The sequence below is a fragment of the Mycolicibacterium parafortuitum genome (assembly GCF_002086815.1).
Classification (GTDB): domain Bacteria; phylum Actinomycetota; class Actinomycetes; order Mycobacteriales; family Mycobacteriaceae; genus Mycobacterium; species Mycobacterium parafortuitum.
The window spans coordinates 173015-230685 of sequence record NZ_MVID01000006.1; the positions used below are offsets into that span (position 1 = coordinate 173015).

Below are 57671 nucleotides of genomic sequence, written 5' to 3' on the forward strand. Positions count from 1 at the left end.
GCCGCGGTACACCCCACATACCGATTCGAAGCCTCTCGCGCCGCGGATACTGGTTTCGACCAGCGGTCAGGGACAGCTCGACCGGCGCACAATGCTGCAGACTCCGGTTGTCAAAAGGAGTTGATTGCCGTCCTACCGCCTCGCGGCATTGATCGTCTGGCTGTACGCAGTCAAGCAAATGAGTGTGACCATAGGGCCAAGTGCCGCAGCCGACGCGTTCGAACAGAGCACTGCGACTTCCGGAAAGGCCACGACCCCGAGAGCAACACCAAGTGCTGCCACTCCCGCCGGGGCCGGTTCGCTGCCGAATCGTTGCACCTTTAGCTGCATAAAAACGAGAAAAGCGATACCTACCAAAACGAGAACCATGAGGGCAATACCGCCTGACAAAAGCACCTCGAGCAAGGCGTTGTGGGGCGGATAATAGCCGCTACGGTACACCACGCCCAGCACGCCGGAATATTGCGCCGCGGTCCCCGATGCAATATACCCGTCGGGACCCCATCCCGAGAGCTGCTCCATGAAAGAACTGTTGCCAAAATCGTCCAGTGATATATCCCAAATGGTTGTACGGCCCTGCAGGGTCGCGGTTCTAGCGGCCGTCCCGCGCATTGGGAGATAATCCACCACAAGCTTTTCAGCGACATCAGCGAACCTGCTCCACCAAAGGGGCGCAAGCCATAGAAACGCTGCAGCTACAAGCAGTAAGCTGCGGATAATTCTCGGCATCAGGCCACTAGCAATGATGACGCCGAGCGAGGCTGCGACAATCTGAGTTCGTCCATCCGCGGCCAACACAGCCAGGAGGTGCACGAAAATTCCGACGGCACATACGGCCTTTATGCCGACGGCGCCGATCCCGATGCTGCTGCGCTTGAGGCGCACCACCCATACGCAAAGAACAGATCCAAGCGCAGCGACCGTCGGTACCGTCACCCAAGAGACAGCAAGGGGAAATCGCCAGCGTAGCGTAAATGGACCGTAATTTGCGATTGCGTCAGTCAAATACGCAGAGTTGTAGTCAGCACGGAATCCGAGAAGAAACAGCACCACCGCTGCAGTGACGTACACCAGTGTTGATAAACAAAAGGCGACGACCAAGGTTTCCACATTTTGCGACCGGATCCAAGTTAGGACGGCGACAGCGCAAACGACGGACCCTAGGAGAATCGATCCCGTGCCGCGGCCATCCGCAATACACTCCGTGGTCCAGGGACTTATCGCGGCTAGTCCCACGACAAAATTGCGCGACGAGGGCAGCGGAAATCGGAGAAAAGTGAGTACTGCTACCACCGCGATCACGACGCCCGCAGTCGAGTGCAATCCGACGCCGACTAGAGCTGCGCCGCCGGCGAGCCCGCTTTGCACGGGATGCAGGTAGTCACGGGAGTTCGCCGCCCTTGAGATGTCCCCCTTAGAAACTCCGCAAATTATTCCGATCAAGATAGGGAAGGCCAACGCGACACTTAGTCGGAAGTTGTACAAACCGCAGATGAGCAGCAGCACCTCAGCTCCCGCGGCCAGGATGGCGATTAATGTCGCATACCGACGGATAACGTCGAACTGAGCCTGAGGCTGCGAGGTAGCGGATGCCCCTTCGAATTTGGCCCCCGACACGCCACTGTTCTGCGCTACCGCATCACCTGTCGCCATCGCTATCCCGTCCCACCGGCGTAATAAAGACATAACCGTCGCCATCCCCTGCGGAATCCGGCGCGGCCGCGGTCGTGACGATCATCCACCTCTCGTCACCACTCAAAGCAACGGACGAGGGAAACCGCGCTGGAACAGGAATGGTTGTTCGCAGGCCATCTGAGGCAATGTGCTCGATTGCCGCACGTCCCCAGTTAGCCACCAAGACCGCTCCGTCAGCCGCGACGGCGATGCCGTCCGGTTCATCGATCTCGTCCAGGGTTACCCAGGGATCCCGGACTACCGTTCCGATCGCGGTCGTCAGGACGTCGACCCTCGGATATACCGAGTCAACGTAATACGCACGTTCGGGTGAAAACCAACGAATGCCATTTGAAATTCCAATACCATCAAGCACACCTATCAATTCACCATCGTAAAATTGGAATAGGTTAGCGGCGTCTTTACGGCCAGACATTGACATGGTCCCAATATGGACAACGCCGTGTGGTGACAACGCACCATCATTGAACCGGATATCGGGCGGGAAGGTCCATTTGCCCAGTTCTGTCAGCCCCCCAGTGGACCAATCATACGTAAACAGCGAATTGCGCGAAGCGACAATCGAACGAACAGCATCTAGCGGTATCGCGACCGTCACGAACTCTAGATCCAGCGTCCGAGTTTCGGCCATTTGTTCGCCCTTAAAGGGACTCCACCGGTGGATGCTGCTCGCGAGGATGTCGACCCACTGAAAAAGCTCGAGTTCCGGTATCCAGCGAGCACTTTCATAAAGTTGGCCGCGGTGGACAGGCACCCTGCGCCAGTTAACCTTCACGTTCACTCCGTACCCAAAAGGGCCGTCGCCCCGCCATCCACGACGAGTGTGGATCCTGTTATGAACGCGGCGTCGGAACTCGCCAAAAAATGAACGGCCGCTGCGACGTCGGTCGCTTCACCCACACGACCCAACGGCGTTCGAGCCTCGAGCATCCCCCACCGCGCATCGGCGTCGTCACCCCAGCGTGCAAAACCCTCGTGAAGCTTCGCAGTATTGATCGCTCCTGGCCTGACGGCGTTGACGCGTACCGCTGGAGCCAGGTCGATCGCTGCAGAGCGGACCCATCCCTCCAGCGCCGCCTTAGATGTCGCGTAGGCATTGATGTTTCTGGCTGTCGCATGAGCGTGTACAGAACTCACGACCACTACGGCCCCGTGCAGTTCCGCCAAGCTTTTGCGACTGCCCGCCACCAGCGAGTCGGCAGCGATCACGTTCACCCGCATCGTTTCCAAAAACGCGTCGACAGGTGTCTCCCCCGCCGCAGCGAGCGGCTGAGTAGCGGCATTGTGCACCACGACGGATACTGCATGCTGTTTACAAACGCCTGCGGCGACGTCGCGTACCGACTCGGAATCCGCCATGTCGACGGCGATCCATTCGTCCACCTCGGGGTTTTCCACGCGGTCAAACCCGACGACGAAATAGCCGGCGCCTCGAAAGCGGCGGCATATTGCCTGGCCTATGCCCCCTGCGGACCCACTAACGATGACTGCCGGACTCAACTCGCTCAAGTTCCTCTAAGAGGATGTCGACGGCCCTCTGGCTAGCGCGCATCACGCCTGCCGTCGCGTTTGAACCGTTATGGGCGCCTAGCACCACATTCAGGCTCCGGAGTGGACTGTCCACCGGTAACGGCTCGACATCAAAAACGTCAAGTCCTGCACCGGCCAGTGCCCCTTTCCGCAGGGCGTCCGCAAGATCAGACTCCACCACTAGATCGCCGCGGGCTACATTCACCAGGAAAGCGTCAGCCCTGAACTTTCTTAGCGAAGCTGCGTTGATCATGCCGCGTGTGGAATCAGTGGACGGTGCCGTCAACACGACGAAACGCGAGCGTGTTAGCAACTCGTCCAAACCGACGAGCACAGCCCCCTCCGGCAAGCCGCTCTGTACGAACGGGTCGTGTACCACCACGGACATTCCGAACCCCAAACCGCGTCGTACGACCGCAGTGCCGATCGATCCAGCGCCGACCACCCCGAGTGTCTCGCCCGAAAGGGACACGCCCTCGATCTTTTTCCACTCGCCCCTTCGGACTGCCGCGTCGATCAGGTGGTGCCCACGGGCAAGATTGAGGATGTACCCGAATGCGCTGTCGGCAACTTCGTCACCGAAGACTCCGGGCGTATTTCGTACGACGACCCCCAGTGCGCGTGCAGCATCGAAGTCGACCGTGTCGGTGCCGATTCCCCAGCGCACGAGAACTTTTAGATTCGGTAGCCCGGTGAGCGTGGCGCGCCCCAAGTCGTCATCGCCAGCGATGATACCGACGCACTCGTGCGCGATGTCGATTAGTTCTGCAGTGTTGAACTGTTGTCCGGAAAGAGTCGGGACCACCAGATCGAAGCCCGCCGCCTCTAGACGCTCCCGGTGTCGGGGCAGGTGGTTCTGCATCTGCTTGCACGTAATTGCAATACTGCGCCTCACGTCGACCTCGCTATCAGCGCGGCTGCAAGATCCCATTCCTCCTCAGTATCGATGTCGACCGCCTCTAAGGCCGCCATCGGAAATATTGCCCGGTTGGCAGTTATTCGATTCTTTTCGGCGAGGAATGGCTCTCGCCGAAAGATGTAGAGGCATGAGTTTTCGAGGTGGAGAGGGGCCAGGTCTTGTGTCCGCAGGAGTACGGCTGGATCATGGTTCACCGGACGTTCCGCATCCCACCAGAAGCGAGCCTGCATAGGTGTCGTCGTGAAGAGTGAATCGACCCCTGCCTCGAAGAAAGTTTGCACGGCTCTCTCAATCGTCTCGGAACGCAGAAACGGGTTGGTTGAGTGAGTCTGCAGGAACACATCCCCAGTAAGCTGCGTGAGCGTGTTGGCCAGCACGTCGTTCATGGGAATCGCGCCGTCGCGCAAGTGCTCCGGGCGTTCCAACACCAGAACGTCGGGCAGATGGACGTCGACATGGTTGCGAATAACCGAACTATCCGTATCGATGACGACTTGGTCTATAGACGAGCAAGATCGCAACGCGTCGACGATATGACGGAAGAGAGGTTTCCCGCCTAAATCGCGGTAGTTCTTCCCCTTCACTCTCTCACTCGAATGCCGCATCGGTACGATGGCCGTAACTCTAGTTTTCACGAATAGTGCCCCGCTGACTCAATCATCGAATAATCGATTTCGCCGCTCGGCGCGTGGAGTTGCGGACGCGTCACCCACTGCGCCGGATAATAGAACCGACGAAGTAGCTCCGCATCCGGGGCGCCGTCGTCTGCAAATCCTAGATACGCGCCACGAAATTGCGCGAATCGGAAGCGGGCGATGTCCCATACATTCTCACGCAATTTGCGATCGCGAAGGGCGTGCCAGCAATCGCTGACAATATTAGATAAAGCTAGGGTCACTGCTTGCAGGGCGCTGAAAGTGGTATCCGGATAGATATCTTTATACGCGATGGCTTCGCGGCGATATCGGTTCTGCAGGACCTTCCATGACTCTTCATGGACGTGCACGACTGGCGCTTCGGCGACATAGGCGATTCGCGCACCCACCTCTATCGCACGCTTGGCGAAGTCGAGATCCTCCAATCCGGTAAGTTCTTCTCTATATCGCAGTTTTTCCCATATACTGCGGCGGACGAGGGCGTTTGCGTTGTTACTAAAAGGATGGCCTTGGTCCCAAATGCTTTCCTTTGGGAACCATTTGATCATTACGCGCGACTCAGAATATTTCGTGCGGTGATCGCCGACCTGACGCCCATACGCTATCGCGATATCGGAATTCTCGAAAGGCTTCATCAGCCGCTCTAAGTAGTCATTGTAGACGGGGTATACGTGCGCAGAGACAATAAGTAGAAGGTCGCCCGTGGCGGCTTCGCAGCCGCGGTTCAGTGCGCGGCCGAAAGTGAATTCGTGCTTGGCGATGTTAACAACTTTGCATCCCCGCGACTTCGCGATCTCCACTGTCTGATCGGTAGATCCAGAGTCAACGAGAATGAGTTCGTCGGGGGGGCGAGTCTGAGCGCCGAGCCCATGCAACAAACGACCGATGTGCGCTTCCTCGTTGAGAGCGCGAATTACGACTGAGACTTTAGCCATCCTCGCCAATCCTCCCCCACGGTCCGGCCGACCGAGCCGATACCGGCAACCATGTCTCCTCGCTTCCCCAATTCGGGCACTCCCCCAGCACTGGCCCATCCTTCCCCCGTGCGACGCCGTTCGCAAATTCCACCGTATTTGGGGATGGCCCCCGAAGCAAAGCCATGCATGTCGCCACGACGACGGCATCTGCACCTCCGGCCGGCCACGGCGAGGCATAGGCCCACGGGTTCCGTTACACATCGCCTGCTCTGCTACGGTAGCTGGGGGAACAACAACGCTCGCGTTCCTGCGAAGCCGCCTCCCGCTAGCTCGTTCAACTCAAACGATTCCGCAGCGGGCGATATCGGCGCGCAGGTGGATCAGACCTAAGGGTGACCGGCCGGGTGGCGAGCGACAGCGTCCTCGCCAACTTGCAGAGTTTGCAAGCCACGGCCCATCGGGTGCCCCGGGGCATGATTTCATCGACGTCTTGATATCGTTCTGACTTACCCCATCTTCCCGTGGCCGAGGGATATACGGTTGCGACTCTTGCCACATCATTCTTTTGAAGGTTCGATATCGAATTTCGTACTGGCGCGCGCTATTCGTCACCGTTAGTTGAAGTCGACTCGGCCCCCGGTAACGCTAGCTCCATCGGAGCGTAGGCCGCCCCCCTTGCACGCCCACCCGAAACCCCGGGGACTACGTCTCGTCTAGACGACCAGCTACTCGAGTGCCTTACCGAACGCTTGGAATACCGTGCTCGAAACCGCCGCGCCACCGCGGACCCGAAGATGCGGACCCCCCGCGGCGCCTAGGTTACGGCAAGCTTGACCGACTGGCTGCACCCACTGAATCGGAATCACACCACCTCGGCTGCTAAACCCCGCGGACGGAGGAACTTAGGTGCTCGCCACACCCGACAGGCGACACCAGCCGTATCTGCAGTGCGGTTTGTTTAAAGCCCCTTGCGGAAGCTACTTCCAACCGTCCTCAGGTTTCTTAACCGGACGCGGGGATTTGATTCTATGTGAGAGGCTATCAGTCCCCCACTCTAAGTTGGCAAGGTAAATAACGGACGGGTCTTTTACATTAGTCTGGTACAGGCCCCAATGGGGATAGGCGAGGGCAGCTTTTCCGTTGTCGTCCTCATAATAACCAATCGGGGCGTCGGCGCTTACGATCTGATTGCCGTCAAGCCAAGCATTAAGATGGCCATCCCGACCCAATCGGCCCGATATGACTAAATTATGCACGAGGCCATCAGTTGGGCGCATCGCGCGATATCGGACTACACTCTGCGGGCCGCCTTTAATCTTCTGATCCGACTCCGTCCGTATTTCCAGATTTCCATCAATAAGCTCGACCCTTACGACTGGGGCTCGGTTTTTTTTAGTGGTATCGACGGAATGCCACTGATGGATAATGTTCTGTTTACTGCCGCCGTTAAACGGTTCACGGGCAGGACCAACCACAAATGAGAAGGAGGTCCACAACGTGGATCCTGCTCCATAACGTTCACCCTTTGAAACAAATTCAGATCGCCGCTTGGCATTCTTTGAGTCACCGGAGAAGCCGAAGTCGTCTTGGTGAACTTCGAAACGATAGAGATTCGGGGCGGGAATCGACAATGCATAGGGTACAGACGCGGCGTAAAGTTCCATCGGCTTCGAATCGACCTCAAATCGGGCTCGATCTGCAACGGCAGTCGGTGGTGCGATAACCACGAACGAAGCGATGGTGATAGCTGTTAGGGCTAATCTAGAGAAGATGGCGCGCCGCATATATTGCGCACTCTACAGGACGATGCCTGGGCCACCCCTAGGTCTGGTCGGCTGGCCTGGTACTGGGCACGACGTCGCGAATCGCGTGCCGGTACGTTTATCACCGCTGGCCGGCTCATACCCCGACGACCGGCACCGCCCCTTTACGGGTTAGATCGGCGATTCCAAGCAAGATCCCGGCGGCACGGCAATGACAACCTACTTGTTGGGATACGCCGGCACCGACCGCGCCAACCGGCATACATCCGCGCGGAGATCGCGGCCCAAGAGCGTCCGAGAACCAACACCGCTGTTATCGTCTGGCTGGGCGGGCGTCCTCGTTCCCTGCCCGCGGGCGCCGTTGAAGCCGTCCTGTCCGGCAACAGCAACAGCTGGCAGGCACGCCTCCTTCCAGCACCTGAGGATCGAGCACCGACGACCCGCCCATACGAGCAGCAGACCAACGGAAAGACAGACCGCCTTCACCGCAGCATATGGCTGCCGATGGGCCGTCACCCCCTTCTGCCCAACGAGCCAACCAACCAATCCCCACTACCGGCATGGATCGATATCTTCAACCACCACCGGCAACACTCAGCGACCGGGAAGCCCCGCCAATCGCAAGGTTGACCAACCTCCCTGGGCCATGCAGCTAGACGGGCGCCGCTAGGGTGGCGACAACGCGGCAGAGTCGAGTCGCCGCTGGCGCGTTCAAGGCTCGGACCAATTCCGCATCGTCGGGGGCACACCGACATTCCCACTGACCGCGGACGCGAAGACGTAACAAACGGGCATATCGACAGGGTGCCAGCACGAAACGGGCCGACGGAAAGCCTTACCGCCCGCCATTTTGCGCACCAAGAAGGCTTCTAATACCGACCCTCCCGTACCTCTGAACGCCCGCAAGCAGTTCACCGCCGAAATCTCCTAGACAAATGGCGGTTTTGGGAGTCCTCTCGGGAGGGGTCTCCCGCCCCTACGGCCATCCTTGCACTCTTGCACCACGTACGCGGAATATGAAGTAATCGACATTCCTGTACATCGGGAAGGCAGTACGATCCAGCTTACCGAACAGATCTAAAGGTAACGCGCAACTCGCTTCCTAAGAAATTTTAGCGAGGTTTTCTCTATCGCCTTGTATGAGAGTCCGCCAAAGGCGACCGATAGCGCAAAGGAAACAGATAGGAAAAGGAGGAAGCTCCCTAAGCCCGACAAAGGAAATGGGCCATGCTTCCAAATCGACCGGAGCGCGGCAATCGGAAATCCGTGGACTAAATATATCGAATATGAGGCATCGCCTGCAAACTGGAGGATAGGGACGGAAAGCGACTTTTCCCTGTTCTCAATAGCCAGCGCGCCGACGACGATTACCGCTGCCGGCACACCATAGACCGCCGCTCGCGTACCTGCTGAGTACAGGGGATCTAGCAGGAAGAGAGAGATAAAGCCAATAAAGACCAAGCCGAAGCCGACCGCGGGCGTGATTCGGCGTAGAACCCCGGCCAGGTAGATCTGTGCGATCAGCATTCCGAACGCAAACTCTAGGATTATGCTCTTGAGGTAGAAGTCCGCTGTCCCCAGGGAAATTTCGGCGGCCTGCAAGGAAAATCCAGCAGCAACAAGAAGGCTTAGTACAGCGGCGGCCAGGAGCACCCTACGTCTTACCGAAATCGCCATTGCGATGGCAAAAAGTACATAGAAAAAGACTTCGTAGTTCAGTGTCCAGCCTTGCTTCACTATGGGTGAAGTGCCCGCGGCCTCTGTGTAGTGTGGGATGAAAAGTAAAGATAAAATGACGTGGCGCACGCTGAGTTCGTTAGATCGAAATAGCTGCGGGAGCGCTAACATCAAGAATGTTGCGCACAGCGTGTAGAACCAGTAGATAGGAATAATTCTTATTGCACGCATGGCCAAAAATTGTGTTGGCGTACGCTCTCTGTCGCGAGTTACGTAAACCATAACGAAACCGCTAATTACGAAGAAAAGATCTACTCCGGATTGGCCAGCCTCCGTAGGCCAAATCGCTTTGAACTGGGGCGATTGCTCCTGGACGTGGTGAAATACAACAAGCAAGGCTGCAATGCCTCGAAGAACTTGGATTGTTACGAGTCGTCTTGCCGTGTATTCAGTAGGGGTGGACAAATCAGGCTGTCTAGCGGGCATACCTGCGGACGCTGACTCGCGTTGCTTCTTCTCAGATGCGGATTCCGACGTCAATTTAGTGCCCCGACTGCCGTCGTTCAGCTGTCGGAGGACGGGTTTGCAGGCGGTGAAGATGCAGCGCCCTGCATACGAGATGATGAGTCGGATACTTAGAAGTTCGAGTCGCAGTTACAAGATGTGGCGCGACCGCGTGCTGGTTTAAAACTGCGTGCGAACTGTGGCACAAAGCCACGACGACCCCCGTACTCGAACCAATCCTCCCGATGGTCTTCTGACTGTATCCGATCCTCCGTGAATCTTCACGTCAGTGGCAGCGCGCACCAGATCAACGAGCCAGCCGCCACTGACGGCGCTCATTGAAACTGCCCAGTTCTGCTCACCGAAAGTGCTCCCCTGTGTGGCTCCGCCGATGAGGGCGGGTCTCCTCCGATGCTGGTGGCCTCTGACCACCCACCAGCTCTGTGAAGGAGACCCGCTTTCTCATCCTCACATGGAAGGACGACTTGGAGATACACGCCCTGCGTAACGAAGCTGGCCGATCTCGGCCATTGCCCGCCATACCGGAAAGAACCGTAGAATGGTCCGCAATTACCTCAACGGCGTCACCACCCCGGCGTGCGGAAACCCGCCGCAATTGACCCCTTTGAACCGTTCATCGCCTACGTCACTGTCCGGCTGACCGAAGGATCCGCACCTGTAGGCCCGCACACTGTGCCACGAGCTCGAAGACCTCGGCAATCCGATGCCGTATCCAACGCTGACCCGACAGATCCGGGCACGCAATCTGCGGCCGGCGTGTCAGGACTGCGCCCACGCCGCGGGCAGCGCCAACGCGGTCATCGACCACCCGCCTAGACCCGAAACCCAATGGGATTGGCTGGATCTGCCGATCCCCCCGCATCCTGGGGATGGGGCACGATGGCGCACCTTTTCGTCGGATCGCTGGCTCATTCCGGTCGGTGGCGGGCCGTGCTGGCCCCCGGCGATGACCCAACCGCACTTCGTCGACGGCCTGGACCGAATCTCCCGCAAGCTCGGTGGGTTGACCCGCACCTGGCGCTTCGATCGAACGGCCACCGTCTGCGACCCTGGCTCGGGCCGGGTCACCGCGTCGTTCGCCGGCGTAGCCCAGCACTATGGGGTCGCCGTCGCCATCTGTCCAGCGCGGCGTGGCAACCACAAAGGTGTGGTGGAGAAGGCCAATCACACTGCAGCGCAACGGTGGTGGCGTACATTGCCTGATGCCATCACGGTTGAGCAGGCCCAGGACCGCCTCGATCAATTCTGTCGGCAGCGCGGGCGACGCCGGGTGGCGGGCCACTGCCGAGGGGAAGGTCACGGTGGCCACCCTGGCCGCGGCCGAACCCTTGGCGCCGCTTCCGGTCGCCCCGTATCCGCTGGTCCTACGCGAGGACCGCGCGTTGTCTCGTCAGGCGATGCTGTCTTACCGCCGCAACCGCTACTCGGTGCCTCCGGAATTGGCGTCAGCGGCGGTCAGCGTCATCCACGTGCTGGGTTCTGAGGTCATCGACATCGTCACCTTCCCGCAGATCACCATCACCCCGGCGCCATCAGCTGGCCGCCGACGGCGCCGGGGTGATGGTCCGCGATCACGGCCACGTCGTGGCACTGGATCAACTGGCGATGGCCACCGCAGCCACCGGCGGCCGAGCTCGCTGCCGCAAGGAACCATCCCACCCGGCACAGCATCGCGTGCAGCAGCAGAAACATTGCGCATCAACTCATCTGACATCAACCCAACGCTGACAGCCGCGATCGTGGAATCGCCGACCATGATCGATCTGTCCACCTACGAACGCGCCACACGCGCCGAAGGAACACCTTGCCATGACCACCACCCAGGATGCGGTGCCCGCACCCAACACCGCCGCCCGAGCCAGCATCTATCAACGCCCTGCGCGGCCACCTGGCCGTGCTCAAACTCCACGACGCCGCCGAAGCGCTGCCCTCGGTCCTCGACCCCGCCCAGTCCGACGGCACCTCCATGACCGCCGCCCTGGAGGAGTTGCTCTCCATCGAGGTTGAAGCGACCGAGGGCCGTCGGCTGGCCGTCCGGTTACGGTTCGCCTGTCTGCCGACACCCACCTCACTGGAGGACTTCGATTACGACGCCGCGACCGATCAGCCACCCGTAGGGCACGTCAAATCTCACGATACTGACTGGGACAGAAGCGGTTCAGCCGTCACGATGGCAAGAATAAGAGTTACCGGAACGGACCGCCGTCGCATCTACGGGGACTTGGTATCGCGTGAGCGCCGGCGGCGTACACAGGACCGGATGCTCCGCAAGCTCGCCGACGGCGACAAGCGTGTCGAGGAACTGGCTGCGGTATGCCGAGCACATGGATCACCGAGTCAAATGGCTCAAAACGGTGGATGAACGAGAGTTGCTAAGCACCCAGGAACGCGGAGTTGAGAACACCCGGTTCAAACCCTGCATCGATGAACCGAGCGCAAGCTGCGTATCAACCTCGGCTTCAATCCCGGAACCGCCCTGGTCTCTTGGAGCCTCCAACATTCCCCGGGCGGTGCACGTAGCCCGGCACGTCCAGCAACCGCGTCATTCTGCTTTTCTCCGCCGCCGACCCCCAGGTCCCGATGCTGGCAGCCCAGCTGCAGTCGCCGACGCTCCGTCGCCTTTCGCGACAGACGCCTCTGTATCTCCGCTTGGCTGAGGGCCCGAGTTAGCTGTGTAGCCACCGTAATAGCCGTAGTTGTAGCTATAACTGCCGCCGCCACGCATCGGCGTCATCGTGAACACTGCTCCGAGTAGGGGCGCGCCAACGCTGTGGAGACTCCCTACAGCGTGTGATAGGTGCTCGCGCTTTGTGTGGCCGTAACGGGCCATAATGAGCACCCCATCCGCACCCGCAGCGAGAATCGCGGCATCGGTGATTGCAAGCAATGGTGTGGAATCCACGATCACATAGTCGAATTTGGCTCGCAGCTCACTAAGCAACTTCCTTGCCGATTGCGACCCTAATAATTCGCTAGGATTCGGCGGGATAGCACCGGATGTCAAAACGGTGAGTCCGGGAAAACGCGTCTTCTGTAGTGCATCCTCAAGGGACACGGCACCGCTGAGAACAGTACTGAACCCAACCGTGCCTACCAGGTCCATATATCGATGCAACGACGGGCGCCGTAAATCTCCGTCTATCAGCACTACTGATTTGTCTGTCTCCGCCAGCGCAAGGGCAATATTAATCGCGGTCGTCGATTTGCCTTCACTTGGCATCGAACTCGTCACCAGGATTACTCGCGGAGGGTTATCGACTGCGAGGAACTGCAGATTCGTCCTCAGCTTTCGGAACGCCTCTGCAATTCCTGATGTTTCGCTATCGAACGAAATCGACGCCTGCTTGCGACGCTCTTTATCTAGCGGGATGCTACCAACTAGCCCGGTGCTAGTTATGGTCTCCAACTGGTCGCGCGTCTTTACCGTATTATCTAGAAGGTCGCGAGTCACAGCTAATCCGACGCCTAGCAAAATGCCCAAGACCAGACCTATGCCAATGTTTCGCAACGGCTTAGGAATAACGGGATTCTCGGGTATCGACGCTCGTTGCTCGACCACCACGCGCGAATCGGGGCTGGATCCATCTTCGGGCGTCTCTAGCTCCCGAACAAGAGCAACGAATTCGTCTGACAAAGAGTTCGCTATGTCGCGTGCTTGTATCGGAGACTCGTCCAACACTGCGACATCGATTAGAACGGTATCCGGCTTAGTCGTGGCCGTCACGCGCTCCTGCAATTCAATCGCGTTTATGCCAAGTCCAAGCTTGTCGATAGTGCGTTGAGCCAAAGTTTGGCCCATTATCAATTCGGCATAGGAAGCAACGCGCTCTTGGGAAAAACGGTTGCCTTGATAGGTTTCAGCCAGAGAAGAACCGCTGGTTGTGGACACAAAAAGGCGCGTTGTGGCTTGGTAGAGGGGCGTAGTCAAAAGTGTTACGGAAACAGCACCCAGCACTGCAACCAGCATTGTTACGAATACGGTTATCCACCGCGTCCGTAATAGCCGAATGAAGTCTTCGAAATTCAATGCACTGCCCCTTAACTACCAATTTCAGCGATCTTCCGTCGGCATAGAACGTGGCGCCTCTGAGAGATTCTGCTTTCCTGCTCTAAACAGCCTGCTTCCGCTAATGGAATAGCGGTGGCCAACACCCGCCACGCTGCAAGCTGGTCCGGACAGCTCGCAGACCAAGAAGTTAAAACGAAACGAATCGGCCAGTTTGACCCGTTGCGAGAAACTCGTCGTTCATTCGCCTCACTCAGCGAGTGCACTGGGGCACCATCACCTTCGGCACGACCGTTTCTACCAAAGGTTGGCTTGGTGCGCGTGGAACGCCGGGTACTGATGGCTCGGAGAGTTGGTACATGATGTCCGCCGTTTGACCGGGCGTAATGATCACCTGGGTTTCAAACACCGGGTGCCCACGCTCCGTGTAGATGATGGCCGGTACACGCTCCCCGTTGAGGATCGCACTTGACAACTCGGAGCCTTTAGTCGCGAAGAGACGGACCGACACCACGTTCGTGCCTTTAGGTAGGTCCAAACCCAGTTCCGGGGAAAGTCCGACGGCGCCGGCGACGTAGTCCGGCAACGGCTCACTCGGTACAGCGTTCGTTAACTTCACTGTGACTGTCGAGGCACGGGTCTCGCCCTGGCATTTATCGGCGGCGTATTCGATCTCTGTCTTTAAATAATAGTCCAGCTTGTTGCCGCCGAGATTGTTCAGCACAACACCCGCATATGGAGCCGGATCATCGGGGAGCACATGCGCAAGCGGAGTTTCCTCGAGAAGAGCCTGATCTTCCGGTACCGCACTCCAAACGGCGATGCGACGTTCGCTGACCGCCTTACCAAGCGCGTCCAGCAGTCGTCGCGGAGACTTCACCGTGCCGGTCATCTTGGTGACGACTGCATTGGCGATGTCCTGGAGGTATTGCTTGCGGGCGATCTGATCAATCGGAAAGCGTTTGTACGCCGTCGATTCCGTCAGTTCGACAACGTTGTCGCGCGACACAATCTCTCCGTCAGGCATTGTCACCGGTCCAACAGCACCGAGGATGTAACTCAATGCAACGGGGTCGATGGCGATGACGCCGTCTACCGTCATGCCGGTTTGCTCCAGCCACATTCCCTGCCATATCTGGGCCGCGTAGGGGAAATGCGGGCTCAGATTGCTGTTCCGGAAGTCGAAGAAAGGCTGGTTGTATCCGTACTGCTGGTCGTATTCATCTCCGAAGTCGACGGGCGCAACGGCGTCGTCGAGTTCGGTGTTCGGAGCCAAGGTATCTACGCTCGGCTTTCCCTCGTCGAACCTGAGAATCCCATAACCCCCGAGCAGGCCACCGGTAGCGCGCGCTTCGGCATTGGTCTGGAATCCCATGAAATATGTGCGCGGACCGTCGGCGCCCATCATTGATGGCGCCAGGCGCGCTGCCAGAGCAGTGTTTTCGATAACCGAAGTGACGCCGGAAATCTGGCTTTGGAGTTGCGACCGAGCGTCACTTAGCAAGGACACGTACCGGGGGTCTGTGATCGCGGCGGCCTCACCGTTCAGCCTCTTGGCGTCGATGGCAAGTTCCTTCAACTGCGGTTCTTGGCTGCGCAGGAGTTCGACGTCTACCCGCCCGTCCCGGTAGAGACGGTCAGGCGAGATCGTCAAACCGACGTCGGCGGCCGGCCGCAGCACATCCGAGGCGAGACCGAGAACTACTTGGGTGACCTGTTGACCTGTCTCGAATGGACTGCCCAACCAGGGGATTCCCGAGACGATGTTCCACGCGATCGAGTGGGTGGCGTCTCGGGCCGCCTGCGCGTGCACCAACGCATCATCCGCTGACTTGGATGCCGCTTGCGTGTCTCCGTCGAGCAGCGCTTCTTTGGCCTGTTGAGCACTGTCGCGAGCCTGCTCAAGGTTCGATTTGGCCTTGAGAGCGCCGAATGCCACCCAACATCCAAGTCCGATGACGAGGAGAACCAACACGGATACGCCCAAGAAGACGCCGCGGCGGGTGACCCACTCTGGCATCCATCGCCGGCCGTCGTGATCCTCTCCCGTGTCGTCGCCATTCTCGGCGTTGGCATTGTGATCAGACCGGCGTCGCGAATTAAATGGCACTCAGAAAGTTCCTAGTAAAAGGTTGAAGCCTGCACGTCAGCGGACTGACATGCAGGCTTCAACACCTAGCATTTATTTGATCGCGCCCGATTAGCCCGAGCAGGTTCCCTGGGTCACGCCACCGTAAGCGCCGGCGACGATCGAGTACGACCGCCCGCCCGCGCAGGCAGACATCTCAACCTCGCCGTACCGCGCCAGCTGAGCGTTGAGACGCTCGACACGGCGCTCCCACAGCGGGGCGAAGATGGAGTTCGGATTCGCCTCAAGCAGCGACTGATAGTTCGTGATCGTGATCCGCGTCCAGTAGGTCGAGGTCCGGGTCACCGCACCGGTGAACTGGACGACGAACACACCGAACAGACCCTGCGGCTGCTGCGCAAGATCGCTCATCACCGGAGCAGCCGGAAGCTGCACAGCGGGAGCGGCATTCGCGGCGACCGGAGCCACGGCGGTGGTCGCAGCGACCGCGACGGCAGCAGCCCCTACCTTGAATTTCGTTGCGATGGCGTTCATTCGTGTCCCCCCATAAAGGTTCGAGAGCCCTTGTTTGTTGCTCGAAGCATCCCAGAAGGCGCTGAGCGTGTCAACCGGAACACGGACTTCCCCGGATGGGTGCGCAATCCCCTGCGGGACTCCCACCTGCGAGATGCCGTCTTTGGCAAACTATCACCTTCAAGATCAAATTGCGAGGACGCCGCGCCAGCAGCTGGTCGCACTTCGGTTTGCGTCGAATTACCTGTCGTTTGCAACATCAATTAACCGCGCCGTAATCGGTTTCGCGCCCGCTTCGGTCACCCGCCGGCCGCGTCAGCAACGTCGACGCCTTGTTGGACCGCGCGACTGGAAATCTGATTGATCACGACCGCCCACGTTTCCGATCACGGGCGCAACACCACGAATCTAAGGGGTTAGTAAGACCCACCCGCGACTCTGCTCGGCGCCGCCGTTAGCATCAGGTCCATGACCAGCGTGACTGAGCCTTCTGCCGAGCACGACATCGACATCCACACCACCGCCGGAAAGCTGGCCGATCTGCGCAAACGCGCGAAAGAGGCCGAGCACCCGGTCGGTGAGGCCGCCGTGGAAAAGGTGCACGCCAAAGGCAAGCTGACCGCGCGCGAGCGCATCCTGGCGCTGCTGGACGAGGGCTCGTTCGTCGAACTCGACGCACTGGCCAAGCACCGCTCCAAGAACTTCGGCCTGGAGAACAACCGCCCCACCGGCGACGGTGTGGTCACCGGCTACGGCACCATCGACGGCCGCGACGTGTGCGTGTTCAGCCAGGACGCCACCGTGTTCGGCGGCAGCCTCGGCGAGGTCTACGGCGAGAAGATCGTCAAGGTCCAGGAACTGGCCATCAAGACCGGCCGCCCGCTCATCGGCATCAACGACGGCGCCGGCGCCCGCATCCAGGAAGGTGTGGTCTCCCTCGGCCTCTACAGCCGCATCTTCCACAACAACATCAAGGCCTCCGGCGTCATCCCGCAGATCTCGCTGATCATGGGCGCCGCCGCCGGCGGGCACGTCTACTCCCCCGCCCTGACCGACTTCGTCATCATGGTCGACCAGACCAGCCAGATGTTCATCACCGGACCCGACGTCATCAAGACCGTCACCGGTGAGGACGTCACCATGGAGCAGCTCGGCGGCGCGCAGACCCACATGTCCAAGTCCGGCACCGTGCACTACGTCGCCTCCGGTGAGCAGGACGCCCTGGACTACGTGCGCGACCTGCTGTCCTACCTGCCGCCGAACAACTACGCCGAGCCGCCGCGCTACCCGGCCCCGCACGCCGACACGGCAATCGAAGACAGCCTCACCGACGAAGACCTCGAACTCGACACGCTGATCCCGGATTCGCCGAACCAGCCCTACGACATGCACGAGGTCATCACCCGCATCCTCGACGACGACGAATTCCTCGAAGTCCAAGCGGGTTACGCCGGCAACATCATCGTCGGCTTCGGCCGCGTCGACGGCCGCCCGGTCGGCATCGTCGCCAACCAGCCCACCAACTTCGCCGGCTGCCTCGACATCAACGCCTCGGAGAAGGCCGCCCGGTTCATCCGGACCTGCGACTGCTTCAACATCCCCATCGTGCTGCTCGTCGACGTGCCCGGCTTCCTGCCCGGCACCGACCAGGAATACAACGGCATCATCCGCCGCGGCGCCAAGCTGCTCTACGCCTACGGCGAGGCCACCGTCGCCAAGGTCACCGTCATCACCCGCAAGTCCTACGGCGGCGCCTACTGCGTGATGGGCTCCAAGGACATGGGCGCCGACGTCGTCGTCGCCTGGCCCACCGCCCAAATCGCCGTCATGGGCGCCTCCGGCGCCGTCGGCTTCGTCTACCGCCAGCAGATCAAGGAAGCCGCCGCCAACGGAGAAGACGTCGATGCGCTGCGCCTGCAGCTGCAGCAGGAGTACGAGGACACCCTCGTCAACCCCTACATCGCCGCCGAACGCGGATACGTCGACGCCGTCATCCCCCCGTCGCACACCCGCGGCTACGTCGCCACCGCACTGAAGCTGCTGGAGCGCAAGGTCGTTCAGACCCCGCCGAAGAAGCACGGCAACATTCCCCTGTGATCTGACCTAACGAGAAAGGCTCTCCGTCATGAACCATGACGCCGACATCGTCGAGGTCTCCGATCCGCGGGACATGACCATCGACGACCCGCCCGCCCCCACCCCGCACTTCCAGGTCCTCAAGGGCGAACCCACCCTCGAAGAACTCGCCGCGCTCGTCACCGTGCTGGCCGGCGCAGGCGGCGGGGCACCCGGTGACCCCGGACCCCAGGAACTCAACCTCTGGGGCCACCCCGTCGACAAACTGCGCTACGACGTCACCAGCTGGCAGCGCACCACCCTGTGGGAACGCACCCACATGCGGCACTGACCTCGTCGATGACGCGTTTCGTCCTCGGCTCGGCGTCACAGGGCCGGCTCAAGGTGCTCACCCAGGCCGGCATCAATCCTGTCGTGGTCGTGTCCGACGTCGACGAGGACGCGCTGATCGGTTCACTCGACCCGGACCTTCCACCGGAAGCCGTGGTCGCGAAACTGGCCAACGCCAAGGCCCTCAGTGTCGCCGCGGCACTCCCCCCGGATCTGTTGGCCGATTGCGTTGTGCTGGGCTGTGATTCGATGCTGCATCTGGACGGCCGGCTCACCGGTAAGCCCGGCTCCGCGGACGCGGCGCGGCGACAATGGGAGTCGATGGCGGGCTCCGTCGGGCATCTGCTCACCGGGCACGCATTGCTGCGGCTCAGCGGTGGCGTGATCACCCACACCGAGGGCGATACCGGCAGCACCGCCATCCATTTCGGATCGCCGAGCGCAGCCGACCTCGACCGCTACGTGAATACCGGAGAACCGATCCACGTCGCGGGGGCGTTCACCCTGGACGGCCTCGGGGGCTGGTTCATCGACAGGATCGACGGCGACCCGTCGAACGTGATCGGGGTCAGTCTTCCGGTGATCCGACAGCTACTCGACCGCGCGGGGCTGTCGGTCACCGACTTCTGGACCGCTGACTAGCAGCCGGGGTAGCGCCGCTTCAGGGCGAACGTGACGCGCTGCGGCTTCGAGCCGACCTTGACCGTTGCGTCCGCGCGCGGCGACTGACCGCACACCACCCAATTGGTGTAGTTGTAGACCACCTGGTTGTGCACCGAGTCGTAGATGTTGAACCGCACGTTGTCCTCCCCGGCGGCTCCGACCACACTGTTCACGGCGCGCTCCAGGACTTCACCACGCAGCGCAGGCATCGTCCACGTGGACGTCTGAGCACCGGCGACCGGCGCAACCACGATTCCCCCGGCCAGCATTCCGAAAGACGCCACCGCTGCCGCGATGTTCCGCCCTTGCCTCTTGAAACCCTTGCGCTCCATGGCAAGAACCCTAGCGTTGGCTGTGGGTTGACTGCCAACGCTTCGATAACGATTTGCTAAAGGCGGCCCGCGCCTACGCCCCGCAGTGCTCCGCGCCGGGTCGCTCGACCAGCAGCGTCACCGACTTCGTCTTCTGCGACAGCTTGCTGCCCTTGGCGGGCGACTCGCCGCAGACGACCCAGTTCTCCAGGTTGTAGACAGGCGCATGATTCGGCGCGACGACCTTGAACGTCAACGGCATCTGCTCGACGTCGGCCTCAACCTCCTGCTCGGCGGCGAACAGCGTCTTGTCCTTCAGGTCCGGCATCACCCACATGGCGTCCGGCTCCTTGTATTGGATGAGGCCGTCGTCCGCGTGCGCGCCCGCGGGCCCTGCAGCTCCGATGGCGCCGCCGAACAACGCACCGGCCGCGATAGTTGCTGAGACAAGTTTCTTCTGCACTGCGCACCCCTTGGGTAGGTATCAGCCAGCTCGATGGAGGCCGCCTTCCCAGTGAATGCTCGAAAGGCCGGGCACGAAGCGTCGTCGCTCCGCCATGCGCTGCTGTCCAGGCAACTTTAAGCGACCCCCACCCTGAGCGCCTTCGTCCCCAGCAAACTGACAGGAATCCTCAAGGACCCCCGCAGCCGACCCGGCCGGCACGCCGGTCGACGCAAAGAGAAAAGCGCCGGTGATCTGGACCACGTTTCGGTTGCGAGCACCCATGCACATGGGTAAATAGCGAAGAAGTGACGTGCATGATCATTCGTCCGGTGGGGGGCATCGCATGGTTACACGCTTCGATCAATGGCGGGACTCAGCCGAGCGTCGACGACGACGTGCAGAACGAGCAAATATCCGGCTGGACATCCAAGGGTTGCGCATGGTCGCGGTCCTTGCGGTGCTGGCCTACCACCTGACCGGCTGGCCTCGGGGCGGCTTCGTCGGCATCGACATCTTCTTCGTGATTGCCGGATACTTCGTCACTGAGAGTTTGCTGACGACGGCGGCGGACACGGGCAAGCCGGAGCTCCGCAACTTCTACCTCGGGCGGCTGCGCCGCATCGTGCCCGCCGCGACCGTCGTCCTGATCCTGACGATCGCCGCGTCGGCCCTTGCCTTTTCGGCAGCACGGGTGCGCGACATCGGCATCGACGCGCTGTTCGCCTTCTTCTTCGTGGCGAACTGGCATTTCGCGGCCGACGGCGTCGATCCGGTCACCACCTCCGACACCGCGTCCCCGTTGCTGCACTACTGGCCACTGGCGGTCGAGGAGCAGGTCATCATCGCGTGGCCGCTGCTGATCCTGGCCCTCACCGCCGCCGCGGTGCGCAAAGCCTGGAGCGACGAACGGTGGCGCGCCCACCTCGGCGCAGCCGTCGGCGGCGTCGTCCTCGCATCCCTGGCCTGGGCGGCCTACCAGACCATGACCTCGCCGACCGTGGCGTTCCTCAGCACCTTCACCCGCCTCTGGGAACTCGGCGTCGGCGCACTGCTGGCCGTGGCCGCCGGCAGTCTTGCGCGTCTCCCGGATCCGCTGCGCCCGATCCTGTCGTGGCTCGGCCTGGCGCTCATCGGCGCCGCGTTCGTCCTGATCGACGGCACTTCCGGATTCCCCGCACCGTGGGCGCTGCTACCGGTCGCCAGCGCCGCCCTGGTGATCGGCGCGGGCATCGGGCGGGAACCCGACCTCCAGGGCTTCCTGCGCAATCGCGCCAGCACCTACCTCGGCGACCTCTCCTACTCGCTGTACCTGGTGCACTGGCCGGTGATCGTGGTACTGGCGGCCGTGATGGACCGCGACGCGCACTACTACGCCAGCGCGGTCACGCTGACCCTCGGGCTCGCCGTCGCGCTGCACCACTTCGTCGAGAACCCGATGCGCTACGCCAGCTGGGGCGCCCTGCGGCAGGCCCGCGAAGACCGCAGGCACGGTCTGCACCACACCAGCCCGGCCACCAAGCTCGCCGGTGTGGGCGCGCTGATCCTGATCACCCTGAGCGTCATCAGTTACGCGATGAGCCCCGAGGCGATCGACGCACCCGCACCGGTGACACCCGCCGTCCCCGCCCTCTGATCTGGACACGATTGAGGCCAGATCCGCCCCCGTCCGCCCGGTAGGCTCTGTGACGTGCCGCTACCTGCCGATCCCAGCCCTGCCCTGCAGTCCTACGCCCACCCCGAGCGACTGGTCACCGCCGACTGGCTGTCCGGCAATCTCGGCAGGCCGGGTCTGGCCATCGTCGAATCCGACGAGGACGTGCTGCTCTACGACACCGGCCACATCCCCGGCGCCGTCAAGATCGACTGGCACACCGACCTCAACGACCCGAACGTGCGTGACTACATCACCGGCGAGCAGTTCGCCGACCTGATGAACCGCAAGGGCATCTCCCGCGACGACACCGTGGTGATCTACGGCGACAAGAGCAACTGGTGGGCCGCCTACGCGCTGTGGGTCTTCACCCTGTTCGGCCACCCCGACGTGCGCCTGCTCGACGGCGGCCGCAACCTGTGGATCTCCGACGGCCGCGACACCACCCTCGACGTGCCGAACAAGCAGACCACCGGCTACCCCGTCGTCGAGCGCAACGACGCCCCGATCCGCGCGTTCAAGGACGACGTGCTCGCCATCCTCGGCAAGCAGCCGCTGATCGACGTGCGCTCCCCACAGGAGTACACCGGCGAACGCACCCACATGCCGGACTACCCCGAAGAGGGTGCGCTGCGCGGCGGCCACATCCCGACCGCGGTGTCCATCCCGTGGGCCAAGGCCGCGCTGGACAACGGGAAGTTCCGCAGCCGCGCCGAACTCGACGAGCTCTACGGCTTTCTCACCCCCCAAGATGAGACGGTCGTGTACTGCCGCATCGGTGAGCGCTCCAGCCACACCTGGTTCGTGCTGACCCATCTGCTCGGCCTGCCCGGCGTCCGCAACTACGACGGCTCCTGGACCGAATGGGGCAACGCGGTGCGCGTCCCGGTGGCCGTCGGGGAACAGCCGGGCGAGGCGCCTGGCACCGCACGATGACCATGCCGGCCGCGCTGGCCGAGGTGGTGTCGGACTTCAAAGACGTTGAGGGACAGGACAAGCTGGCCCTGCTGCTGGAGTTCGCCGACGACCTGCCCCCGCTGCCCGCCGAGCTCGAAGAGGCGGCGATGGAACCGGTGCCGGAATGCCAGTCGCCGCTGTTCCTGCACGTCGACGCCGACGACCGCGACCACGTCCGGCTGTACTTCAGTGCCCCCGCCGAGGCGCCGACCACCCGCGGCTTCGCCGCGATCCTGGCCACCGGGCTCGACGGGCAGTCCGCCGGCGACATCCTCGCCGTCCCCGACGACTTCTACACCGACCTCGGCCTGGCCAAGCTGATCAGCCCGCTGCGGCTGCGCGGCATGTCGGCGATGCTGACCCGGATCAAGAACCGCCTGAAGTAACACCGGCGGCCCTCCACGGCGATAAGACAGTGACCGCGAAGGACCATGCGCATTCCCGGTGGGGATGCCCAGAAGGGGTGACGGATGACGACTACGGGTTGGGATCGGGCGCGCAAGATCGCCGCATGGAGCGCGGTACTGGCCGCACCGACGGCGCTGCTGGTGCTCTCGGCCGGCACCGCGTCGGCAGACAGGATCAGCCCCAACCGGACCGTCAACAGCGGCCAGGGCACCGTGTCCAAGGACGCGACGTTCGGCGAGGTCCGTGGCGCCGATGACGCGCTGCACGCCCAGGGCGAGATCCGTGACTCGATGATCGCGGTCCCCGGACGCATCGACGGCACCCGCGCCCGCGGCTTCCGGCCCAGCTGGTCCGGCGGACCCGGCATGGGTCGCTGGTGAGCTGACGCCGGCTCCCCTCTTAGCCCGCCTCTTGGCGGACATGGCTGCGGGCGTGCGCGATCGCATCGTCGAGCGAATCCAACAAGTGGTTCTCGTGGCGCAACGCGTCGATGACGCCGACGTTGTCCAGCAGCGCCCGATGTTCGGGCTGCACGCCCTTGATGATCACGGTGATGCCCCGGGACTCGAGATCCTCGACGATCTCGGCCAGCGTGTTGGCGCCCGTGGCATCGAGCATGCCCAGCTGGGACATCCGGATGATCACCACCGCCACATCGCGGTGATGCTCGTCGACGATCGCCGATGAAATGCGTTCGGCGGCACCGAAGAACATCGCACCGTCGAGCCGCAGCAGCACGATCCGGTCGTCACCCGGGCACGGCGGGCCCGGAAGCTCCTCGCGGGTGACGCTGCTGCGCCGGGCCAGCGCCCGCAACGCGAACACCGCGGCCACGATGACACCGATCTCGACCGCCTCGATCAAATCGAACACGATGGTGATCGACGCCGTGACCACGAACGTCACCGCGTCCGAACGCGTCGACGTCACGATCCGCATCACCGTGCGCGCCGAAACCATCCGCACCGACGTCACCATCAGCACCGCCGCCAGCGACGCCAGCGGGATCGCCGCGACCGGTCCGCTGGCCAGATAGACCACCCCGAGCAGCACCAGCGAGTGCACGATCGCCGACAGCCGGGTGCGGGCACCGGAACGCACGTTGACCGCGGTGCGCGCGATCGCCCCGGTGGCCGGCATGCCGCCGAACAGCCCCGAGGCCACCGACGCCAGCCCCTGCCCCACCAACTCCCGGTTCGGGTCGTAGCTGCCGGTGCGCGACATCGTCGCCGCGACCCGCGCGGACAACAGCGATTCGATCGCCGCCAGCGCCGCGATCGCCAACGCCGCACCCGAGAGCGCGCGCAACGCGGCCAGATCCGTGTGCGGCAGCACCGGCGCGGGCAGATGTGCGGGCAGCTCCCCGATACGCGCGACCGTCATCGAGAACGCGATCGCCACCCCGGTCGCGGCCACGACCGCGACCAGCGACGCCGGGATCGCGCGGTGCAACCGCGGCAGGCCGACCATCAGGACCACCACCAGCGCCACGATCGCCAGCGCCGGCGCGGCCGCCGACCACTCGATCGCGCGCAGCGACTGCCACGCCGCAGCCAGCGGCCGCTGCCCGTGCGGCGTCGGCTGCCCGAGGGCGGCCGGGATCTGCTGCAGGAGGATGATCGCGGCGATCCCGAGGGTGAAGCCCTCGATCACCGGCCACGGGATGAACGTCACCGCCCGGCCCAGACCCGCGACGCCTGCCGCCACCACGATCACCCCGGCGAGCACCGTCACCAGCGCCAGGCTCGGCAGTCCGTACTGCGCGACGATCGGCGCCAGCACCACCGCCATCGCACCCGTCGGACCAGACACCTGGACATGCGACCCACCGAAGACCGCGGCGACCAGACCGGCCACCACCGCGGTGATCAACCCGGCGGCCGCGCCGGTTCCCGAGCTGATCCCGAACGCCAACGCCAGCGGCAGCGCCACCACCCCGACCGTCACCCCGGCCAGCACGTCGCGGCGCCAGCTGCGCGGCACCTCGGCGTAGTCGGCGCGCCGGGGCATCAACGACGCGATGTTCACGATCCGGCCACCGGCGGTAGCGACGACAGCGCGTCGATCTGCTCTCTGCTGGCGGCCAGCGTGTCAGCCAGGAACGCCCGCGCGATCACCAGCAACTCGGAGATCTTCGGATGGGCGAGTTGGTAATACACCGCGTTGCCCACCCGCTGGGCCTCCACGACCCGGTGCCGCTTGAGGACCGCCAGATGCTGCGACAGCAGCGTCGCCTCCAGCCCGGTCTGCTCCAGGATGTCGCTGACCGGGGCCGGGCCGTCGGCGACCGACAGAATCTCCAGCACCCTGATCCGGGCCGGATGCGCCAGCGCCTTGAAGAGGTTGGCCTTGATCTCGTACAGCGGCCGCTCACCGCCCGCGAGGAATCCCTGCATACTCACGCACTCACACTTGATGGATTGAACAAACTCTCAATCCAGAGTACGCGTGCGGGGGCACTTTTATTACCGGCGGGTAAGGGACCGGCTCGCGGGGAGTCGAATTGGGTTCCTTAAACTGCCCGAGATATCTTCTTTTACGAATCTCTTAAAGAACATGCCAACAGGAGGCGCAGTGGCCAGTCACGCCAGCTCGAAGATCTCCAAGGTGCTCGTCGCCAACCGTGGAGAAATCGCCGTCCGAGTGATCCGCGCTGCCAAGGACGCCGGGCTTACGAGCGTGGCGGTGTACGCCGAGCCCGACGCCGACGCACCTCACGTCCGTCTCGCCGACGAGGCGTTCGCGCTCGGCGGCCAGACGTCCGCCGAGTCGTACCTGGTGTTCGAGAAGCTGCTCGACGCCGCGGCGAAGTCCGGCGCCAACGCGATCCACCCCGGCTACGGCTTCTTGAGCGAGAACGCCGACTTCGCCCAGGCCGTCCTCGACGCCGGGCTGATCTGGATCGGCCCCAGCCCGCAGTCGATCCGCGACCTCGGCGACAAGGTCACCGCACGCCACATCGCCGCCCGGGCCAACGCGCCGCTGGTGCCCGGCACCCCGGATCCGGTCAAGGACGCCGACGAGATCCTGGCCTTCGCCAAGGAGCACGGCCTGCCGATCGCCATCAAGGCCGCGTTCGGCGGCGGCGGCCGCGGCATGAAGGTGGCCCGCACCCTCGAAGAGATCCCCGAGCTGTTCGACTCGGCCACCCGCGAGGCCGTCGCGGCCTTCGGGCGCGGCGAGTGCTTCGTCGAGCGTTACCTCGACAAGCCGCGCCACGTCGAGGCCCAGGTCATCGCCGACACGCACGGCAACGTCGTCGTCGCGGGCACCCGCGACTGCTCGCTGCAGCGCCGCTTCCAGAAGCTCGTCGAGGAAGCCCCCGCCCCGTTCCTGACCGACGCGCAGCGCAAAGAGATCCACGAGTCCGCCAAGCGGATCTGCAAGGAGGCCGGCTACTACGGCGCCGGCACCGTCGAGTACCTGGTCGGCCAGGACGGCCTGATCAGCTTCCTCGAGGTCAACACCCGCCTGCAGGTCGAGCACCCGGTCACCGAGGAGACCTCCGGGATCGACCTGGTGCTGCAGCAGTTCAAGATCGCCAACGGCGAGCCCCTCGACATCACCGAGGATCCGACCCCGCGCGGTCACTCGTTCGAGTTCCGCATCAACGGCGAGGACGCCGGCCGCGGCTTCCTGCCCGCCCCCGGCCCGGTGACCAAGTTCGTCGCCCCGACCGGCCCGGGCGTGCGCATGGACTCCGGCGTGGAGAGCGGCTCGGTCATCGGCGGCCAGTTCGACTCGATGCTGGCCAAGCTGATCGTCACCGGCGCCACCCGCGACGAGGCGCTGGCCCGGTCGCGGCGCGCGCTGGAGGAGTTCACCGTCGAGGGCCTGGCCACCGTCATCCCGTTCCACCGCGCGGTGGTGTCCGACCCCGCGTTCATCGGCGACGGCACCAAGTTCGACGTCCACACCCGCTGGATCGAGACCGAGTGGAACAACACCGTCGAGCCGTTCACCGGCGGTGACCCGATCGACGAGGAAGACACCATCCCCCGCCAGACCGTCGTGGTCGAGGTCGGCGGCCGTCGCCTCGAGGTCTCGCTGCCCGGCGATCTCGCCATCGGCAACGGCGGTGGCGGCGCCGCGCACGGCGCGCTGCGCAAGAAGCCCAAGCCGCGCAAGCGTGGCGGCGGCGGCGGGGCGGCCGCGTCCGGCGACGCCGTGACCGCACCGATGCAGGGCACCGTCGTCAAGGTCGCGGTCGAAGAAGGCCAGACCGTGTCGGCCGGCGACCTGGTGGTGGTGCTCGAAGCCATGAAGATGGAGAACCCGGTCACCGCCCACAAGGACGGCGTGGTCACCGGCCTGGCCGTGGAGGCCGGCGCGGCGATCACCCAGGGCACCGTGATCGCGGAGCTCAAAGACGCCGAATAGGTATTGCTCGAACGAACGGGGCGCCACCGCGTTGTGGCGCCCCGTTCGTCATTCGTGGGGAGGCTGAATCCGTGGAGCCCGTCGAGATCAATGCCGGCGCGTGGTACCTGCGTGCCCTGCGTGCCGACGACCGCGTCGACGACCGGCCCGCGCTCGCCGATCTCGGTGAACATCGCGCCGACCACGTCGATCGCCGTGGCGCGCAATGGGATTCCGATGAGGTCTATTCGTGGGCGGTGTGCGAGCCGACGACCGGCGAACTGCTGGCCGAGGTCACGCTGACCCCGGCCACCGGCGAGGTCGCGACCCGCACCCGGCCCGGCCAGGAGGATGCCGCACATACCGGCGCCGAGGCGGTGCGGCGGTTCGCCGCCGCGATCCTCGACCAGACGTGACACGACCCGCCCCGGGCGGAGGTCGGGACTCCGACCGGGGCGGGCCTACGGCTGCGGGCCAGGGGTACGCCGCACCTTTTTTGACGGCGTCAGATCCCCCTGCCCCCATGCAGCCGGAGTTGGGAAGCCGGCCGCTAGAAGCCGTCCCGGGATTCGGTGAGCATCTGGTAGTAGACGCGCGAATGCGTGTCCGGAGCCATGTTGCTCTCGTTGATCCCGGTGGCCGCGGCGGCGGTGCCGGCCATCCCGAGGGTCGCGCCGAAGATCGCGGCGGACAGCAGCGGGGTGGCGAAGAAGCGGCTTAAACGGGTCATGTCGAGCCTCCGAGAGTCTTGGCCGGTGCCGGTGTGTTCCGGCGATGGGATAACTCTCGCGCACCGGCGCCGCCCCGTCTGTCGGGCGATCAGCCACTCGACCGGGGGAATCTGCTGTCCCCTGATCGGGGGACAGTCAGCGGCTGTCGATGTCGCGCCCGGTACCCAGGTCCCCGCACTCGACGGCGACGACGTCGTCGCGGGCCCGCAGGAACGGTCCGGCGCCGTCGTCGCCGGCAAGGGTGTCGAGCAGCTGCGGCAGGTGGGCGCGGGCGATGACGACCGGGTGGCCGGGCCGTCCGTCGTAGCGCGCCCGGGCCAGTCCGGACGCCGAGGCACGCGCGGCGTCCAGCACGCGCCGCACCGCGGCGGCTCCGACATCCGGGGTGTCCACCGTCGTCAGGACGACGAAATCCGCACCCTCGGCAGCCCGGATGCCGGCGCGCACGGAGGCGCTGAGGCCGTCACTCCAGTCCTCGGCGACCACGGCGCGGGCCGGCGCGGGCACCTCGACGATCGCCGCGCCGAGCACCACCACGACCTCGTCGCACCCGCCGTCGGACAGCGCCGCGACGCTGCGCCGCAGCCACTCCCCGCCCTCGGCGAGCACCTTCGGCATCCCGAACCGGGTCCCCGCACCCGCGGCGAGAACGACTCCGGTGGCCGTATATCGCTGCGACACAGTCCTTTTGCCTCCCTATCGGGTGCCGATGATGCTGAGCGTTTGTTAACAACCTCTCACAATCGTTGTCGATAACCGCCACCCGGGCGTAGGGTTCGACACAGGGTTGAGCGCAACAGCCTTCTGGAAACGTCATCGACCCGCTGTGAGAATCCAGGGCCACCCTTGACGTGACACCGCAGCACGAATCTCGCACTCTCGATCGGAGTCACCGTGCCTCACGTCCCAGAACATCCCCCGGCCCCGCCGGAGCGCTTCGTGTGCCGCACCGCGTTCTTCGGCACCGACTGGCCGCAACCTGACACCGCCGTCGTCGCCGGGCGCGGCGAACTCGATGCCGCCAACGGCCATCCGTTCGTCGATTACGCGCTGCGCCATTCCGACACCACCCGATGGCTCGTCGTCGACTTCTCGGGTCTGTCCTTCTTCTCCACCGCCGGGTTCTCGGCGCTGCACACCCTGAACGTGCGGTGCGCAGGCGAGGACATCCGCTGGGTCCTGGTGCCCGGCCGGGCCGTCACCCGGGTGCTGCGGCTGTGCGATCCGGATGCGGCGCTACCGGTGAGCCCCGACGTGCCGACCGCGCTGGTGGCCGTGCACGACGCGCCGCGTCAGTCATTCCAGCTGGTCACGGAGCCGCGCTAGCGACTTCGCGAGCAGCCGCGACACGTGCATCTGCGAGATGCCGACGCGTTCGGCGATCTGGGTCTGCGTCATCGACTCGAAGAAGCGCAGCACCAGCACCGTCCGCTCCCGCTCCGGCAGCGCCGCCAGCAGCGGGCGCAGCGCCTCACGGTTCTCGATCTGATCGAGCGTCAGGTCGACGTCGCCGAGGGTGTCGGCGATCGCGGGGGCTTCCTCGTTGCCGCTGCCGCCGCCGCTGTCGATCGACAGCGTGTTGTACGAGCTGCCGGCGACCAGGCCTTCGATGACCTCGTCGCGGTCCATCTCCAGCTCGGCGGCCAGCTCGGTCGCGGTCGGGGCGCGGCCCAGGCGTTGGCTCAGTTCTGCCGTCGCGGCGCCGAGCCGCAGATGCAGTTCCTTGAGGCGCCGCGGCACCTTGACCGACCAGCTGTTGTCGCGGAAGTGCCTACGGACCTCACCCATGATCGTCGGCACCGCGAAGGACACGAAGTCCGAGCCGGCGTTGACGTCGAAGCGGATGACGGCGTTGACCAGACCGACGCGGGCCACCTGGACCAGGTCGTCGCGCGGCTCACCGCGTCCGTCGAAGCGGCGGGCGATGTGATCGGCGAGCGGCAGGCAGCGCTCGACGATGCGGTCACGCTGACGCTGAAACTGTGCCGAGCCTTCCTCGAGTTGGGCCAACTCTCGGAACATGTCGGCAACGTCGGAGTACTCAGAGTTCGACCGCGGTGATGAACCCTTGGGCGACGGCCGGGTCACTGCAACGAACTCGCTCGCCTCGTCGTCATCGAGATGCCGAATACCTCGGCGTCGTCCACCTGCCCGTCGTTGAACGTGGTGACCTCGTCGGTCAGCGAACTCAGCACATGCCAGCTGAAGCTGCCCGGGGCCAGGATGTCGGTGCTGTCGCAGGTCGTCGACGCGTGCACCACCAGCGCGTCGGGCTGCGGATCGACGACAACCAGCAGCGTCGAGTTCGGCACCGCCGAGCGGATCAGCCGCGTACACGCCTCGTCGACAGCCAGCCGGAGGTCGGCGACGGCGTCGAAATCGAGGTCCTCGAAGGTGCCGATCGCGGCGACCAGTGTGCGCAGCACCGCCAGATTCTCCAGCGCCGCCGCAACTCGGAGTTCTACCGATTGCGGGCTGAGACGCTGTCCATTGCTGTGGCTCGCAACATCGGCCATCTGACCTCCCGGAAACTTGCCAGCGAGATTACCCCAGGCTGAAGCGCCGTTATCCATGGGCGCTCCGGGCGTTCACCAGCGCATCGGTTAGCGGCCATCCGGCACCGGGTATCCGGTGCGGATGGACCAGAATGCCAAACCCCTGCGCCGCATCCTGGTGATCGTCGGCACCGTACTGGCGGTGATCATCCTGATCGGAGTGGCCATCTATGCGGGCGCGTTTCTGATGCTGGCGCCGATGATGCAGTGATGCGGTTGAGTTCATGGTGGCGCTCCCATACCCGTCGGTCGGTGACAGCCAAACCATGCGTGCGTTCGGCATGACAGCCACTTACCCCGGCGCGCTCGCGACTAATCCGGCAAAACCGTTGCTGCTGAATGAGGTTCGTTGAGACACGGGTCACCCGTTTAGCCGCCGGAACGCCCGGGAAGCCTCGGAGTGACTCCAGAGGGGCGCGCACCGGCCCCGGTCACCCACGAACGAAAGGCACACCATGAGCGACAAGAACAGCGGACCCGAAGAGGGCATCAAGGGCGTCGTCGAGGACGTCAAGGGCAAGGCCAAGGAAACCATCGGCACCGTCGCCGGACGTGACGACATGGTCCAGGAGGGCAAGGCCCAGCAGGACAAGGCCGACGCACAGCGCGAGGTCGCCCAGAAGGAAGCCGAGGCCGAGTCGGCGCGCGCCGGCGCCAAGGCCGCGGAGAAGCGCCAGGAAGCCAACCAGTAATCGTCGGCTCCGCGAAAGGGCCCGACCGGGTGACCGGCCGGGCCCTTTCGTTTGGGCGGGGCGCCCCGAAATTGCGCTCACGGTCGTGCCCGACGGCGTTTCCGCGGCCGTGGCCGCAATCTCGGCGCGTAACCGCGACGCGCGAGCGCCTCTCGGACCCTAGACTTGATGAACTCCGCCGAGTGCTCCTTGACCACCTTGAGCACGATCCACCCCTGTCGCTCGACGAACTCGCCTCGGCCGATGTCGTAGACGTACGTTCCGCGGTCCTCGCTGTGGTGCGCGCCCTCGTACTCCAGGCCGATCATCGGCTCGTCATAGCCGAGATCCACATGCGCTGTCCGCCGACCGTCGGTCACCACGATCTGCGTACTGACCGGGTCCAGCCACTCGTCGACCAACAACAGCCGCAGCCAGGTTTCTCGAGGCGACGCCGCGCCGCCGTCCATCAGATTCAGCGCCGTGGCCGCGCGGCGGATGTTGCGCGCGGCCGGGTAACGCCCCGCCAGCGCCAGCACGTTCACGGACTTGAGGTCGACGGCGTTCGCGAGGGCATCCAGCCGGGCCACCGCCTGGTTGCGCGGGAGGTGCCGGGCCAGGTCGAGTGCCGTCCGCTCCGGCGTCGTCACCAACAGCCCGCCGATGTCGCAGATTTCGTTGTCGTCGATGCGCTCGTTGCGCACGACGATGCCGGGCGGAGGGCGGCCGTTGCGCCAGATGATCTCGATCGGCACCGATGTCGGGACCCAGCGCGCGCCGTGTAACGCCGATGCCGCCGCGCCGGCGATGATGCCTCGGCCGCCGGTCCACATCGACGCCGCGAGAGCGAGATCGGGCACCGACATCTCCGCGTTGGCGGGTGCATAGATGTCGGGGAAAATCCGGCGGTAGTTCCATCGCAGCGCCGAGCGCGTCAGCGCACCGGCCGCCAACGCTTCGCTGCCCACGAACACTCGTCGCATGCGGCGATGCTCGGCCCCGACGCCGACATATTCGGCAGCCGCACGCCGAGATTGACGTCAGGGCTGTGGATAGCGCCGGTCCCACAACCCTGAGTGCAATCTCGGCCCGGTCAGCTGTTGGGCCGTTGCGGCCAGGCGCCGGGATGCTCGGCATACCAGCGCTGTTCGAGGCGGCGGACCCGATGGTGCTCGACCATCAGCCACGCTCCCCCGACCAGGAATCCGGCGAGGGCGATACCGCCCAGCAGGATTCCGGAGTCGTTGTGGGAGGTCGCGAACGCCGACAGCATCGCGACGAAACTGACCATCGACAACCCGATCACCACCAGCGCGGGCATGATCTTGTTGTCTTTCATCGATTCCCCGGCGTGCGGACGCGTGGTGCGCACGTGGTCCACAGGATCGTTGGGACCCTTCATGGGTAACTCCTTAGAACTACCCCTTCAGTGTGCTACCGCCCGGGCAGCGACGGAAGACTCAAAACGGTGCACACCAGCGCCAGCACCAGCAGGGCGAGCGCGGCCGCCTGCCAGGCCCGCTCGGCGCGCATCCGGAAGCCGCGCACCAGTGACCACAGTGCGCCGGCGAGCATGATCGCCGGCGCGCCCAGCGCCAGCGTCGCCTGCGCGGCGGCGCCGCAGCCGAGTGCCTGGGCAAGCGATCCGGTGCACGTGCTGTTCCACATGTCGGCGACGAACAGGAAGACCAGACCCGTCACGGCCACACCGAGCCCGGTGCGGATCGCGTCGCGGACCCCGGCCTCGCCGAGTACGGCGCCGCGGCGCAGTCCGCGGGTGTGCTGCGAAAGGTCGGCCATCTCGGTCTCCGTTCTGGGTTTGCGGGGAGTTCCCGTGGCCCGATCGTGATAAACCTGTGATGTCGTTATCGCCGTTTACGATGCGGCCGTGACAACGCTGAGGTGGCGGCTCTATGCGGCCCTGTCGATCGCCGCGGCCGCCACCAGCTGGCTGGCCGGCGGCGGCTGGGTGCTGACCGTGCTCTCCGGGTTGCTGGCCCCGATGGTCGTGATCGCCGGCCCGAAGTTCGTCAAGGCGGTCGTCACCGGGGCGGCCACCCCGGCGGAACGCGAGCGGCCCGAGAACTCGGCGATGTCGGGGACGGAGTTCGAGGACTACGTCGCGCGGATAGCCCGGACGTGTGGGGTGCCGGTGATCATGACGTCGCTGTCCGGCGACTGGGGTGTCGACCTGATCGTCGGCCACCGCCCCAACCGGCTGGCCGTGCAGTGCAAGCGGCTGTCCCGGCCGGTCGGCGCGGGGGCGGTGCAGGAAGTCGTGGCGGGCGCACCGATGCAGGACTGCACGCAGACGATGGTGGTCACCAACCACGAGTTCACGCCGGCGGCGCGCAAGCTCGCCGAGCGGCACGGGTGCGTGCTGGTCAGCGGCGCGGAGCTGCCACGGTTGGCGTCGACGATCCGCAGGCTCACCCGGCCGTCGACGTGAGCACGGCGCGCACCGCGGCCAGCGCACGGTCGATCTCGTCGTCGCTGACCGTCAGCGCGGGACGGAACCGCACACTGTCGGTGCCGCACCCGAGCATGATGACGCCACGGTCCCACAAACGCGCCAGCAGTTCGTCGCGCTGACCCGAAGTCGGCATGCTGAACGCGCACATCAGGCCACGGCCGCGGACGTCACGCACCAGCGCAGGGAATTCGGCGGCCAGCGCATCGAGTCCGTCGAGCAGATGCCGTCCGCGCGCGGCGGCGTTGCCGAGAAGTCCGTCGGCCTCGATGACCTCGAGGATGCGGCGGGCGCGGACCATGTCGGTCAGGTTGCCGCCCCAGGTGGAGTTGATCCGCGAGCTGACGTGGAAGACGTTGTCGTCGATCTCGTCGACGCGGCTGCCGGCCATCACACCGCACACCTGGGTCTTCTTGCCGAACGCGACCACGTCGGGCCGGACCCCCAATTGCTGGTAGGCCCAAGGGGTTCCGGTGATCCCGCAGCCGGTCTGGACCTCGTCGAAGATCAGCAGCGCGTCGAACTCGTCGCACAGCTGCCGCATCGCGGCGAAGAACTCAGGCCGCATGTGCCGGTCCCCACCCTCACCCTGGATCGGTTCGGCGATGAAGCACGCGATGTCGTGAGGGTCGGCCTCGAACGCCGCACGCGCCTGGCGCAGCGAGTCCGCTTCCAGCGCTTCGATATCGGCGCCGGCACGCAGGTACGGCGCGTCGATGCGCGGCCAGTCGAACTTCGGGAACCGGGCGACCTTGTTCGGGTCGGTGTTGGTCAGCGACATCGTGTATCCGCTGCGGCCGTGAAAAGCGCCCTTCAGGTGCAGCACCTTGGCGCCCAGCTTCGGGTCGCGTCCGTTGGCCTCGTTGAACCGGCTCTTCCAGTCGAAGGCGACCTTGAGGGCGTTCTCGACCGCCAGCGCGCCGCCGTCGACGAAGAACAGGTGCGGCAGCGCCGGATCGCCGAGGACGCGGGCGAAGGTCGCGACGAAGCGGGCCATCGGGACCGTGTAGACGTCGGAGTTGCTGGGCTTGTTCAGTGCCGCCGTGGCGAGTTCGGCACGGAACGCGTCGTCGTCGGCCAGCGCGGGATGGTTCATACCGAGCGCGGAGGACGCGAAGAACGTGAACATGTCCAGGTACGACCGGCCGGTGCGGGCGTCGACGAGGGACGAGCCGCGCGACCGCTCCAGATCGAGGACGAGGTCAAGGCCGTCGGCCAGGATGCTGCGCGCCAGCACTGAGCGCACGTCGGCCGGGGTCAGCGCGGAGCCCGAGACGCCCATTGACGGAATAGTAGCGGTCATATGGAGATCCTAACGGATTATTTACGCTTCGCAGCGTCGCTGACCGTATTTTTACTGCCTGAACCGTCACCTGGCTGCTCAAGACGCCGTCACCGTCCGTTTTGCGCGCCTACTATCGAACTCCTGGAGCCAGACCAACCCGGCAGCGATCCGAAACTTCTCGGCCTTTCCGGCGATCACCGGTGATCTGGTCTTACGGTGGGGTGGTCGAGATGACGCGAAGCGCGATGGCGGGGCGGTCGTGATGGGGCTGCTCCGGTCCTCATTGCGGGCAGCACAATTGGCAACCGGCGCTGCCCTTTTGGCCGGCAATGCCGCCGTCGGCACCGGCCGCACCATCGCGGGCTCGGCCGCCACCCTGGTCACCGACGCCGCCGCGGGCGCAGCCTCGACCGTGCGCTCCGCCGCCGGCCTCGTCCAGGATGCCGCGGCCGTCGCCCCCGAGGCGGTCCAGGCGGCGGCTGCGATCACCGTCGAGGCCCTCGGCGGCCACCCGGCCAAGCGCTCGAGTCGGCTCAACTCGCACCACTGGATCGAGATCTGCGGCCTGTCCGGCCCCGACGCCGACGCGATCGCCGACGAGGTCCTCGACTCGGTGCTGGCCGTCGACGGGGTCAAGCACGCCGACATCAACCGGTCGGTGGCGCGCATCATCGTCACCACCGAGCCGGAGGGACCGGCCGAGGATCTGTCCAATGTGGTGGCCGCCGCGGAACGACGTGCCCGGACCGCGCCCTGCGGCGACCGGCACCGGCCTCTGACACTGCCCGGCGACGACGCGCTCCTGGTGGCACGCACGCTGGGCGCGCTGGCCGCCGCGGTCGGATTCGGCCTGTCGCTGACCGGAAACGCCCTGCACGTTCCGAGAGGTCCCGAACTGTTGTCGGTGGTGCCGACGATGGCCGCCAACGTCCCGCAGCTACGCCGGCAGCTCGAACGCCGACTCGGCCGCGACAGCACAGATCTGTTGTTGAGCCTGCTCAATTCCGCGGCCTCGGCGTTGACCGCCTCGCCGACGACCGCGGCCGCCGAAGCCGCGACCCGCACGCTGCTCTGCGCCGAGGCCTGGGATGCCCGGCTGGCCTGGCGCCGCCATGAGCCGCGGCTGGCCGCCCATCCCCCCGACGGCGGTCTCCCCGACCGCGGCACCCTGGAATGGGAATATGGTCCGGCAGAACGCTATTCGGCTCGTATCGGGGAGGTGGGCCTGGCCGCGGCGGCGGTCATCGGCGCGCTGACCCGCAACCCCACGATCGCGGGCAGCGCCGCGCTGGTGACCGCGCCCAAACCGTCGCGCGCGGCCGGTGAGGCCTTCGGCGCAGCGATGACCCGCGGGCTGACCGGCCGGCACGACGCCGTCGTCGTCCGCTCGCGAGCACTTCGGCACCTGGACCGGCTCGACGCGATCGTCATCGATCCCCGGGTGCTCCACACCGGCGAGCTGATGGTGAGCCGCATTGTCGGAGTGGATAATTCGCGACGCACCCAGGCCTGGTCGGCGGTGCGCGCCGCACTGGACGACGGTGGCCTGAGCGCCGGCTGGCACAAGCTCTCCACCATTCCGGGCGCGGGCAGGACGGGTAGAGCCTTGGTAAGCCCGGTCCGTGATCCTTTCGCCAGTGCCGTGGTGGCCGAGGCACGGCGCACCAAACCGCGGGTGGTCTCGGTCGCCGACGACGGCCTGCGCTCGCTGGCCCAGGGTTTCGATCGGCTCTACCCCGTGAACGGCTCGATCGATGACGCTCTCGCCGCGGCGGTCGCCGGGTTGAAGTCCGACGGAGCCACCGTCGCGCTGGTGACGACCGCCGACATGTCGGCGAACCAGGACACGGATCTGACGATCGGGTTGGAACGACCCGGATCCGCGCCGCCGTGGGGCGCCGACGTGTTCGTGCCCGACCTGCTGTCCATCTGGCGCATCCTGCATTCCCTGCCTGCCGCACGTGCCGTCAGCGCCAAGGGGGTCCGGCTTTCGGTGTCCGCGACCGCACTCGGCGCGCTGATGCTGGTCCCCGGCGTTCCGGGCAGCGGTCCGGAATCGGTGAGCGTCGGCGTGGTCGCGGCACTGTGGTCGGGGTTCACCACGGGCAGCAAGGTATTCCGGGATCCGCCGCCGGAACCGGACGCGACGCACGACTGGCACGCCATGCCGGTCGCGGAGGTGCAGCGCCTGCTACCGCGCCCGCCGGACGAACTGCCTTCCCCCGCAACCGGTTTGATCGATATTCTCCCGGTTCGCGCGCTCGGGAACGCCGGCGCGTGGACGTGGCATGTGACGCGCGACTTCGTCGCCGAGATGCGGGCGAATCTGGCTGACCCGATCACGCCGCTGCTGGCCACCGGCGCGGTGGCCAGCGCGCTGCTCGGTTCACCGCTGGACGCCGTGCTGGTCGGTGGCGTGCTGCTGGCCAACGCCGCGCTGTCGGCCGAGCAGCAGTTGCACGCCGAGCGGATTCTGCGGCGGCTGATGGCCGTCGAGGAGCCCCTCGCGCGACGCCGGATCGGCCCGTCCGGCGACGGCGCAACTGAGAAGGTCGCCGCGAACCGGCTCCGCCCCGGCGACGTCATCGAGGTCCACTCCGACGAGGTCGTTCCCGCCGATGCGCGTCTGGTCGAGGCCGCCAACGTCGAGGTCGACGAATCGACGCTGACCGGCGAATCCCTGCCGGTGCCCAAACAGGTCGATCCCACGCCGGGCGCGCCGCTGGCCGAACGGGCGTGCATGCTCTACGAGGGCACCACCCTGGTGGCCGGCACCGCGATCGCAGTGGTCACCACCGTCGGGCCGCGGACCGAGATGCGCCGTGCGTTGGCGATGGCCCCGGAGATGTCCCGCGAGGTCGGGTTGCAGCGCCAGCTGAGCCGACTCACCAAGCGCGCGCTGCCCTTCAGCGTCGGCAGCGGCGCGCTCGTGGGACTGCTCAGCCTGGCCCGCGGCACACCGGTGCGGGAAGCGATCGCCAGCGCGGTGGCGTTGACCGTGGCTGCCGTGCCAGAAGGCTTGCCACTGGTCGCCACGCTGGCCCAGTTGGCCGCGGCCCGGCGGCTCACCAGCGAGTCGGTGCTGGTGCGCAACGCGAACTCCATCGAAGCGCTGGCCCGCCTCGACGTGGTGTGCTTCGACAAGACCGGAACACTCAGCGAGAACAGATTGCGCGTCAAGGCGGTCTCGCCGGTGGACGACTTCTCCGAGGAGCAGACACTCGAGGCCGCACTGAGCACGATCTTCGTCCGGCCCGGCCATCGCGCCCACCACGCCACCGACGACGCGATCCGCCGCGCCGTCCATCCGGACGAGGACGGCGCGCACACCACAGCGGTCGAGCGCGACGCGTTCCTGCCCTTTCAGGCGGGCCGGCCGTTCGCGGCCGCGATCGTCGGCACGAGGCTCACCATCAAGGGCGCCCCCGAGGTGCTCGCATCCGCACTGACCCGCGCCAACGGGCCGGTGGTCGCCGCCATCGACGCGATGGCCGCCAAGGGGCTGCGGGTCATCGCCGTCGCCGAACGCCACCTCACCCCGCAGCAGGCGGCGGCCGCGACCGCCGATGCCGCGGCCTTCGAAGAGCTGTGCCGGACCGAGCTGACCCTCATCGGTCTGCTCGGGCTGGCCGACACCGCCCGCGAGAGCGCTCGCCGCGTCCTCACGGAGCTCGGCCGCCGCGGCATCGGGGTCCGGCTGATCACCGGCGACCATCCGCTGACCGCAACGGTGATCGCCGGCGAGCTCGGCCTCGACGTCACCGCCGAGCAAGTGATGACCGGCACCGAATGGGAGAACCTGTCGGCGGAGGAACGCGCCGACGCGGTGTCCACGCACATCGTCTACGCCCGGATGTCACCAGAGCACAAGATCGACGTCGTCCAGACCCTGGAGCGCATCGGGTTGGTGACAGCGATGGTGGGCGACGGCGCCAACGACGCCGCCGCGATCCGGGCGGCCAGCGTCGGCGTCGGGGTCGCCGCCCGAGGCAGCGACCCGGCCCGCACCGCCGCGGACGTGGTGTTGCTGGACGGGCGGATCGAGGCCTTGCTCGACGCCCTCGACGAAGGAAAACAGTTGTGGCGCCGCGTCCAGTCGGCGGTGTCGCTGCTGCTGGGCGGCAATACCGGGGAGATCGCGTTCGCCCTCATCACCAGCGTGCTCACCGGACGTTCGGTGCTCAACGCCCGGCAGATGCTGTTGGTCAACATGCTCACCGACGCGTTGCCGGCCGCGGCACTGGCCGTCAGCCCGCAGACCGACACCACCGGCGAGGTGGATCTCGACGAGGCCGCCATGTGGCGGGCGATCGGCGTCCGCGGCGCCGCCACCACGGCCGGGGCCAGCGCGGCCTGGGCCATGGCGAGCGTGACCGGAACCCGCCAACGCGCGTCGACCGTCGCGCTGATCGGCTTGGTGTCGACACAACTGGCCCAGACCCTGGTCGACTCGCGCAGCCCGCTGGTCGTCGTCACCGCAGTCGGATCCTTCGCCACCTTGGCCGGGATCATCAGCATCCCCGGGCTGAGCCAGGTGTTCGGCTGCACACCGGTGGGCCCCGTCGGATGGGGTCAGGCGTTCACCGCCACGGCCGGGGCGACGCTTCTGTCGAAGGCGGCTCCGGGATTGCTCAGCCACGCCACCGACGCGGTGCGGCAACGCCTCACCGACTTCGGGGACTCAGTTGCGGTCGTCGATGACGACGAAGCCGACCTGGACGAGGACGGCGTAAACGGAACGGATCGGCGGGGTCAGCAGCCAGACCCCGGCGGCGATTAGCGCCTCAGGACCGGAGCTGCGAGAAACGTCGGACACGACCGAAAGGTAGCGCCGGAAGTGGGACAATCCGAAGACCTTCAGTTGAACGGGGTGCGAAATGTTCGATAAGGCACGATCTTTTGCCGCGTCCCATCGGGACGCCTCGGACGCGGTCAAGCAGGCGCAGGGGTTCGCGGTCCGGCTCCCGTTGGTCGGGCGAATCACGGTTCCGCCCCCGGACCAGCTCGCGTTCTACGGCGTGCTCGGCGGACTGGTCGCGCTCGGCGCGATCGAGTGGCCCGTCGCGGCCGCCATCGGTGTCGGGCAGGCGGTGGTTTCGCGGCATTTCGGCGACAAGCCTGCCGGCGAGGAGCAACGGCCGGCGCGCGCGCCCGCGGTCGAGACGACCCCGGCGAAGGCCGCGGTCAGCTCAGCCCCGGCCAAGAAGGCCCCCGCCAAGAAAGCGGCGGCGAAGAAGGCTCCTGCGAAGAAGGCGGCAGCCAAGAAGGCTCCCGCGAAGAAATCACCCGCGAAAAAGGCGCCGGCGAAGAAGGCGTCGAGCTGACAGGCCCGCCACACCGAATCACGACCGCGCCCCGCAAACTTTCCGTCGCAGCGCCCTAGTGCAGTAATTAGTCCGGTATATGGCGTCTATCGCCGTAAAATTTCTGTAGGATGATCGTGCTGCGCGTCTTGACGTTCGCGGCGGTACGGATCTTCTGGAGCAGGTGTTCCAGCGCCCGCGCCGACTCGACGTGGACGAGCAGCATGTAGTTGTCCTCACCAGCCACCGAATAGCACGCCTCGATTTCGGGGATCTGTTCCAGCCGCGCGGGGGCATCATCGGGTTGAGAGGGGTCGAGAGGGGTGATCGCGACGAACGCGGACAACATGCTGCCGACGGCTTCAGGGTCGATGCGCGCCGTGTATCCCCGGACCACGCCCCGCGATTCCAGCCGCCGCACCCGCGTCTGCACCGCCGACACCGACAGCCCGGCCGTCGCCGCCAGGTGCGCGAGCGTGGCACGACCGTCGGCGACGAGTTCACGTGCCAGCACGCGGTCGATCTCGTCGAGCGGCACGTACCCGCGGGCGGGCGCGCGTTGGGGGTCGTCCGGAACTGTCATGGCCGAACTGTATCGGAGCGCCGATGAGTAGCCGCATCGAAATATGGCAGTTACGCGCACAATTCGCCGCGGGCCTGTCCCAGATGTACGGCGCCGAGGTGCCGGCATATCACACCCTGGTCGAGGTCAGCTCCGAGGTGAACCGAGCCCATACCGGCGAGCTGCGGCTCGGCTCGCTGGAGCGGGTGACCGCCGAACGGCACGGCGCCATCCGCGTCGGCAGCCCCGCCGAACTGGCCCAGGTCGCCGCGCTGTTCTCGGCGTTCGGTATGTCCCCCGTCGGTTTCTATGATCTGCGCGAGGCCGCCTCCCCGATCCCGGTGGTGTCCACCGCGTTCCGCCCCGTCGAACCGGATGAGCTGGCCCGCAACCCGTTTCGGGTGTTCACCTCGATGCTGACCGCTGCCGACGACCGCTTCTTCAGCGCGGACCTGCGCGGGCGGGTCCAGCGCTTCGTCGAGGATCGGCAACTGTTCGATCCGGCGCTGATCGCGGCGGCCCGGCGGATCGCCGCCGCGGGCGGATGTCCGGTCGACGAGGCCGCGGACTTCGTCGCCGCCGCGGTATCGGCGTTCGCGCTGTCCCGCGAACCGATCGACCGGGCCTGGTACGACGAGCTCTCAGCGGTGTCAGCGGTCGCGGCCGACATCGCCGGGGTGACGTCGACGCACATCAACCATCTGACCCCCCGCGTCCTCGACATCGACGAACTGCAACGTGCGATGACCGAGCGCGGGATCACCATGATCGACCACATCCAGGGCCCGCCCCGGGTTGACGGTCCGCAAGTGTTGTTGCGGCAGACGTCGTTTCGGGCGCTCGCCGAACCTCGACGGTTCCGCTCCCCCACCGGGCAGGTGTCGGACGGCACGCTGCGGGTGCGCTTCGGCGAGGTGGAGCAGCGCGGAGTGGCGCTCACCCCCGCCGGACGGGCCCGGTTCGACGCGGCGATGGCCGCACCGGACCCGGCCGCGGTGTGGCACGACCACTTCCCGGCGACCGACGCCGAAATGGCCGCCGCCGGGCTGGGCTACTACGTCGACGGCGACCCGGCCAGACCCGTTGTCTACGAGGATTTCCTGCCGGCCTCGGCGGCCGGGATCTTCCGCTCGAATCTCGACTCCGACGCTTCGGCGGTGGAAGGTGGAGACACCACCGACTACTCCCAGGACTGGATGGCCGGCCAGATCGACCACTACATCCACGACCCTTACGACCTCTACGAGAAAGTCGCGCGCTCATGACCACCGTTCTGTCCAAACTGCCCACCGCCGACGCGCTGCGCGCGCAGGTACGCGACGCACTCGCCGCCGTCGGCTCCACCGTCCCGCTGGGTGAACCCGGCGACGGCGGGCTGGCGGCCAGCACCCCGATCACCGGGGATGTGCTGTTCACCGTCGCGCCGTCGTCGGTTGCGGAGGTGGACGCGGCGATCAGCGAGGCGGCGCAGGCGTTCTCGCAGTGGCGGGTGACGCCGGCACCGGTGCGCGGAGCGCTGGTGGGCCGGCTGGGGCAACTGCTCGTCGAGCACAAGGCCGCGCTGGCGTCGTTGGTGACGATCGAGGCCGGCAAGATCACCTCCGAGGCGCTCGGCGAGGTGCAGGAGATGATCGACATCTGCGAGTTCGCGGTCGGGCTGTCGCGGCAGCTCTACGGCCGCACCATCGCCTCCGAGCGGCCCGGCCACCGGCTGATGGAGAACTGGCACCCCCTCGGCGTGGTCGGCGTGATCACCGCGTTCAACTTCCCGGTCGCGGTGTGGGCGTGGAACACCGCGGTGGCGCTGGTGTGCGGCGACACCGTGGTGTGGAAGCCGTCGGAACTGACCCCGCTGACGGCCCTGGCGTGTCAGGCGCTGCTGGAGCGCGCGGCCACGGACGTCGGCGCCCCCGCGGCCGTCGGCCGGTTGGTGCTCGGCGAACGCGAGGTCGGCGAGAAGCTGGTCGACGATCCGCGGGTCGCGCTGGTGTCGGCGACCGGGTCGGTGCGGATGGGCCGTGAGGTCGGCCCGCGGGTGGCGTCCCGCTTCGGCCGGGTGCTGCTCGAGCTCGGCGGCAACAACGCGGCGATCGTGACGCCCGCGGCGGATCTGGATCTCGCGGTGCGCGGCATCGTGTTCTCGGCGGCCGGCACCGCCGGCCAGCGGTGCACCACGCTGCGGCGGTTGATCGTGCACTCGTCGATCGCCGATGAGCTGGTCTCGCGGATCACCGCGGCCTATCGGCAACTGCCGGTCGGCGACCCGTTCGACGAGCGCACGCTGGTCGGGCCGCTCATCCACACCGCGTCCTACCGGGACATGGTCGGCGCGCTGCAGCAGGCACAAGCCGAAGGCGGCGAGGTGATCGGCGGGGAGCGCGTCGACGTCGGCTCACAGGTCGAAGAGGGCGCGTTCTACGTGACGCCCGCGGTGGTGCGGATGCCGTCGCAGAGCGCGGTGGTACATCAGGAGACGTTCGCGCCGATCCTCTACGTGTTGACCTATGAGACCCTCGACGAGGCGATCGCGTTGAACAATGCGGTGCCGCAGGGCCTTTCGTCGTCGATCTTCACACTGGACATGCGGGAGGCCGAGCGTTTCCTGGCCGCCGACGGCTCGGACTGCGGCATCGCCAACGTCAACATCGGGACGTCCGGTGCCGAGATCGGCGGCGCGTTCGGCGGCGAGAAGGAGACCGGCGGCGGCCGCGAGTCCGGCTCGGATGCGTGGAAGGCCTACATGCGCCGCGCGACGAACACGGTGAACTACTCGACCGAGTTGCCGCTGGCCCAGGGCGTCCACTTCGGCTGAGCCCCCACGCCCTGTCGCGAGCGTGCGAGTCTGCGGCCGACACGCCGTCTTTTCGGGCCACTTTGCGCACGCTCACGGCAGACTCGGGGCATGGACCTAGCAGGCAAGACAGCGGTCGTCACCGGCGCGGCATCGGGAATCGGGGCCGCCGTCGCGACCGAGCTCGCATCGCGCGGAGTCAGCGTCGTCGTCGGCGACCTCGACGAAGCCGGCGCCCAGTCGACGGCCGCGACGATCCACGATGCCGGGGGCTCCGCCGCCGCACTGCGCGCCGACGCGTCGGACGTCGCCGACATCGAAGCGCTGATCGCGCTCGCCGAGCGCGAGTTCACGCCGGTGGACATCTACGTCGCCAACGCCGGGGTGATCGGAAAGCCCGGCCTCGGAACGGAATCCGACTGGGACGTCATCCTCGACGTCAACCTGCGGGCCCATATCAGGGCGGCGCGGCTGCTGGTACCGGGTTGGCAGGCAAGGGGTTTCGGCTACTTCGTCTCCGTCGCGTCGGCGGCCGGACTACTCACCCAGCTGGGCGCCGCCGGATACGCGGTGAGCAAGCATGCCGCGGTCGGCTTTGCCGAGTGGCTGGCGATCACCTACGGCGACGACGGCATCGGTGTCAGCTGCGTATGCCCGCTCGGCGTGGAAACCCCTCTGCTGCAGACGATCCGGGGTATCGACGAGCCGCAGGCGAAGCTCAGCACCGCGTCGATCGAGCAGTCGGCGAAGGTGATCAGCGCGGCCGATGTCGCGACGGTGACCGTCGACGCGATCCGCGACGGCCAGTTCCTGGTGCTGCCGCATGCCGAACTGCTGGAGATGTACCGACGCAAAGGCGGTGACTACGACCGCTGGATCGTCGGGATGCGCCGTTACCAGCGGACACTACGGTCACACTGAGCCGCGGCGAGGGCGCGGCGAGTGCACGGACGACGCGGCGAGTTACCGTACAGACACGCGCGCTCGCCAGGTCGACGTCAGGCCCGCGGCCACTGTTGTACATGTGTTGAGTATAATGCGCAGCATGGCTGAAGCACGTCGGCGCCTATCCCCCGACGATCGCCGCAACGAACTGCTGGCGCTCGGGGCCGAGGTGTTCGGGCAGCGGCCGTACGACGAGGTCCGCATCGACGAGATCGCCGAGCGCGCCGGGGTGTCCCGGGCGCTGATGTATCACTACTTCCCGGACAAGCGGGCGTTCTTCGCCGCGGTCGTGCGCGCCGAGGGTGAGCGGCTCTTCGAGGCCACAAACACCCCGGCCGTACCCGGCGAGTCGCTGTTCGACCAGGTCCGCGCCGGCGTGCTCGCCTACCTGCACTACGACGAGCAGCACCCGCACGGCGCGTGGGCGGCCTACATGAGCATGGCCCGGGTCGATCCGGTGTTGCGCGGGATCGAGGACATCGACAACGACCGGCAGGCCAACCGCATCATCGACCGGGTCACCGCAGGCATCGACGGACTCGACGGCAAGGTCGAGCGGGATCTGCGTGCTGCCGTGTACGGCTGGCTGGCATTCACGTTCGAGATGTGCCGTCAGCGTCTGGTCGACACGTCACTGGACGCGGACTTCATCGCCGACCTGTGCGCGCACACGCTGATGGACGCGCTCGGGAGGGTGCCGGGGATTCCGGCGACCCTCGCCGACGCGCTGGCCCCGCAGCGGCGCTGAGCTCAGCTCCCGGGCTCGCGGTGCTCCTGCTGCGGGCCGTGGCCGTAGCCGCAGCGGTGCCGGAAGTCCTTCATCGGCTGACGGATGCCGCGCAGTTCGGCCGCGACCTGCGGGTTGGCGTCCATGAACGCGATCACCTCGGCCTTCTTCTGTTCGCGGTCCTTGCCGAACAGGGATGTGAAGAAGTCGTTGACCGGCGGGTGGGTGAACAGATACGCCGAGGTGGCTGCGGAGACGCCGGTGGCGACGCCGGCCAGGTCGGCGGCCGTGCAGTTCGGCGCCGTCGGCTGGGCCTGGGCAGGGACGACGGCGGCCAGCAGGACACCCGCGGCACCGACGGCGGCGGCGAGTGCGCGACGCATGGTTGGAGGACGCATGGTTGGAGTAGGCACCCGCCGATCCTAAGCCGCTCACCGGCGCCGATGCCGAAATTCGGGCTCCCCGCGGTGCGCGGCCGAAACCCCTCGCCGGAACTTTGCTGCAAACCGCTTGCGGGGAGCCCGGCGCGAGTAGTGTCGGCCTCGCCTGGGGTCAGGCCGGCCTCGGCTGTCCCTAGCAGCCACGCCGTCCGGCGTGACCCCAGGCCTCATTCTCGGGGATCCCCGGGCCCCCTTTCTGCCTGCTCCGGCCGACTTGTCGGGGGTTGCAGGCACCATGGACAGATGCCCGCGAAGACCGATCCGCTGTCACGCTTCAGCGCGCTGACGCGTGAATGGTTCGCGGGCACCTTCGTCGAACCCACCCCGGCTCAGGCACAGGCCTGGAACGCCATCGCCGCTGGGGAGAACACGCTGGTCATCGCACCCACCGGGTCGGGTAAGACGCTCGCGGCGTTCCTGTGGGCGATCGACGGGCTGGCCCGTGAGCCACGCGACAAGCCCACCACCCGGGTGCTGTACGTGTCGCCGCTGAAGGCGCTGGCCGTCGACGTGGAACGCAACCTGCGCACCCCGCTGACCGGGATCTCGCGCATCGCCGAACGCAACGGTGAGGCGCCACCGTCGATCAGCGTCGGCGTGCGCTCGGGCGACACCACGCCGAGCAAGCGGCGCGAACTGATCAGCAAGCCGCCCGACATCCTGATCACCACGCCGGAGTCGCTGTTCCTGATGCTCACCTCGGCCGCGCGCGACAGTCTCGCCGACGTGCAGACGGTGATCGTCGACGAGGTGCACGCCGTCGCGGGGACCAAGCGCGGCGCGCACCTGGCGGTGTCGCTGGAACGGCTCGACGCGATGCTGGCCACACCGGCGCAGCGGATCGGGCTGTCGGCCACGGTGCGCCCGCCCGAGGAGGTGGCGCGCTTCCTGTCCGGGGCCTCCCCGACCACGATCGTCGCGCCGCCGGCGGCCAAGACGTTCGACCTGACGGTCCAGGTGCCGGTGCCCGACATGGCCAATCTGGAGAACAACTCGATCTGGCCCGACGTCGAGGAACGCATCGTCGACCTGATCGAGGCGCACAACTCCTCGATCGTGTTCGCCAACTCGCGCCGCCTCGCGGAGCGGTTGACCGCCCGCATCAACGAGATCCACGCCGAACGCACCGGGATCGAGCTGGGCAGCCACAATCCGGGGGTGGCCGGCGGCGCGCCCGCGCATCTGATGGGCAGCGGTCAGACCTTCGGCGCCGAGCCGGTGCTCGCCCGCGCGCACCACGGGTCGGTCAGCAAGGAGGCCCGCGCCGACGTCGAGGACGCGCTCAAGAGCGGGCGGCTCAAGGCGGTGGTCGCGACCTCCAGCCTGGAACTCGGAATCGACATGGGCGCGGTCGATCTGGTCATCCAGGTGGAGACCCCGCCGTCGGTGGCCAGCGGTCTGCAGCGGGTGGGCCGGGCGGGCCACCAGGTCGGTGAGATCAGCCAGGGCGTGTTGTTCCCGAAACACCGCACCGACCTGATCGGGTGCGCGGTCAGTGTGCAGCGGATGCTGGCCGGCCAGATCGAGACGATGCGGGTGCCGGCCAATCCGCTCGACGTGCTCGCCCAGCACACGGTTGCGGCCGCGGCGCTGGAGCCGATCAACGCCGACGCGTGGTTCGACACCGTGCGCCGCAGCGCGCCGTTCGCGACGCTGCCGCGCAGCGCGTTCGAGGCGACGCTGGATCTGCTGTCGGGCAAGTACCCGTCGACCGAGTTCGCCGAGTTGCGGCCCCGCATCGTCTACGACCGCGACAACGGCACGCTGACGGCCCGTCCCGGCGCGCAGCGGCTGGCCGTCACCTCCGGCGGGGCGATCCCGGACCGGGGCCTGTTCACGGTGTTCCTGGCGTCCAGCGCGGACTCCGAAAAGCCCTCGCGAGTCGGTGAACTCGACGAGGAGATGGTCTACGAGTCCCGCCCCGGCGATGTCATCTCCCTCGGTGCCACCAGCTGGCGCATCACCGAGATCACCCACGACCGGGTGCTGGTGATCCCCGCCCCGGGCGAGCCCGCACGGCTGCCGTTCTGGCGCGGCGACGGGGTGGGGCGGCCCGCCGAGCTGGGCGCCGCGATCGGCGCGTTCAACGGCGAACTGGCCCGGCTGGATCGCCCGGCATTCGAATCCCGCTGCAAAGAGGTCGGATTCGACGACTTCGCCACCGACAATCTGTGGCAGCTGATCTCCGAACAGCGTGAGGCCACTGCGGCGGTGCCGTCGGACACCACGCTGGTGGTGGAGCGGTTCCGCGACGAGCTCGGCGATTGGCGGGTGATCCTGCACTCCCCGTACGGGCTTCGGGTGCACGGGCCGCTGGCGCTCGCGGTGGGCAAGCGGCTCTACGAGCGCTACGGCATCGACGAGAAACCGACCGCCTCCGACGACGGCATCATCGTGCGACTGCCCGACACCGACGACGTCGCCCCCGGTGCGGACATCTTCGTGTTCGACGCCGACGAGATCGAACCGCTGGTCACCACCGAGGTCAGCGGTTCGGCGTTGTTCGCGTCCCGATTCCGCGAGTGCGCGGCCCGCGCGCTGCTACTGCCCCGCCGGCATCCGGGCAAACGCTCCCCGCTGTGGCATCAACGTCAAAGGGCCGCCCAGCTGCTTGACGTGGCGCGCAACTACCCCGACTTCCCGATCGTGCTGGAGGCGGTCCGGGAATGCCTGCAGGACGTCTACGACGTGCCGACGCTGACCGCGTTGATGGGCCGGATCGCCCAGCGCCGGGTCCGTCTGCTGGAGGTCGAGACCGCGACACCGTCACCGTTCGCGGCGTCGCTGCTGTTCGGCTACGTCGGCGCGTTCATGTACGAGGGCGACAGCCCGCTGGCCGAACGCCGCGCCGCCGCACTGGCTTTGGACCCGACGCTACTCGCCGAACTGCTGGGCCGGGTCGAGCTGCGCGAGCTGCTCGACGCGGACGTCATCGCGAACACCACCCGCCAGCTGCAGCATCTGACCCCCGAGCGCGCCGTGCGCGACGCCGAAGGGGTGGCGGACCTGTTGCGGCTGCTCGGGCCGCTGACCGCCGACGAGATCGGCGAGCGTTGCGTGCAATCCGACGTCGGCGGCTGGCTCGAAGGGCTGCTGACAGCCAAGCGGGTGCTGACGGTGTCGTATGCCGGGACGACGTGGTGGGCGGCGATCGAGGACATCGGGCGGCTGCGCGACGGGGTCGGGGTGGCGGTGCCGGTCGGGGTGCCGATCGCGTTCCTGGAGCCGGTCGTCGACCCGCTCGGCGAATTGCTGTCGCGGTTCGCGCGCACCCGGGGGCCGTTCACCACCGCCGACGCCGCCACCCGGTTCGGGCTGGGGCTCCGCGTCGCCGCGGACGTGCTGGGCCGGCTGGCCGCCGACGGGAAACTGGTGCGCGGCGAATTCACCGATGTGCCCACCGATTCCGGCGGTGTCGAGCAGTGGTGTGACGCCGAGGTGCTGCGGATTCTGCGGCGCCGGTCGTTGGCGGCGCTGCGCGCCCAGATCGAGCCCGTCAGCACCGCGGCGTTCGGGCGGTTCCTGCCATCGTGGCAGATGGTCGGCGCGGATGCGGTGTCCGGCGTCGACGGGCTCGCCGCGGTGATCGACCAGCTGGCCGGCGTGCCGGTGCCTGCCTCGGCGGTCGAGCCGCTGATCTTCGGGCAGCGGGTCCGCGACTACCAGCCCGGCATGCTCGACGAGCTCCTCGCCTCCGGTGAGCTGCTCTGGGCCGGCGCCGGATCGTTGTCCGGCGCCGACGGCTGGGTGTCGTTCCATCCCGCCGACACCGCCCCGCTGTCACTGGCCCCGCCCGGTGAACTCGAACTGACCGACGTTCATCACCAGATCCTCGCGGCCCTGTCCGGGGGCGGCGCGTATTTCTTCCGCCAGATCAGCATCGACGGGGTATCCGCCGAGTCGTTGAAAAACGCTCTGTGGCAGTTGATCTGGGCCGGATACGTCGGTGGCGACACCTTCGCCCCGGTGCGGGCGCTGCTCGCCGGATCGAAGGGCCCGGGCGGCAGGCGTGCGGCCGCACCGGCCCACCGGCACCGGCGCGCCCCGCGGTTGAGCCGCTACAGCCTGAGCACCACCAGCCTCAGCGCGCACCGCGACACCGATCCCACGGTGGCCGGCCGGTGGTCGGCACTGCCGGTCGCCGAAGTGGACACCACGGTGCGGGCGCACTATCAGGCCGACCAACTGCTGGCCCGCCACGGCGTGCTGACCAAGGGCGCGGTGGCCAGTGAGAATTTCCGTGGGAACATCCCGGGCGGGTTCGCGTCGATGTACAAGGTGCTGACCACGATGGAGGAGGCGGGTCGCTGTCAGCGCGGGTATTTCGTCGAATCCCTCGGCGGCGCCCAGTTCGCGACCGCCAGCACCGTCGACCGGTTGCGCAGCCACGCCGACAGCATCGACGACAAGCAGCAGACGCTGCGCGCGCTGGCGTTGGCGGCGACCGACCCCGCGAACCCGTACGGTGCGGCGCTGCCGTGGCCGTCCCGAGGTGCCGACGGTGACACCGCGCACCGGCCCGGACGCAAGGCAGGTGCGCTGGTGGTGCTCGTCGACGGTGCACTGGTGTGGTTCGTCGAGCGGGGTGGGCGGTCGCTGCTGAGCTTCACCACCGACCCGGAGACGTCGAACGCCGCCGCGGCTTCGCTGGCCGAAATGGTGCCGCGGCAACGGGTTCCGGCGCTGCTGGTGGAACGCGTCGACGGCGTCCCGGTGCTGGAGGCGCGGGAGTCGGTGACGGTCGACGCGCTGGTCACGGCCGGGTTCTCGCGTACGCCGCGCGGGCTGCGGTTGCGCTGATGCCCGAGGGCGACACCGTCTACCGGACGGCGGCCAAGCTGCGCGAGGCGCTGGCCGGCCGGGAGCTGACGCGCTGCGATATCCGCGTCCCGCGCTATGCGGCGGTGGATCTGAGCGGGCAGGTGGTCGACGAGGTGCTCAGCCGCGGTAAGCATCTGTTCATCCGGGTCGGGCAGGCCAGTATCCATTCGCATCTGAAGATGGACGGTGCGTGGGTGATCGGTCGTGTCCGGGTACCGGCCTACAAGATCCGAATCGTGTTGGAGACGGCGACGTCCCGGACCTCCGGGGTCGACCTGGGCGTGCTGGAGGTCTTGGACCGGGCGACCGATATGGATGCGGTGGCCCACCTCGGTCCGGATCTGCTCGGCGAGGACTGGTCGGCGGAGGTCGCGGCAGTCAACCTGATGGCCGACCCCGACCGCCCGCTGGCCGAGACGCTGCTCGATCAGCGGGTGATGGCCGGGGTCGGCAACGTGTTCGCCAACGAGCTGAGCTTCGTGTTCGGGCTGCGACCGGGTACCCCGGTGCGCGAGCTGACCGATCCGCTGCGGGTCGCCCACCGGGCCCAGCAGATGTTGTGGCTCAACCGGTTACGGGTGAACCGCACGACCACCGGCAACACCCGGCCCGGCCAGGACGTCTGGGTGTACGGCCGCGCAGGACTCCCCTGCCGCCGCTGCGGCACCCGGATCGAGACGGACAAGTTCACCGAGCGGGTCACCTACTGGTGCCCGACCTGCCAGCGCTGAGCTGGCCTCCTCCCGCCGAAATTGCGTTCCAGCAGAAGAAGTTCGAGTAGATCTCTGCACAGACGCAATCTCGACGGTGGGGTTGGGGATAACCGCCGATAGCGCCGCTGATCCGTCGGAACCCGCGCCGACGATTCGGCCATGGGACACATCATCATCGGCACCGAAGCGATCGCCAACGGTGCCGTCACTCGATACGAACTCCAGCGTTTCTACCGTCCGATCTACACCAATGTGCACGCGCCACGACTCCCGGCGCCGACGTTGCGTGATCGCACCGAGGCAGCGTGGCTCTACTCCAAACGGGGCGGGATCGTCTCCGGACTGGCGGCCGCGGCGGTGCACGGATCGAAGTGGATCAGTGCCGACATCGACATCGAACTGATCTACCACTGCCCGCGCGCACCGAAGGGAATCCTTGCCCGCAACGAGCGCATCGCACCCGACGAATGGCAGCAGGTGGGCGGAATCCCGGTCACGACGCCGTCGCGCACCGCCTTCGATCTCGGCCGATACCGTCCCGAATACGACGCGTTGGCCCGCCTTGACGCCCTGATGGCGAGTCGTCCCTATTCGATCGACGACGTGCTACTGCTGGCCAAGCGCTACAAGGGCGCCCGAGGCGTCGCCCGCCTCAAGGCCGTCCTGCCGTTCGTCGACGGCGGCGCCGAGTCGCCCCGCGAATCCTGTTGGCGCAAGGTGATCCTCGACGCGGGATTCCCGACGCCGCGCACCCAGATCCCCGTCGTCGACCACGACGGCCGCCACGTCCGTTTTCTCGATTTCGGCTGGGAGAAGTTCCAAGTCGCGCTCGAGTACGACGGCGACCAGCACCAGTCCGACCGTGGGCAGTACCTCAAGGACCGCCGCGTCATGCCGGAACTTCGCCGCCTGGGCTGGCATGTCACGGCGGTCGTCAAAGAGGACGATCCCGTCGCGGTCATCCAGACACTGAGCCAGGCCATGCGCACCCGCGGTTGGCACGGCCCGATTCAGATCCCGTCGTACGCGTATTCAGCGAGATTCCGCGCCGAGACTGCATCCAGGAAGCAAAAGTTCGAGTAACGCCCTGCTGGAATGCAATTTCGGCGCGGGCCGAACTAGACGGTGCAGTCCACACCTGCTACGTCACGTGCGATCACGCATGCCGACGGGTTCGACAGCTTCCAGGTACCACCCTCGTCGACCCAGTAGATGTTGTGCGTCTTGGTTCCCCAGATCGGGATGGTCACCGCGATCTGGGCGTCGAGCTGGTCGCCGTTGAGCACCGGGTTCTCCACCCGCCAGTTGATCATGCCGCTGTAGGTGTTGAGGCGGTTGGCGATGTTGTCCGCGGTCGGCACCGCGGCCTCGCCGCCGGCCAGCTTGGCCGCGCGCACCTCGGTGGGGGTGCCGGTGTTGAGGACCTGCTGCAGCTCGGCGGTCAACTCCCCCGCGCTGGGCACCGGGGGCTGCGCCCACGCCACACCCATCCCACTCAGGGCACCAGCCGCCACCACCGAAATCGCCGCCAACGCAGCACGCATGAACGTTTTCCTTCCGCACAGAGGTCCCAACCTCGGACACCTCACCATGCGGCGGGTCGCGCCACAAGACCTACGTCCCGGCTCAGGCGACCGATCGCGCCGCGGATTCGATGACCTCCGTCACAGCCTCCGGATGGCTGATCAGGGTCAGGTGGGATCCGCCGGGGAACTCGGTGACGTGCGACCCGGCGCGGTCGGCCATCGCGCGCTCCGACGTCGGGGTGATGATCTGGTCGCCGCTGCTGATGAAGTACCACGACGGGATGTCGTGCCAGGCCGCCGCGGTGGCCGGGGTGTCGAACGCCGCGGTGGCCGCGGCGCGCTGCGATGCCCACAGCTCGGTGGCCTGTTCGGCGGGCAGGTCGTTGGCGAAGTGGTGGACGAACACGTCCTGGCGGAGATAGAGGTCGGTGCCGCCGTCGGCGGTTTTCACCGTGTCGAACAACGCGCTGTCCGGTAGGCGCTTGAGCACCGAATCCGCGCCGGACAGTGAGCCGTTGGTCTCCCCGGCCTCGGGTGCGGCCGCGTCGACGTAGACCAGCGCCTTGACGTTGGGCAGGCCGGCGGCGGCCTCGGTGATCACCGCGCCTCCGTAGGAATGTCCGACCAGGACGACGGGGCCGTCGACGGTGCGGACGAACGACGCGACTTCGGCGGCGTCGGTGGTCAGGTTGCGCAGCGGGTTGGCGATGGCCCGCACGGGGTAGCCGTCCGCCCGCAGGGCCGACGCCTCACCGTCCCAGCTCGACGTGCCGGCCCACGCGCCGTGCACCAGCACCACGGTGGGCTTGGCCTGCACCCCGGGATCGGCGTGGGAGGTGGCACCGTGGCCGACCAGTGCGACCGACGCCAGCACCGCGGCCGCCGTCATCGTCGCGATGCCGGTGCTCATCGGCCTGAACAACTGCATGACGGTCCTCCCTTGCGCCTGCCACGATTTTTATCGCTAGGGAGAGCCTTTCGCGCCAGCTACGGCGGCGTCATTGCCGATGACGAGAAACCTCGCCTACCGGGTAGCCGGTATCGGCGTCAGAACGGAAGCGCGAACTTGAAGATCTTGCGCACCACGGTCGCGAACTGATGCGGCAACGGACCGGTGTTGTAGGGCACACCGTAGCGTTCGCAGATCTCACGCACCTTCGGTGCGATCTCCGCGTGCCGGAACGCCGGGATGTCCGGGAACAGGTGGTGTTCGATCTGGAAGGACAGGTTGCCGGACAGGATGTGAAACAGCTTGCCGCCGTCGAGGTTTGCCGATCCGAGCACCTGGCGGAAGTACCACTGGCCGCGGGTCTCGGCTTTGGTCTCCTCGATCGAGAACTCCTGCACGTCTTCGGGGAAGTGCCCGCAGAAGATGATCATGTACGACCATACGTTGCGCATCAGGTTCGCGGTCAGGTTGCCGGCGGCCACCCACGGCGCGAACGGACCGGCGAGCAGCGGGAACGCGACGTAGTCCTTGAGCGTCTGCCGTTTGGTCTTGGCCCAGATCTCGCGCAGGATCTCGCGCTTGTCGGTGAGCGTGATCTCGCCCGCGGCGATCTTTTCGCTCTCCATCTCGTGCAGTGCGACCCCGTACTGGAACAGCACCATCAGCAGGAACGCATAGATCGGGTTGCCGAGGTAGTACGGGCGCCATTTCTGGTCGGAGCTCATCCGCAGGATGCCGTAGCCGATGTCGCGGTCCAGGCCGACGATGTTGGTGTAGGTGTGGTGCATGTAGTTGTGCGAGTGCCGCCACTGGTCGGCCGGGCATGCGGTATCCCATTCGAAGCCCTTGCTGGAGATGGCCGGATCGCCCATCCAGTCGTACTGGCCATGCATGACGTTGTGGCCGATCTCCATGTTGTCGATGATCTTCGACAGGCCGAGCATGGTGGTTCCTGCGAGCCAGAACGGCGGGAAGATGCCACCGAACAGCAGTGCGCGGCCGCCGATCTCGAGTCCGCGCTGCGCCTTGATCATCCGGCGGATGTAGGTGGCGTCGCGCTCGCCGAGGTCGGCGATGACCGTGTCCTTCAGCGCGTCGAGTTCCCTGCCGAACGCGTCGAGCTGCTCGGCGGTCAGGGTGACGGTCTTTCCTGCGACCGTCTTCGAGATGCCCTGCTGCGGTGCGTTGTCCAGTACTTGCGTCATGATGTCCTCTCTGGGTCGAGATTGCGCCTGAGCAGAGTTCTTCTCGAACGTCCTCTGCTGGAATGCAATTTCGGCGGGAGTTGAGCGGTTACAGGTCGATGTCGACATCACCGACGGGCGCGGACACGCAGATCTGCACGTCCTCGGCTTCGGTGGACGACACGGCACCGGTGACGACGTTGCGGACGGCGCCACTGGTCTTGCGGCGGGTGCAGGAGAAGCAGATGCCCATCCGGCACCCGCTCTCCGGGGTCAGGCCCGCACCCTCGGCCTGTTCGAGCAGTGGTCGCCCGTCGTCGACGACCTCGACGCCGGCGGCGGCGAATCGTACTGTGCCGCCGCTGGACTCACCGGCGGTGAACACCGGTGGGACGAAGCTTTCGCACTCGGCGTCCGGGCGGACCTCACGCACCGCGTCGACGAGCGACGGCGGTCCGCAGACATACACCGCATCGGCGGCGGTCGCGAGGTCACCGGTGAACCGGGCCGGCACATCGGATCCGCGGGAATCGCGGGTATAGCCGTGCAGCACGGTCACGTTCGGCATCGCCGCGGCGATCTCGCGCAGTTCGTCGCGATAGCAGGCCTCCCGCTGCGATCGCGCGTAGTGCACGAAGGTGACCTCGCCGGCGTGCCGCCGGGACCGCAGGGTCCGGAGCATCGACATCACCGGAGTGATGCCGCTTCCGCCGGAGACCAGCAGCATGCGCCGTGCCGGCTGCTCGGGCAGCGTGAACTCGCCGGCCACGGAGTCCAGCCCCACGACCATGCCGCGGCGGGCGTGCTCGACCAGGTAGGTCGACACCAGCCCGCCGTCGTGGCGGCCGACGGTCAGCTCCAGGAGCCGGTCGTCCTCCGCCCCGGCGGGTGAGTACGGCCGGGTGCGGCGGCGGCCGTCGATCTCGACGGACAGGTTGATGTGCTGGCCGGCCCGGAAGCCGGTGAACGCCCGGTTGGGCGCCAGCGTCAGTGTCACGCTGCGCGGCGTCATCCGCCGCACCGCCACGATCTTGGCGCGGGCCTGCGCTCGCGTCCAGGTGGGGTCGACCAGCTCGGTGTAGCGGTCGACGCCGTGCGGACCGGTCAGCAGGTCCAGCAGCGCCGAGCGCCGCGAGCGCCTGGTCAACGTTTCAGTGAACATGTGTACACCGTGCGCGCCTCCGGTGCATACCGTCAAGGGATCGATGCAGCTTGTGGTATGTTTCACACAGTGAACAGTCGTACGCCCAGCTCACGATCGGGCCGCTCCAGGTCCCGGGAGAAGGGCCGGGAGACGCTGTCTCGGGAGGAGCGCAAGGAGGCCACCCGGCGCGCGATCGTCGAGGCCGCGCTGCATCTGCTCGCCGAGCGCGGGTTCAGCGCGCTGAGCCTTCGTGAGGTCACCCGCGAGGCCGGCATCGTGCCCGCCGCGTTCTACCGCCACTTCGATTCGATGGAGGCCCTCGGCCTCGTCCTGATCGACGAGTCGTTCCGCAGCCTCCGCGACATGCTGCGCGGCGCGCGCGCCGGCCGCCTCGACCCCAACCGGGTGATCGAGTCCTCGGTGGACATCCTCATCGACGGGGTGCAGGAGCGCCGTGAGCACTGGCGGTTCATCGGGCGGGAGCGCTCCACCGGCGTCACTGTGCTGCGTTACGCGATCCGCACCGAAATCCGGTTGATCACCTCGGAATTGGCGATCGACCTGGCCCGTTTCCCGAATTTGAACACCTGGAGCAGCGAGGACCTCAACATCCTGGCCAGCGTGTTCGTCAACTCGATGATCGCGATCGCCGAACAGCTCGAAGACGTCACCGATCCGCCTGCGGTCGAGGAGATCCGGCGCGTCGCGGTCAAGCAGTTACGAATGATCACCATCGGCGTGGCGGGCTGGCGCAGCGGTTAACGTCACAGGCATGCCGCCCGTACTCGAAGTCGCCCGCCCCACGCCCGAGATCATCGTGCTGACGCTGAACCGTCCCGACAAGCTCAACGCGCTGAATTACGAGCTGGTCGAGGCGCTGCACACCGAACTCGACGCGCTGGCCGCCGACAACGAGTGCCGCGTCGTGGTACTCACCGGTGCGGGCCGTGGCTTCTGCTCGGGACTGGACCTCGGCGCACCGAATCCGGAGGAGTCCGGCGGCACCGAATTCCCCCGGTCCGGCATGCGCTGGCAGGAACGCATCGCCGACCTCACCGCGAAGATCCACCGGCTGCGCCAACCCGTGATCGCCGCGGTCAACGGGGCCGCCTACGGCGGCGGGCTCGGCATCGCGGCCGCGTGCGACATCCGCGTCGCGGCGCCGTCGGCGAAGTTCTGCACGCAGTTCATCAAGCTCGGACTCGGCGGCTGCGACATCGGCGTCAGCTACACGCTGCCCCGCCTGATCGGCGCCGGACCGGCGTTCGACCTGATCCTGACCGCGCGTGCCGTCGACGCCGACGAGGCCCTGCGGCTCGGGCTGGTGTCCCGGGTCACCGAGAACTGCCTCTTCGAGGCCACCA

At 66.2% G+C, this 57671-nt stretch carries 53 protein-coding genes and 2 pseudogenes (1 of these 55 cut by a window edge); 26 read left to right on the forward strand and 29 right to left on the reverse strand.

Annotated features, from left to right (window positions below; all coding sequences use genetic code 11):
- Window positions 1-132: 132 nt before the first annotated feature.
- The 8 genes from BST38_RS28990 to BST38_RS10150 form a co-directional block, all read right to left on the reverse strand.
- On the reverse strand, window positions 133-1653 hold the full coding sequence (locus tag BST38_RS28990) for an O-antigen ligase family protein (protein ID WP_165761576.1): 1521 nt from the start codon (window positions 1651-1653) through the stop codon (window positions 133-135).
- Window positions 1640-2470, reverse strand: coding sequence for an SMP-30/gluconolactonase/LRE family protein (locus tag BST38_RS10120; protein WP_165761577.1), 831 nt, complete (start codon window positions 2468-2470; stop codon window positions 1640-1642). Before BST38_RS10120 ends, BST38_RS28990 begins: the two co-directional genes overlap by 14 nt.
- 2 nt (window positions 2471-2472) lie before the next feature.
- Window positions 2473-3204: an SDR family NAD(P)-dependent oxidoreductase gene (locus BST38_RS10125; RefSeq protein WP_336385739.1), complete on the reverse strand. Its 732-nt coding sequence runs from the start codon at window positions 3202-3204 to the stop codon at window positions 2473-2475.
- Window positions 3173-4087: a phosphoglycerate dehydrogenase gene (locus BST38_RS10130; RefSeq protein ID WP_083143146.1), complete on the reverse strand. Its 915-nt coding sequence runs from the start codon at window positions 4085-4087 to the stop codon at window positions 3173-3175. The genes BST38_RS10125 and BST38_RS10130 overlap by 32 nt, the downstream gene beginning before the upstream one ends.
- Window positions 4088-4116: 29 nt before the next feature.
- Window positions 4117-4749, reverse strand: a complete 633-nt coding sequence (locus tag BST38_RS10135; protein WP_083143213.1) for an acylneuraminate cytidylyltransferase family protein — start codon at window positions 4747-4749, stop codon at window positions 4117-4119.
- Between the two features lie 26 nt (window positions 4750-4775).
- A complete protein-coding gene (locus BST38_RS10140) occupies window positions 4776-5735 on the reverse strand; it encodes a glycosyltransferase family 2 protein (RefSeq protein WP_083143147.1) in 960 nt (319 codons plus the stop codon).
- A 959-nt stretch (window positions 5736-6694) separates the two neighbouring features.
- Window positions 6695-7501 (reverse strand): heparin lyase I family protein, encoded by an 807-nt coding sequence (locus BST38_RS10145; RefSeq protein ID WP_083143148.1) that lies wholly within the window; start codon window positions 7499-7501, stop codon window positions 6695-6697.
- Window positions 7502-8557: 1056 nt separating this feature from the next.
- Window positions 8558-9643, reverse strand: coding sequence for an acyltransferase family protein (locus BST38_RS10150; RefSeq protein WP_083143149.1), 1086 nt, complete (start codon window positions 9641-9643; stop codon window positions 8558-8560).
- Between the two features lie 482 nt (window positions 9644-10125).
- Here BST38_RS10150 and BST38_RS29625 point away from each other — a divergent pair.
- Window positions 10126-11472, forward strand: a pseudogene (locus BST38_RS29625) (Mu transposase domain-containing protein); the annotation flags it as partial.
- Window positions 11473-11491: 19 nt separating this feature from the next.
- A pseudogene (locus BST38_RS10160) lies at window positions 11492-11780 on the forward strand (ATP-binding protein); the annotation flags it as partial.
- Window positions 11781-12224: 444 nt separating this feature from the next.
- On the opposite strand, the gene BST38_RS10165 reads toward BST38_RS10160, so the two are convergent.
- From BST38_RS10165 to BST38_RS10175, 3 genes are all read right to left on the reverse strand, one after another.
- Window positions 12225-13709 (reverse strand): tyrosine-protein kinase domain-containing protein, encoded by a 1485-nt coding sequence (locus BST38_RS10165; RefSeq protein ID WP_083143150.1) that lies wholly within the window; start codon window positions 13707-13709, stop codon window positions 12225-12227.
- A 232-nt stretch (window positions 13710-13941) separates the two neighbouring features.
- Window positions 13942-15708 (reverse strand): DUF4012 domain-containing protein, encoded by a 1767-nt coding sequence (locus BST38_RS10170; protein ID WP_083143151.1) that lies wholly within the window; start codon window positions 15706-15708, stop codon window positions 13942-13944.
- Between the two features lie 180 nt (window positions 15709-15888).
- Window positions 15889-16311, reverse strand: coding sequence for a hypothetical protein (locus tag BST38_RS10175; RefSeq protein ID WP_083143152.1), 423 nt, complete (start codon window positions 16309-16311; stop codon window positions 15889-15891).
- A 447-nt stretch (window positions 16312-16758) separates the two neighbouring features.
- Here BST38_RS10175 and BST38_RS10180 point away from each other — a divergent pair, with 447 nt between their 5' ends.
- From BST38_RS10180 to BST38_RS10190, 3 genes are read left to right on the forward strand one after another with little or no spacing between them, the layout of a single operon-like run.
- Window positions 16759-18387 carry an acyl-CoA carboxylase subunit beta gene (locus BST38_RS10180; protein ID WP_083143153.1) on the forward strand — a complete coding sequence of 543 codons (1629 nt, stop codon included), beginning with the start codon at window positions 16759-16761 and terminating at the stop codon, window positions 18385-18387.
- Between the two features lie 28 nt (window positions 18388-18415).
- Window positions 18416-18697, forward strand: coding sequence for an acyl-CoA carboxylase subunit epsilon (locus tag BST38_RS10185; protein WP_083143154.1), 282 nt, complete (start codon window positions 18416-18418; stop codon window positions 18695-18697).
- A gap of 8 nt (window positions 18698-18705) precedes the next feature.
- On the forward strand, window positions 18706-19338 hold the full coding sequence (locus tag BST38_RS10190; RefSeq protein ID WP_083143155.1) for a Maf family protein: 633 nt from the start codon (window positions 18706-18708) through the stop codon (window positions 19336-19338).
- Here the strand turns inward: BST38_RS10190 and BST38_RS10195 are convergent.
- Window positions 19335-19691 (reverse strand): hypothetical protein, encoded by a 357-nt coding sequence (locus tag BST38_RS10195; RefSeq protein WP_083143156.1) that lies wholly within the window; start codon window positions 19689-19691, stop codon window positions 19335-19337. The two genes, BST38_RS10190 and BST38_RS10195, sit on opposite strands and share 4 nt — an antisense overlap.
- A 73-nt stretch (window positions 19692-19764) precedes the next feature.
- A complete protein-coding gene (locus tag BST38_RS10200) occupies window positions 19765-20133 on the reverse strand; it encodes a hypothetical protein (RefSeq protein ID WP_083143157.1) in 369 nt (122 codons plus the stop codon).
- Between the two features lie 325 nt (window positions 20134-20458).
- Here BST38_RS10200 and BST38_RS10205 point away from each other — a divergent pair, with 325 nt between their 5' ends.
- The 4 genes from BST38_RS10205 (at window position 20459) to BST38_RS10220 (ending at window position 23511) form a co-directional block, all read left to right on the forward strand.
- The gene (locus BST38_RS10205) at window positions 20459-21748 is read left to right on the forward strand and encodes an acyltransferase family protein (RefSeq protein ID WP_083143158.1); all 1290 of its coding nucleotides are present in this window, start codon (window positions 20459-20461) and stop codon (window positions 21746-21748) included.
- A 54-nt stretch (window positions 21749-21802) separates the two neighbouring features.
- Entirely contained in the window at window positions 21803-22702 is a 900-nt protein-coding gene (locus BST38_RS10210; RefSeq protein ID WP_083143159.1) for a sulfurtransferase, read from the forward strand.
- Window positions 22699-23109, forward strand: coding sequence for a SufE family protein (locus BST38_RS10215; RefSeq protein ID WP_083143160.1), 411 nt, complete (start codon window positions 22699-22701; stop codon window positions 23107-23109). The genes BST38_RS10210 and BST38_RS10215 overlap by 4 nt, the downstream gene beginning before the upstream one ends.
- A gap of 84 nt (window positions 23110-23193) precedes the next feature.
- A complete protein-coding gene (locus tag BST38_RS10220) occupies window positions 23194-23511 on the forward strand; it encodes a hypothetical protein (RefSeq protein WP_083143161.1) in 318 nt (105 codons plus the stop codon).
- Between the two features lie 19 nt (window positions 23512-23530).
- Here the strand turns inward: BST38_RS10220 and BST38_RS10225 are convergent, their stop codons facing one another.
- Both BST38_RS10225 and BST38_RS10230 read right to left on the reverse strand, forming a co-directional pair.
- On the reverse strand, window positions 23531-25141 hold the full coding sequence (locus BST38_RS10225; RefSeq protein WP_083143214.1) for a SulP family inorganic anion transporter: 1611 nt from the start codon (window positions 25139-25141) through the stop codon (window positions 23531-23533).
- A gap of 14 nt (window positions 25142-25155) precedes the next feature.
- Window positions 25156-25527: an ArsR/SmtB family transcription factor gene (locus tag BST38_RS10230; RefSeq protein ID WP_083143162.1), complete on the reverse strand. Its 372-nt coding sequence runs from the start codon at window positions 25525-25527 to the stop codon at window positions 25156-25158.
- Between the two features lie 178 nt (window positions 25528-25705).
- Here BST38_RS10230 and BST38_RS10235 point away from each other — a divergent pair, with 178 nt between their 5' ends.
- On the forward strand, window positions 25706-27511 hold the full coding sequence (locus BST38_RS10235) for an acetyl/propionyl/methylcrotonyl-CoA carboxylase subunit alpha (RefSeq protein WP_083143163.1): 1806 nt from the start codon (window positions 25706-25708) through the stop codon (window positions 27509-27511).
- Window positions 27512-27582: 71 nt separating this feature from the next.
- On the forward strand, window positions 27583-27906 hold the full coding sequence (locus BST38_RS10240) for a hypothetical protein (protein ID WP_083143164.1): 324 nt from the start codon (window positions 27583-27585) through the stop codon (window positions 27904-27906).
- Window positions 27907-28040: 134 nt separating this feature from the next.
- On the opposite strand, the gene BST38_RS10245 is transcribed toward BST38_RS10240, so the two are convergent.
- Entirely contained in the window at window positions 28041-28220 is a 180-nt protein-coding gene (locus BST38_RS10245) for a hypothetical protein (RefSeq protein ID WP_083143165.1), read from the reverse strand.
- Between the two features lie 136 nt (window positions 28221-28356).
- The gene (locus BST38_RS10250; protein ID WP_083143166.1) at window positions 28357-28902 is read right to left on the reverse strand and encodes a nucleotidyltransferase family protein; all 546 of its coding nucleotides are present in this window, start codon (window positions 28900-28902) and stop codon (window positions 28357-28359) included.
- A gap of 213 nt (window positions 28903-29115) precedes the next feature.
- Between BST38_RS10250 and BST38_RS10255 the strand changes: the two genes are divergently transcribed.
- Window positions 29116-29547, forward strand: a complete 432-nt coding sequence (locus BST38_RS10255; RefSeq protein WP_083143167.1) for an STAS domain-containing protein — start codon at window positions 29116-29118, stop codon at window positions 29545-29547.
- On the opposite strand, the gene BST38_RS10260 is transcribed toward BST38_RS10255, so the two are convergent.
- On the reverse strand, window positions 29518-30243 hold the full coding sequence (locus tag BST38_RS10260) for an RNA polymerase sigma factor SigF (RefSeq protein ID WP_237160731.1): 726 nt from the start codon (window positions 30241-30243) through the stop codon (window positions 29518-29520). The two genes, BST38_RS10255 and BST38_RS10260, sit on opposite strands and share 30 nt — an antisense overlap.
- A gap of 62 nt (window positions 30244-30305) precedes the next feature.
- Window positions 30306-30737, reverse strand: a complete 432-nt coding sequence (locus BST38_RS10265) for an ATP-binding protein (protein WP_083143169.1) — start codon at window positions 30735-30737, stop codon at window positions 30306-30308.
- Window positions 30738-30858: 121 nt separating this feature from the next.
- On the opposite strand from BST38_RS10265, the gene BST38_RS29765 reads away from it, so the two are divergent.
- Both BST38_RS29765 and mbp1 read left to right on the forward strand, forming a co-directional pair.
- Window positions 30859-30987 (forward strand): hypothetical protein, encoded by a 129-nt coding sequence (locus BST38_RS29765; protein WP_272818844.1) that lies wholly within the window; start codon window positions 30859-30861, stop codon window positions 30985-30987.
- 244 nt (window positions 30988-31231) lie between these two features.
- Window positions 31232-31468 carry a microaggregate-binding protein 1 gene (mbp1, locus tag BST38_RS10270; protein ID WP_083143170.1) on the forward strand — a complete coding sequence of 79 codons (237 nt, stop codon included), beginning with the start codon at window positions 31232-31234 and terminating at the stop codon, window positions 31466-31468.
- Between the two features lie 77 nt (window positions 31469-31545).
- On the opposite strand, the gene BST38_RS10275 is transcribed toward mbp1, so the two are convergent.
- From BST38_RS10275 to BST38_RS10285, 3 genes are all read right to left on the reverse strand, one after another.
- On the reverse strand, window positions 31546-32430 hold the full coding sequence (locus BST38_RS10275) for a type IV toxin-antitoxin system AbiEi family antitoxin (RefSeq protein ID WP_083143171.1): 885 nt from the start codon (window positions 32428-32430) through the stop codon (window positions 31546-31548).
- 110 nt (window positions 32431-32540) lie between these two features.
- On the reverse strand, window positions 32541-32849 hold the full coding sequence (gene usfY / locus BST38_RS10280) for a protein UsfY (protein ID WP_083143172.1): 309 nt from the start codon (window positions 32847-32849) through the stop codon (window positions 32541-32543).
- 32 nt (window positions 32850-32881) lie between these two features.
- On the reverse strand, window positions 32882-33247 hold the full coding sequence (locus BST38_RS10285; protein WP_083143173.1) for a hypothetical protein: 366 nt from the start codon (window positions 33245-33247) through the stop codon (window positions 32882-32884).
- 88 nt (window positions 33248-33335) lie between these two features.
- Between BST38_RS10285 and BST38_RS10290 the strand changes: the two genes are divergently transcribed.
- Complete coding sequence (locus BST38_RS10290) at window positions 33336-33896, forward strand: restriction endonuclease (RefSeq protein WP_083143174.1); 561 nt, start codon at window positions 33336-33338, stop codon at window positions 33894-33896.
- On the opposite strand, the gene lat is transcribed toward BST38_RS10290, so the two are convergent.
- On the reverse strand, window positions 33877-35199 hold the full coding sequence (gene lat, locus BST38_RS10295; protein ID WP_237160732.1) for an L-lysine 6-transaminase: 1323 nt from the start codon (window positions 35197-35199) through the stop codon (window positions 33877-33879). The two genes, BST38_RS10290 and lat, sit on opposite strands and share 20 nt — an antisense overlap.
- Before the next feature lie 379 nt (window positions 35200-35578).
- Between lat and BST38_RS10300 the strand changes: the two genes are divergently transcribed.
- Complete coding sequence (locus tag BST38_RS10300; RefSeq protein WP_083143215.1) at window positions 35579-39982, forward strand: cation-translocating P-type ATPase; 4404 nt, start codon at window positions 35579-35581, stop codon at window positions 39980-39982.
- A 97-nt stretch (window positions 39983-40079) separates the two neighbouring features.
- Window positions 40080-40526, forward strand: a complete 447-nt coding sequence (locus tag BST38_RS28995; protein ID WP_110781714.1) for a hypothetical protein — start codon at window positions 40080-40082, stop codon at window positions 40524-40526.
- A 67-nt stretch (window positions 40527-40593) separates the two neighbouring features.
- Here BST38_RS28995 and BST38_RS10310 read toward each other — a convergent pair whose 3' ends face one another.
- A complete protein-coding gene (locus BST38_RS10310; protein ID WP_083143176.1) occupies window positions 40594-41088 on the reverse strand; it encodes an Lrp/AsnC family transcriptional regulator in 495 nt (164 codons plus the stop codon).
- 23 nt (window positions 41089-41111) lie between these two features.
- Between BST38_RS10310 and hglS the strand changes: the two genes are divergently transcribed.
- The 4 genes from hglS (at window position 41112) to BST38_RS10330 (ending at window position 45551) form a co-directional block, all read left to right on the forward strand.
- Window positions 41112-42332 (forward strand): 2-oxoadipate dioxygenase/decarboxylase, encoded by a 1221-nt coding sequence (gene hglS / locus BST38_RS10315; protein ID WP_083143177.1) that lies wholly within the window; start codon window positions 41112-41114, stop codon window positions 42330-42332.
- Window positions 42329-43879, forward strand: coding sequence for an L-piperidine-6-carboxylate dehydrogenase (gene amaB, locus BST38_RS10320; RefSeq protein WP_083143178.1), 1551 nt, complete (start codon window positions 42329-42331; stop codon window positions 43877-43879). Before hglS ends, amaB begins: the two co-directional genes overlap by 4 nt.
- Window positions 43880-43969: 90 nt before the next feature.
- Window positions 43970-44779 carry an SDR family NAD(P)-dependent oxidoreductase gene (locus BST38_RS10325; RefSeq protein ID WP_083143179.1) on the forward strand — a complete coding sequence of 270 codons (810 nt, stop codon included), beginning with the start codon at window positions 43970-43972 and terminating at the stop codon, window positions 44777-44779.
- A gap of 124 nt (window positions 44780-44903) precedes the next feature.
- Entirely contained in the window at window positions 44904-45551 is a 648-nt protein-coding gene (locus BST38_RS10330; protein ID WP_083143216.1) for a TetR/AcrR family transcriptional regulator, read from the forward strand.
- A gap of 2 nt (window positions 45552-45553) precedes the next feature.
- On the opposite strand, the gene BST38_RS10335 is transcribed toward BST38_RS10330, so the two are convergent.
- Window positions 45554-45913 (reverse strand): heme-binding protein, encoded by a 360-nt coding sequence (locus BST38_RS10335; protein WP_110781715.1) that lies wholly within the window; start codon window positions 45911-45913, stop codon window positions 45554-45556.
- A 300-nt stretch (window positions 45914-46213) separates the two neighbouring features.
- On the opposite strand from BST38_RS10335, the gene BST38_RS10340 reads away from it, so the two are divergent.
- From BST38_RS10340 to BST38_RS10350, 3 genes are all read left to right on the forward strand, one after another.
- Window positions 46214-50770: an ATP-dependent helicase gene (locus tag BST38_RS10340; protein WP_083143181.1), complete on the forward strand. Its 4557-nt coding sequence runs from the start codon at window positions 46214-46216 to the stop codon at window positions 50768-50770.
- Window positions 50770-51522, forward strand: coding sequence for an endonuclease VIII Nei2 (gene nei2 / locus BST38_RS10345; protein ID WP_083143182.1), 753 nt, complete (start codon window positions 50770-50772; stop codon window positions 51520-51522). The genes BST38_RS10340 and nei2 overlap by 1 nt, the downstream gene beginning before the upstream one ends.
- A gap of 141 nt (window positions 51523-51663) precedes the next feature.
- Window positions 51664-52587: a type IV toxin-antitoxin system AbiEi family antitoxin gene (locus tag BST38_RS10350; protein ID WP_083143183.1), complete on the forward strand. Its 924-nt coding sequence runs from the start codon at window positions 51664-51666 to the stop codon at window positions 52585-52587.
- Between the two features lie 35 nt (window positions 52588-52622).
- Here BST38_RS10350 and BST38_RS10355 read toward each other — a convergent pair whose 3' ends face one another.
- From BST38_RS10355 to BST38_RS10370, 4 genes are all read right to left on the reverse strand, one after another.
- Complete coding sequence (locus tag BST38_RS10355) at window positions 52623-53048, reverse strand: MTB12 C-terminal domain-containing protein (protein ID WP_083143184.1); 426 nt, start codon at window positions 53046-53048, stop codon at window positions 52623-52625.
- 82 nt (window positions 53049-53130) lie between these two features.
- The gene (locus BST38_RS10360) at window positions 53131-53958 is read right to left on the reverse strand and encodes an alpha/beta hydrolase (RefSeq protein ID WP_083143185.1); all 828 of its coding nucleotides are present in this window, start codon (window positions 53956-53958) and stop codon (window positions 53131-53133) included.
- 119 nt (window positions 53959-54077) lie between these two features.
- Entirely contained in the window at window positions 54078-55184 is a 1107-nt protein-coding gene (locus BST38_RS10365; RefSeq protein WP_083143186.1) for a fatty acid desaturase family protein, read from the reverse strand.
- Between the two features lie 88 nt (window positions 55185-55272).
- Entirely contained in the window at window positions 55273-56325 is a 1053-nt protein-coding gene (locus BST38_RS10370; RefSeq protein ID WP_083143187.1) for a ferredoxin reductase, read from the reverse strand.
- Window positions 56326-56394: 69 nt separating this feature from the next.
- Here BST38_RS10370 and BST38_RS10375 point away from each other — a divergent pair, with 69 nt between their 5' ends.
- Together BST38_RS10375 and BST38_RS10380 are read left to right on the forward strand one after the other, a co-directional pair.
- Window positions 56395-57069 carry a TetR family transcriptional regulator gene (locus BST38_RS10375; protein ID WP_083143188.1) on the forward strand — a complete coding sequence of 225 codons (675 nt, stop codon included), beginning with the start codon at window positions 56395-56397 and terminating at the stop codon, window positions 57067-57069.
- A 10-nt stretch (window positions 57070-57079) separates the two neighbouring features.
- Window positions 57080-57671: the 5' portion of an enoyl-CoA hydratase/isomerase family protein gene (locus BST38_RS10380; RefSeq protein ID WP_083143189.1), read on the forward strand. It continues 185 nt past the right edge of the window; the window shows 592 of its 777 coding nt (coding positions 1-592); the start codon lies at window positions 57080-57082; its stop codon lies beyond the right edge, outside the window.

Bases quoted from the DNA above. Each gene is read 5' to 3' on its own strand.
- BST38_RS28990 (WP_165761576.1), bottom strand. From the start codon at position 1,653: ATGGCGACAGGTGATGCGGTAGCGCAGAACAGTGGCGTGTCGGGGGCC.
- BST38_RS10130 (WP_083143146.1), bottom strand. From the start codon at position 4,087: ATGCAGAACCACCTGCCCCGACACCGGGAGCGTCTAGAGGCGGCGGGC.
- BST38_RS10135 (WP_083143213.1), bottom strand. From the start codon at position 4,749: ATGCGGCATTCGAGTGAGAGAGTGAAGGGGAAGAACTACCGCGATTTA.
- BST38_RS10140 (WP_083143147.1), bottom strand. From the start codon at position 5,735: ATGGCTAAAGTCTCAGTCGTAATTCGCGCTCTCAACGAGGAAGCGCAC.
- BST38_RS10145 (WP_083143148.1), bottom strand. From the start codon at position 7,501: ATGCGGCGCGCCATCTTCTCTAGATTAGCCCTAACAGCTATCACCATC.
- BST38_RS10150 (WP_083143149.1), bottom strand. From the start codon at position 9,643: ATGCCCGCTAGACAGCCTGATTTGTCCACCCCTACTGAATACACGGCA.
- BST38_RS10170 (WP_083143151.1), bottom strand. From the start codon at position 15,708: ATGCCAGAGTGGGTCACCCGCCGCGGCGTCTTCTTGGGCGTATCCGTG.
- BST38_RS10175 (WP_083143152.1), bottom strand. From the start codon at position 16,311: ATGAACGCCATCGCAACGAAATTCAAGGTAGGGGCTGCTGCCGTCGCG.
- BST38_RS10180 (WP_083143153.1), top strand. From the start codon at position 16,759: ATGACCAGCGTGACTGAGCCTTCTGCCGAGCACGACATCGACATCCAC.
- BST38_RS10185 (WP_083143154.1), top strand. From the start codon at position 18,416: ATGAACCATGACGCCGACATCGTCGAGGTCTCCGATCCGCGGGACATG.
- BST38_RS10190 (WP_083143155.1), top strand. From the start codon at position 18,706: ATGACGCGTTTCGTCCTCGGCTCGGCGTCACAGGGCCGGCTCAAGGTG.
- BST38_RS10195 (WP_083143156.1), bottom strand. From the start codon at position 19,691: ATGGAGCGCAAGGGTTTCAAGAGGCAAGGGCGGAACATCGCGGCAGCG.
- BST38_RS10205 (WP_083143158.1), top strand. From the start codon at position 20,459: ATGGTTACACGCTTCGATCAATGGCGGGACTCAGCCGAGCGTCGACGA.
- BST38_RS10215 (WP_083143160.1), top strand. From the start codon at position 22,699: ATGACCATGCCGGCCGCGCTGGCCGAGGTGGTGTCGGACTTCAAAGAC.
- BST38_RS10220 (WP_083143161.1), top strand. From the start codon at position 23,194: ATGACGACTACGGGTTGGGATCGGGCGCGCAAGATCGCCGCATGGAGC.
- BST38_RS10225 (WP_083143214.1), bottom strand. From the start codon at position 25,141: ATGCCCCGGCGCGCCGACTACGCCGAGGTGCCGCGCAGCTGGCGCCGC.
- BST38_RS10230 (WP_083143162.1), bottom strand. From the start codon at position 25,527: ATGCAGGGATTCCTCGCGGGCGGTGAGCGGCCGCTGTACGAGATCAAG.
- BST38_RS10245 (WP_083143165.1), bottom strand. From the start codon at position 28,220: ATGACCCGTTTAAGCCGCTTCTTCGCCACCCCGCTGCTGTCCGCCGCG.
- BST38_RS10260 (WP_237160731.1), bottom strand. From the start codon at position 30,243: ATGTTCCGAGAGTTGGCCCAACTCGAGGAAGGCTCGGCACAGTTTCAG.
- BST38_RS10265 (WP_083143169.1), bottom strand. From the start codon at position 30,737: ATGGCCGATGTTGCGAGCCACAGCAATGGACAGCGTCTCAGCCCGCAA.
- BST38_RS29765 (WP_272818844.1), top strand. From the start codon at position 30,859: ATGGACCAGAATGCCAAACCCCTGCGCCGCATCCTGGTGATCGTCGGC.
- mbp1 (WP_083143170.1), top strand. From the start codon at position 31,232: ATGAGCGACAAGAACAGCGGACCCGAAGAGGGCATCAAGGGCGTCGTC.
- BST38_RS10275 (WP_083143171.1), bottom strand. From the start codon at position 32,430: ATGCGACGAGTGTTCGTGGGCAGCGAAGCGTTGGCGGCCGGTGCGCTG.
- usfY (WP_083143172.1), bottom strand. From the start codon at position 32,849: ATGAAGGGTCCCAACGATCCTGTGGACCACGTGCGCACCACGCGTCCG.
- BST38_RS10285 (WP_083143173.1), bottom strand. From the start codon at position 33,247: ATGGCCGACCTTTCGCAGCACACCCGCGGACTGCGCCGCGGCGCCGTA.
- lat (WP_237160732.1), bottom strand. From the start codon at position 35,199: ATGGGCGTCTCGGGCTCCGCGCTGACCCCGGCCGACGTGCGCTCAGTG.
- BST38_RS28995 (WP_110781714.1), top strand. From the start codon at position 40,080: ATGTTCGATAAGGCACGATCTTTTGCCGCGTCCCATCGGGACGCCTCG.
- BST38_RS10310 (WP_083143176.1), bottom strand. From the start codon at position 41,088: ATGACAGTTCCGGACGACCCCCAACGCGCGCCCGCCCGCGGGTACGTG.
- hglS (WP_083143177.1), top strand. From the start codon at position 41,112: ATGAGTAGCCGCATCGAAATATGGCAGTTACGCGCACAATTCGCCGCG.
- amaB (WP_083143178.1), top strand. From the start codon at position 42,329: ATGACCACCGTTCTGTCCAAACTGCCCACCGCCGACGCGCTGCGCGCG.
- BST38_RS10325 (WP_083143179.1), top strand. From the start codon at position 43,970: ATGGACCTAGCAGGCAAGACAGCGGTCGTCACCGGCGCGGCATCGGGA.
- BST38_RS10330 (WP_083143216.1), top strand. From the start codon at position 44,904: ATGGCTGAAGCACGTCGGCGCCTATCCCCCGACGATCGCCGCAACGAA.
- BST38_RS10335 (WP_110781715.1), bottom strand. From the start codon at position 45,913: ATGCGTCGCGCACTCGCCGCCGCCGTCGGTGCCGCGGGTGTCCTGCTG.
- BST38_RS10340 (WP_083143181.1), top strand. From the start codon at position 46,214: ATGCCCGCGAAGACCGATCCGCTGTCACGCTTCAGCGCGCTGACGCGT.
- nei2 (WP_083143182.1), top strand. From the start codon at position 50,770: ATGCCCGAGGGCGACACCGTCTACCGGACGGCGGCCAAGCTGCGCGAG.
- BST38_RS10350 (WP_083143183.1), top strand. From the start codon at position 51,664: ATGGGACACATCATCATCGGCACCGAAGCGATCGCCAACGGTGCCGTC.
- BST38_RS10355 (WP_083143184.1), bottom strand. From the start codon at position 53,048: ATGCGTGCTGCGTTGGCGGCGATTTCGGTGGTGGCGGCTGGTGCCCTG.
- BST38_RS10360 (WP_083143185.1), bottom strand. From the start codon at position 53,958: ATGCAGTTGTTCAGGCCGATGAGCACCGGCATCGCGACGATGACGGCG.
- BST38_RS10365 (WP_083143186.1), bottom strand. From the start codon at position 55,184: ATGACGCAAGTACTGGACAACGCACCGCAGCAGGGCATCTCGAAGACG.
- BST38_RS10370 (WP_083143187.1), bottom strand. From the start codon at position 56,325: ATGTTCACTGAAACGTTGACCAGGCGCTCGCGGCGCTCGGCGCTGCTG.